61 protein-coding genes (1 of these 61 only partly in view) are annotated in these 57671 nt (G+C 28.4%); 37 read left to right on the top strand and 24 right to left on the bottom strand.

Annotated features, from left to right (window positions below):
- Positions 1-555: 555 nt before the first annotated feature.
- The 5 genes from AC2TEO_RS00570 to AC2TEO_RS00550 are packed head-to-tail and all read right to left on the bottom strand — an operon-like array spanning position 556 to position 5616.
- Positions 556-1509, bottom strand: a complete 954-nt coding sequence (locus AC2TEO_RS00570) for an AAA family ATPase (protein ID WP_442266240.1) — start codon at positions 1507-1509, stop codon at positions 556-558.
- A complete protein-coding gene (locus AC2TEO_RS00565; RefSeq protein ID WP_442266239.1) occupies positions 1509-2888 on the bottom strand; it encodes a peptidylprolyl isomerase in 1380 nt (459 codons plus the stop codon). The genes AC2TEO_RS00570 and AC2TEO_RS00565 overlap by 1 nt, the downstream gene beginning before the upstream one ends.
- Entirely contained in the window at positions 2851-3720 is an 870-nt protein-coding gene (locus AC2TEO_RS00560; RefSeq protein ID WP_442266238.1) for a hypothetical protein, read from the bottom strand. Before AC2TEO_RS00560 ends, AC2TEO_RS00565 begins: the two co-directional genes overlap by 38 nt.
- Positions 3721-3729: 9 nt before the next feature.
- Positions 3730-5328 carry a peptidylprolyl isomerase gene (locus AC2TEO_RS00555; RefSeq protein WP_442266237.1) on the bottom strand — a complete coding sequence of 533 codons (1599 nt, stop codon included), beginning with the start codon at positions 5326-5328 and terminating at the stop codon, positions 3730-3732.
- A gap of 6 nt (positions 5329-5334) precedes the next feature.
- Complete coding sequence (locus AC2TEO_RS00550) at positions 5335-5616, bottom strand: DUF493 family protein (protein ID WP_442266236.1); 282 nt, start codon at positions 5614-5616, stop codon at positions 5335-5337.
- A 117-nt stretch (positions 5617-5733) separates the two neighbouring features.
- Between AC2TEO_RS00550 and AC2TEO_RS00545 the strand changes: the two genes are divergently transcribed.
- The 5 genes from AC2TEO_RS00545 (at position 5734) to AC2TEO_RS00525 (ending at position 10433) form a co-directional block, all read left to right on the top strand.
- Complete coding sequence (locus AC2TEO_RS00545; protein ID WP_442266235.1) at positions 5734-6264, top strand: AAA family ATPase; 531 nt, start codon at positions 5734-5736, stop codon at positions 6262-6264.
- Positions 6265-6267: 3 nt separating this feature from the next.
- Positions 6268-8151 carry a RecQ family ATP-dependent DNA helicase gene (locus AC2TEO_RS00540; RefSeq protein ID WP_442266234.1) on the top strand — a complete coding sequence of 628 codons (1884 nt, stop codon included), beginning with the start codon at positions 6268-6270 and terminating at the stop codon, positions 8149-8151.
- Positions 8152-9096 carry a methionyl-tRNA formyltransferase gene (fmt, locus tag AC2TEO_RS00535; RefSeq protein WP_442266233.1) on the top strand — a complete coding sequence of 315 codons (945 nt, stop codon included), beginning with the start codon at positions 8152-8154 and terminating at the stop codon, positions 9094-9096.
- Positions 9097-9281: 185 nt separating this feature from the next.
- On the top strand, positions 9282-9554 hold the full coding sequence (locus tag AC2TEO_RS00530; RefSeq protein WP_095071568.1) for an HU family DNA-binding protein: 273 nt from the start codon (positions 9282-9284) through the stop codon (positions 9552-9554).
- 111 nt (positions 9555-9665) lie between these two features.
- Positions 9666-10433 (top strand): pentapeptide repeat-containing protein, encoded by a 768-nt coding sequence (locus AC2TEO_RS00525; protein ID WP_442266232.1) that lies wholly within the window; start codon positions 9666-9668, stop codon positions 10431-10433.
- A 33-nt stretch (positions 10434-10466) separates the two neighbouring features.
- Here AC2TEO_RS00525 and AC2TEO_RS00520 read toward each other — a convergent pair whose 3' ends face one another.
- Complete coding sequence (locus AC2TEO_RS00520) at positions 10467-11633, bottom strand: THUMP domain-containing class I SAM-dependent RNA methyltransferase (RefSeq protein WP_442266231.1); 1167 nt, start codon at positions 11631-11633, stop codon at positions 10467-10469.
- Positions 11634-11739: 106 nt separating this feature from the next.
- Between AC2TEO_RS00520 and AC2TEO_RS00515 the strand changes: the two genes are divergently transcribed.
- The 13 genes from AC2TEO_RS00515 to AC2TEO_RS00455 all read left to right on the top strand — a co-directional run bounded on the left by AC2TEO_RS00515 (position 11740) and on the right by AC2TEO_RS00455 (position 22355).
- Positions 11740-12465: an SAM-dependent methyltransferase gene (locus AC2TEO_RS00515; RefSeq protein ID WP_442266230.1), complete on the top strand. Its 726-nt coding sequence runs from the start codon at positions 11740-11742 to the stop codon at positions 12463-12465.
- Entirely contained in the window at positions 12462-13151 is a 690-nt protein-coding gene (locus AC2TEO_RS00510; protein ID WP_442266229.1) for a ZIP family metal transporter, read from the top strand. Before AC2TEO_RS00515 ends, AC2TEO_RS00510 begins: the two co-directional genes overlap by 4 nt.
- A 36-nt stretch (positions 13152-13187) precedes the next feature.
- Positions 13188-13346 (top strand): hypothetical protein, encoded by a 159-nt coding sequence (locus tag AC2TEO_RS00505; RefSeq protein WP_442266228.1) that lies wholly within the window; start codon positions 13188-13190, stop codon positions 13344-13346.
- 111 nt (positions 13347-13457) lie between these two features.
- The gene (locus tag AC2TEO_RS00500) at positions 13458-14585 is read left to right on the top strand and encodes a trypsin-like serine peptidase (protein ID WP_442266227.1); all 1128 of its coding nucleotides are present in this window, start codon (positions 13458-13460) and stop codon (positions 14583-14585) included.
- Complete coding sequence (locus tag AC2TEO_RS00495) at positions 14582-15166, top strand: hypothetical protein (protein WP_442266226.1); 585 nt, start codon at positions 14582-14584, stop codon at positions 15164-15166. Before AC2TEO_RS00500 ends, AC2TEO_RS00495 begins: the two co-directional genes overlap by 4 nt.
- The gene (locus AC2TEO_RS00490) at positions 15167-17035 is read left to right on the top strand and encodes a sensor histidine kinase (protein WP_442266225.1); all 1869 of its coding nucleotides are present in this window, start codon (positions 15167-15169) and stop codon (positions 17033-17035) included. It begins immediately after the preceding gene.
- A 68-nt stretch (positions 17036-17103) separates the two neighbouring features.
- Positions 17104-17745, top strand: coding sequence for a response regulator (locus AC2TEO_RS00485; RefSeq protein ID WP_442266224.1), 642 nt, complete (start codon positions 17104-17106; stop codon positions 17743-17745).
- A 297-nt stretch (positions 17746-18042) separates the two neighbouring features.
- Entirely contained in the window at positions 18043-19647 is a 1605-nt protein-coding gene (locus AC2TEO_RS00480) for a sensor histidine kinase (RefSeq protein ID WP_442266223.1), read from the top strand.
- Complete coding sequence (locus tag AC2TEO_RS00475; RefSeq protein WP_442266222.1) at positions 19640-20380, top strand: LytR/AlgR family response regulator transcription factor; 741 nt, start codon at positions 19640-19642, stop codon at positions 20378-20380. The genes AC2TEO_RS00480 and AC2TEO_RS00475 overlap by 8 nt, the downstream gene beginning before the upstream one ends.
- A gap of 121 nt (positions 20381-20501) precedes the next feature.
- On the top strand, positions 20502-21302 hold the full coding sequence (locus AC2TEO_RS00470) for a hypothetical protein (protein ID WP_442266221.1): 801 nt from the start codon (positions 20502-20504) through the stop codon (positions 21300-21302).
- Positions 21303-21468: 166 nt separating this feature from the next.
- Positions 21469-21696 carry a hypothetical protein gene (locus AC2TEO_RS00465; RefSeq protein WP_442266220.1) on the top strand — a complete coding sequence of 76 codons (228 nt, stop codon included), beginning with the start codon at positions 21469-21471 and terminating at the stop codon, positions 21694-21696.
- Between the two features lie 16 nt (positions 21697-21712).
- Complete coding sequence (locus AC2TEO_RS00460) at positions 21713-21910, top strand: hypothetical protein (protein ID WP_442266219.1); 198 nt, start codon at positions 21713-21715, stop codon at positions 21908-21910.
- A 229-nt stretch (positions 21911-22139) separates the two neighbouring features.
- On the top strand, positions 22140-22355 hold the full coding sequence (locus AC2TEO_RS00455; RefSeq protein WP_442266218.1) for a hypothetical protein: 216 nt from the start codon (positions 22140-22142) through the stop codon (positions 22353-22355).
- 41 nt (positions 22356-22396) lie between these two features.
- On the opposite strand, the gene AC2TEO_RS00450 is transcribed toward AC2TEO_RS00455, so the two are convergent.
- Positions 22397-22762, bottom strand: a complete 366-nt coding sequence (locus AC2TEO_RS00450; RefSeq protein WP_442266217.1) for a cupin domain-containing protein — start codon at positions 22760-22762, stop codon at positions 22397-22399.
- Positions 22763-22934: 172 nt separating this feature from the next.
- Here AC2TEO_RS00450 and yidC point away from each other — a divergent pair, with 172 nt between their 5' ends.
- Positions 22935-24812: a membrane protein insertase YidC gene (gene yidC, locus AC2TEO_RS00445; RefSeq protein WP_442266216.1), complete on the top strand. Its 1878-nt coding sequence runs from the start codon at positions 22935-22937 to the stop codon at positions 24810-24812.
- Between the two features lie 71 nt (positions 24813-24883).
- On the opposite strand, the gene trhO is transcribed toward yidC, so the two are convergent.
- Positions 24884-25924: an oxygen-dependent tRNA uridine(34) hydroxylase TrhO gene (gene trhO, locus AC2TEO_RS00440; RefSeq protein ID WP_442266215.1), complete on the bottom strand. Its 1041-nt coding sequence runs from the start codon at positions 25922-25924 to the stop codon at positions 24884-24886.
- 195 nt (positions 25925-26119) lie between these two features.
- On the opposite strand from trhO, the gene AC2TEO_RS00435 reads away from it, so the two are divergent.
- Both AC2TEO_RS00435 and AC2TEO_RS00430 read left to right on the top strand, forming a co-directional pair.
- On the top strand, positions 26120-27127 hold the full coding sequence (locus tag AC2TEO_RS00435) for an aspartate-semialdehyde dehydrogenase (RefSeq protein WP_442266214.1): 1008 nt from the start codon (positions 26120-26122) through the stop codon (positions 27125-27127).
- A 65-nt stretch (positions 27128-27192) separates the two neighbouring features.
- Positions 27193-27852 carry an HD domain-containing protein gene (locus AC2TEO_RS00430; RefSeq protein ID WP_442266213.1) on the top strand — a complete coding sequence of 220 codons (660 nt, stop codon included), beginning with the start codon at positions 27193-27195 and terminating at the stop codon, positions 27850-27852.
- Between the two features lie 72 nt (positions 27853-27924).
- Here the strand turns inward: AC2TEO_RS00430 and rpmA are convergent, their stop codons facing one another.
- Positions 27925-28185 carry a 50S ribosomal protein L27 gene (gene rpmA, locus AC2TEO_RS00425; protein WP_095071530.1) on the bottom strand — a complete coding sequence of 87 codons (261 nt, stop codon included), beginning with the start codon at positions 28183-28185 and terminating at the stop codon, positions 27925-27927.
- A 22-nt stretch (positions 28186-28207) separates the two neighbouring features.
- The gene (gene rplU, locus AC2TEO_RS00420) at positions 28208-28687 is read right to left on the bottom strand and encodes a 50S ribosomal protein L21 (RefSeq protein WP_442266212.1); all 480 of its coding nucleotides are present in this window, start codon (positions 28685-28687) and stop codon (positions 28208-28210) included.
- 234 nt (positions 28688-28921) lie between these two features.
- Here rplU and AC2TEO_RS00415 point away from each other — a divergent pair, with 234 nt between their 5' ends.
- Positions 28922-30235: a M16 family metallopeptidase gene (locus tag AC2TEO_RS00415; protein WP_442266211.1), complete on the top strand. Its 1314-nt coding sequence runs from the start codon at positions 28922-28924 to the stop codon at positions 30233-30235.
- Positions 30236-30266: 31 nt separating this feature from the next.
- Positions 30267-32315 carry a M16 family metallopeptidase gene (locus tag AC2TEO_RS00410; RefSeq protein WP_442266210.1) on the top strand — a complete coding sequence of 683 codons (2049 nt, stop codon included), beginning with the start codon at positions 30267-30269 and terminating at the stop codon, positions 32313-32315.
- 36 nt (positions 32316-32351) lie between these two features.
- Here the strand turns inward: AC2TEO_RS00410 and AC2TEO_RS00405 are convergent, their stop codons facing one another.
- Positions 32352-33227 carry a DMT family transporter gene (locus tag AC2TEO_RS00405; protein ID WP_442266209.1) on the bottom strand — a complete coding sequence of 292 codons (876 nt, stop codon included), beginning with the start codon at positions 33225-33227 and terminating at the stop codon, positions 32352-32354.
- Between the two features lie 91 nt (positions 33228-33318).
- Here AC2TEO_RS00405 and AC2TEO_RS00400 point away from each other — a divergent pair, with 91 nt between their 5' ends.
- Complete coding sequence (locus tag AC2TEO_RS00400) at positions 33319-33780, top strand: cation transporter (RefSeq protein ID WP_442266208.1); 462 nt, start codon at positions 33319-33321, stop codon at positions 33778-33780.
- Positions 33781-33924: 144 nt separating this feature from the next.
- Complete coding sequence (locus AC2TEO_RS00395; protein ID WP_442266207.1) at positions 33925-36363, top strand: TonB-dependent receptor; 2439 nt, start codon at positions 33925-33927, stop codon at positions 36361-36363.
- A 168-nt stretch (positions 36364-36531) separates the two neighbouring features.
- Here the strand turns inward: AC2TEO_RS00395 and AC2TEO_RS00390 are convergent, their stop codons facing one another.
- Complete coding sequence (locus tag AC2TEO_RS00390) at positions 36532-36705, bottom strand: hypothetical protein (protein ID WP_173862350.1); 174 nt, start codon at positions 36703-36705, stop codon at positions 36532-36534.
- 151 nt (positions 36706-36856) lie between these two features.
- Here AC2TEO_RS00390 and fumC point away from each other — a divergent pair, with 151 nt between their 5' ends.
- Together fumC and AC2TEO_RS00380 are read left to right on the top strand one after the other, a co-directional pair.
- On the top strand, positions 36857-38254 hold the full coding sequence (gene fumC / locus AC2TEO_RS00385) for a class II fumarate hydratase (RefSeq protein ID WP_442266206.1): 1398 nt from the start codon (positions 36857-36859) through the stop codon (positions 38252-38254).
- Between the two features lie 180 nt (positions 38255-38434).
- Positions 38435-39451, top strand: coding sequence for a proline and serine-rich protein 1 family protein (locus AC2TEO_RS00380; RefSeq protein ID WP_442266205.1), 1017 nt, complete (start codon positions 38435-38437; stop codon positions 39449-39451).
- 54 nt (positions 39452-39505) lie between these two features.
- On the opposite strand, the gene AC2TEO_RS00375 is transcribed toward AC2TEO_RS00380, so the two are convergent.
- Entirely contained in the window at positions 39506-40177 is a 672-nt protein-coding gene (locus tag AC2TEO_RS00375; RefSeq protein WP_442266204.1) for a hypothetical protein, read from the bottom strand.
- A gap of 177 nt (positions 40178-40354) precedes the next feature.
- On the opposite strand from AC2TEO_RS00375, the gene AC2TEO_RS00370 reads away from it, so the two are divergent.
- Genes AC2TEO_RS00370 through AC2TEO_RS00355 form a run of 4 tightly spaced genes read left to right on the top strand, consistent with a single transcriptional unit; the run spans position 40355 to position 46130 of the window.
- Positions 40355-43540, top strand: coding sequence for a LodA/GoxA family CTQ-dependent oxidase (locus tag AC2TEO_RS00370; protein WP_442266203.1), 3186 nt, complete (start codon positions 40355-40357; stop codon positions 43538-43540).
- A 12-nt stretch (positions 43541-43552) separates the two neighbouring features.
- The gene (locus AC2TEO_RS00365; protein ID WP_442266202.1) at positions 43553-44692 is read left to right on the top strand and encodes a tryptophan 7-halogenase; all 1140 of its coding nucleotides are present in this window, start codon (positions 43553-43555) and stop codon (positions 44690-44692) included.
- A 45-nt stretch (positions 44693-44737) separates the two neighbouring features.
- Complete coding sequence (locus tag AC2TEO_RS00360; RefSeq protein WP_442266201.1) at positions 44738-45211, top strand: nucleoside deaminase; 474 nt, start codon at positions 44738-44740, stop codon at positions 45209-45211.
- A gap of 49 nt (positions 45212-45260) precedes the next feature.
- A complete protein-coding gene (locus tag AC2TEO_RS00355; RefSeq protein WP_442266200.1) occupies positions 45261-46130 on the top strand; it encodes an aldose 1-epimerase family protein in 870 nt (289 codons plus the stop codon).
- Between the two features lie 41 nt (positions 46131-46171).
- On the opposite strand, the gene AC2TEO_RS00350 is transcribed toward AC2TEO_RS00355, so the two are convergent.
- The 3 genes from AC2TEO_RS00350 to AC2TEO_RS00340 all read right to left on the bottom strand — a co-directional run bounded on the left by AC2TEO_RS00350 (position 46172) and on the right by AC2TEO_RS00340 (position 47722).
- Complete coding sequence (locus tag AC2TEO_RS00350) at positions 46172-46678, bottom strand: hypothetical protein (RefSeq protein WP_442266199.1); 507 nt, start codon at positions 46676-46678, stop codon at positions 46172-46174.
- Between the two features lie 11 nt (positions 46679-46689).
- Positions 46690-47199, bottom strand: coding sequence for a DinB family protein (locus AC2TEO_RS00345; protein ID WP_442266198.1), 510 nt, complete (start codon positions 47197-47199; stop codon positions 46690-46692).
- A 94-nt stretch (positions 47200-47293) separates the two neighbouring features.
- Positions 47294-47722 carry a DUF3995 domain-containing protein gene (locus tag AC2TEO_RS00340; protein WP_442266197.1) on the bottom strand — a complete coding sequence of 143 codons (429 nt, stop codon included), beginning with the start codon at positions 47720-47722 and terminating at the stop codon, positions 47294-47296.
- 53 nt (positions 47723-47775) lie between these two features.
- Here AC2TEO_RS00340 and hutI point away from each other — a divergent pair, with 53 nt between their 5' ends.
- The 3 genes from hutI to AC2TEO_RS00325 are packed head-to-tail and all read left to right on the top strand — an operon-like array spanning position 47776 to position 51195.
- Positions 47776-49011, top strand: a complete 1236-nt coding sequence (gene hutI / locus AC2TEO_RS00335; protein ID WP_442266196.1) for an imidazolonepropionase — start codon at positions 47776-47778, stop codon at positions 49009-49011.
- 1 nt (position 49012) lies between these two features.
- Positions 49013-50020 (top strand): formimidoylglutamase, encoded by a 1008-nt coding sequence (locus tag AC2TEO_RS00330; protein ID WP_442266195.1) that lies wholly within the window; start codon positions 49013-49015, stop codon positions 50018-50020.
- Positions 50017-51195 carry an MFS transporter gene (locus tag AC2TEO_RS00325; RefSeq protein WP_442266194.1) on the top strand — a complete coding sequence of 393 codons (1179 nt, stop codon included), beginning with the start codon at positions 50017-50019 and terminating at the stop codon, positions 51193-51195. Before AC2TEO_RS00330 ends, AC2TEO_RS00325 begins: the two co-directional genes overlap by 4 nt.
- Before the next feature lie 6 nt (positions 51196-51201).
- On the opposite strand, the gene AC2TEO_RS00320 is transcribed toward AC2TEO_RS00325, so the two are convergent.
- Genes AC2TEO_RS00320 through AC2TEO_RS00285 form a run of 8 tightly spaced genes read right to left on the bottom strand, consistent with a single transcriptional unit; the run spans position 51202 to position 55406 of the window.
- Positions 51202-51957, bottom strand: a complete 756-nt coding sequence (locus tag AC2TEO_RS00320) for a LytR/AlgR family response regulator transcription factor (protein ID WP_299620370.1) — start codon at positions 51955-51957, stop codon at positions 51202-51204.
- A gap of 14 nt (positions 51958-51971) precedes the next feature.
- Positions 51972-52328 (bottom strand): 2TM domain-containing protein, encoded by a 357-nt coding sequence (locus AC2TEO_RS00315; protein WP_442266193.1) that lies wholly within the window; start codon positions 52326-52328, stop codon positions 51972-51974.
- Positions 52329-52348: 20 nt separating this feature from the next.
- On the bottom strand, positions 52349-52693 hold the full coding sequence (locus AC2TEO_RS00310; protein WP_442266192.1) for a 2TM domain-containing protein: 345 nt from the start codon (positions 52691-52693) through the stop codon (positions 52349-52351).
- 4 nt (positions 52694-52697) lie between these two features.
- Positions 52698-53045 carry a 2TM domain-containing protein gene (locus AC2TEO_RS00305; RefSeq protein WP_442266191.1) on the bottom strand — a complete coding sequence of 116 codons (348 nt, stop codon included), beginning with the start codon at positions 53043-53045 and terminating at the stop codon, positions 52698-52700.
- Positions 53045-53326, bottom strand: coding sequence for a 2TM domain-containing protein (locus AC2TEO_RS00300; RefSeq protein ID WP_442266190.1), 282 nt, complete (start codon positions 53324-53326; stop codon positions 53045-53047). Before AC2TEO_RS00300 ends, AC2TEO_RS00305 begins: the two co-directional genes overlap by 1 nt.
- Positions 53316-53615 carry a 2TM domain-containing protein gene (locus AC2TEO_RS00295; RefSeq protein ID WP_442266189.1) on the bottom strand — a complete coding sequence of 100 codons (300 nt, stop codon included), beginning with the start codon at positions 53613-53615 and terminating at the stop codon, positions 53316-53318. The genes AC2TEO_RS00300 and AC2TEO_RS00295 overlap by 11 nt, the downstream gene beginning before the upstream one ends.
- 5 nt (positions 53616-53620) lie before the next feature.
- Entirely contained in the window at positions 53621-54973 is a 1353-nt protein-coding gene (locus tag AC2TEO_RS00290; protein ID WP_442266188.1) for a 2TM domain-containing protein, read from the bottom strand.
- A 16-nt stretch (positions 54974-54989) separates the two neighbouring features.
- On the bottom strand, positions 54990-55406 hold the full coding sequence (locus AC2TEO_RS00285) for a DUF2141 domain-containing protein (protein WP_442266187.1): 417 nt from the start codon (positions 55404-55406) through the stop codon (positions 54990-54992).
- A gap of 452 nt (positions 55407-55858) precedes the next feature.
- Between AC2TEO_RS00285 and AC2TEO_RS00280 the strand changes: the two genes are divergently transcribed.
- The 3 genes in view from AC2TEO_RS00280 to argC are tightly spaced (each overlapping or abutting the next) and all read left to right on the top strand, a layout consistent with a single transcriptional unit that may run on beyond the window.
- A complete protein-coding gene (locus AC2TEO_RS00280; RefSeq protein WP_442266186.1) occupies positions 55859-56476 on the top strand; it encodes a GNAT family N-acetyltransferase in 618 nt (205 codons plus the stop codon).
- Positions 56473-57660: an argininosuccinate synthase gene (gene argG, locus AC2TEO_RS00275; RefSeq protein WP_442266185.1), complete on the top strand. Its 1188-nt coding sequence runs from the start codon at positions 56473-56475 to the stop codon at positions 57658-57660. Before AC2TEO_RS00280 ends, argG begins: the two co-directional genes overlap by 4 nt.
- Positions 57653-57671: the beginning of an N-acetyl-gamma-glutamyl-phosphate reductase gene (gene argC / locus AC2TEO_RS00270; RefSeq protein WP_442266184.1), read on the top strand. The gene runs 959 nt beyond the window's last position; the window shows 19 of its 978 coding nt (coding positions 1-19); its start codon is at positions 57653-57655; the stop codon falls past the right edge of the window. The genes argG and argC overlap by 8 nt, the downstream gene beginning before the upstream one ends.

Raw genomic sequence — 57671 nt, 5'->3', positions numbered from 1 at the left:
CATTTCACTTTGCTTTATCTTAAATCTATTGATTATCGTTACAACAAATACTTCAATCACCTATCAAAGTAATGTATCAATAATTGGTTAGGATAAATTCAATTTTTAAGAACTCATTTTAGAGTTTTTAAAGATTAATTTTACTTCCAGTGTATTATCTAAATGGTTCCATAATCATTTTAGAATAAGCATCTGTAACTAAAGATAAGCACATCAATTTTATCGATTTCCTACTAGATAAGTAACATCTTCAAAGCTGTTTAAATCATTCGAAGATTAACTGTTCAATGAGATTCCTATGCTTTCTATATCAATGATACGAGTTAGTAGTAAAATGATTACTTGATCGTGGAATTCTCTTCTCACTCTGCTAAATAAACTACTAGAAATTTCAAACTTAAACTATAGTCCTTCTGAGTATACTTTACATAACTCTTGTTCATTACACTTAAAATTTAGTGTAACGATATTTCAGGACGAGACATTAATTTAAAACAAAAAAACTCAGATGAAATCATCCAAGTTTTTTTGTTTGTTTAAGTAATTTATTTATTATCAAAATAAAGAAGTGATAACCTCATCAATTGTTATCCCTTCAGCTTCAGCCTTATAATTCTTAACCACTCTGTGAGATAAAATTGGAACTGCAACCTTTTGAACATCTTCAATATCTGGAGAATACTTACCATTTACAGCAGCATTAGCTTTAGCTGCTAAAATTAAGTTTTGCGAAGCTCGAGGTCCTGCTCCCCAATCGATATATTTTTTAACAAATTCTGTAGCTTTATCAGATTTTGGTCTAGTTTTTCCAACCAAACTAACTGCATATTCTACTACATTGTCTGCTACAGGTATTTTACGAATTAGTTTTTGTATTTCTACAATCTCTTGGGCATTAAATAAAGCATTAACTTTTTGCTCTTTGGTAGTTGTTGTGTTTTTAACAACTTCCACTTCTTCATCAAACGATGGATAATCTAAGTTTATAGAAAACATAAAACGATCTAATTGAGCTTCTGGTAATGGATAGGTTCCTTCTTGCTCAATAGGATTCTGTGTAGCTAATACAAAAAAAGGCAAATCTAATTTATAATGATGTCCTGCAATTGTAACAGAGCGCTCCTGCATCGCTTCTAACAAAGCTGCTTGAGTTTTTGGAGGTGTTCTATTAATCTCATCTGCAAGAATAATATTAGAAAAAATAGGACCTTTTATAAACTTAAATTTTCTAGACTCATCTAAAATCTCACTACCTAAAATATCGGAAGGCATTAAATCAGGTGTAAACTGTATTCTATTAAAATTTAAACCTAATGCATCTGATATTGTATTAACTAATAAAGTTTTTGCTAAACCCGGTACACCTATTAAAAGTGAATGACCTCCACAAAAAATAGATAATAAAGAAAAATTAACCGCCTCTTTTTGACCAATAATTACTTTACCTATTTCCTGCTGTAACTGTTGATATTTAGTTACTAAATTATTAACTGCCGTAACGTCTGACATTATTGATTTTCTTTTTTCCAGTTAGATTTAAAAGTACATTTCTTGTAATCACTTCCTATCTTAACATAAGTTTCTAATATTTTGTCTTTTGACCATTTAGCAATTGTTTCTTCTTTTTTCTTTACTAGAGCTAGTTTCTGAACTTTTACATAATCATTAACTAAATCTGCTTTATGAGTATTCGTTCTATTTCTCATGTAAAGCAATTTATACATCTTCTCTCCTGCTCTAGTTTCATCGTAGAAAACTTCTGAAAACTCTCCTTTTTTTAATTCGTTAATTCTTCCATACAAAGCTGGATCCATTCTAGTTAAATCAAAAGTAGATTCTCCTGTATATGGATTTAAAATTAGTCCTCCACTATTTTTTGTTTCATCATCTTGTGAATGATCATTTACAGCTTTATCAAAAGTTAACTCACCAGCAATAATATCTTTTCTAATTTGCTCTAATTTCTCTTTAGCGTCATTAAGTTTACTCTCTTCAATTTCAGGTTTCATAACAATATGAGAAACTTCTCTACCGTTACCTTTAATTTTATGTAATAAAATGATATGATAACCAAAAATTGTTTTAAAAGGTTCAGATATTTGTCCTTCATCTAAAGAAAAAGCAACTTCTTTAAACTCTTTTATGAACTGTGTATCTTTAGTAATAGTTCCCAAATTACCTCCATTTCTAGCTACAGAAGGATCATTTGAATTTACGATTGCTTTTAACCTGAAACTCGCATCATTCTCTTCTACATCTTTCTTAATCTCGTTAAGTTTCGCTATAATCCTTTCATTTTCCTCTTTAGTTGGTTCAGCTTTTAAAACAATTTGTGCTAACTCAACTTCTGCTGGAAATTCAGGTAATTCATTTTTCTCTTTTAAGCCATTAAAATATAAACGAACTTCTTCTGGAGTTAAATCTACATCACCCGTAATTTTTTGTTGTTCCTTTTCTATTAAGATTTCTTCTTTTTGAACACGTTCTAGTTCTTTAATTAAATCTTCTTTATCATTAAATCCATAAACTTCAATAGCCTTCTTTTCTCCGCCATGCTGTCTTATGAAGAAATCAATAGTTCTCTTTACTCTATCATCAATTTCAGCTTTTGATGCAGTAACACTATCTACAACAGCATGATGTGCAAGTAATTTACGATCCATCAATTGCTCTAACATTTGACAATCGGTAATTTTTATTTTCCCTTCACTTTGCGTTTCAATTTCTTTTTTAAATTTTTCAATATCAGAATCTAAAACAACATTTTTACCAACAACAACAGCTACACCATCAATCTTATTTTTTTGAGCTCCAACAAAAACTGGTGCCAATCCTAAGATAATTAAAATACTAATACTCTTTAAATTCATTGTTTTTAATTGCATCATTAATCAACGTTTTTTCTATCTCTCTTACTAATTCTATCTTACGTTTATGTAAAATAAGTTGTTTTATATTATTTCTAATGTAGCTTAAAGGAGCTATTTCATTTCTCTTTAACACATTATTCACAGCGACCAAATATACTCCTAAACTATCTTCTTTCTGAATGAATTTGGATTTTTTTAACAGTTTTTCTTTTGATTCATATCTAAATGGTGGAATTTTTAACAAAACATCATCATAGCTTACCCAAGATGAATCTCTCAACATATAATCTTTAAAATTTATTGTCAGATTTTCTAAGTCCTCTAAATCTTCTATAGTAGTAGATTGAAACTTTTTTACAGCTTCTTGTTTATCTAAAAAATCTTTACCAAAATAAATATATTTAAGTTGTAATAATTCTTCGTTTAACCTAAAATTATCTTTATTATTTGTATAATATTTTTGTATAGATTCTTCTGAAATTAAAGTATCTAATTGCTGATTAATTAAAGATTCTTTATATCCATTAATGTACAAGCTTTCTTTATAATTTTTAACCAGCTCGTTTATTTGTTTATTATTTACGTCCGAAATATTCTCTTCTGCCTTTTTTAATAATAATTGTTGTTTAGCCCAAGTGTTAATGTAACTTTTAATTAATACTAAACTATCATTTTTAGAAGTTCCTTTTGGCACAACATTAACTACATCTGAAAGATATAGATTCACCTCTCCAACAGACGCAACTATAGGTTCATTTATAGCACCTGTATCTTTGGTAGATATAAAGTCTTTAATTTTATCGCATGAAAGAAGCGTTAAAAAACAAAATGTAAAAATGATTTTTCTCACTAACTTATATTATTGCTTGTAGGCTTTTTTTACTCGTTTTAAAACTCTTTTATTAATTTTTACTTTATTGGATGCTTTTAAATTATTAATCCAAATATCCTCTAAATGATTTTGATAATCACTTATTACTTCTCCTTTAACCTTCTCTATATCTTCACTTTTATAATTTGCTTTATTTTCATTAAAAAAAGTTAATAAACCTTTATCTTCCTTTTGAGATTTATTCCAAACTTTTAATTGCATTAAATCAAACAATAACAAACCATCTTTGTATTCTTGAAGCGTGTTTTTATATTCAGGAAATATATTTTCTAAATTATTCTTATAATAATTTAAAATTTCTCTATCTTTAAATTTAGACCATAAATTGTCTACAGAAAGATATTTCTTATTTTTTGCAAAATCTAAAAAATCATTTAATTTGATTTTTTTATTTTGAATAGTATATACAACTGAAATAGAATCTTCTTTTGTTAATTTTTCTTCTTTTATTAATTTCTCTATTAACAAACTTTTTTCAGATGGTTTATAATCTTTATTTAACTTTTTAATTAAACGTTGAGTTGATAAATTACCTCTGTTACTTGTTCTTATTTTTCGTTTTAAATCCTCTTCAATTTCTTCAAAAGACTGAACAGGATATTTTTTAAGCAACTTTACAATATGCCATCCAAAACGGGTTTGAAAAGGTTTACTTATTTCATTCTCCTTATTTAATTCCATTACGGCATTTTCAAAAGGTAAAACCATTCTACCAGAACCAAATCTTGGTAACTTGCCTCCATAGTTTGCAGAACCTTTATCTTCAGAATACTTCTTCGCTAAATTTTCAAAATTAGCTCCTTCTAGTATTTGCTGATAAATAGAATCAACTTTAGCTTTTCCTTTAGCTTCTATATCACGTATTAAAATATGTGCCGCTTCAACCTCTCCTCTTGATTTTCTTTTATCAGTAACTTTTAAAATATGGTATCCAAATCTTGTCCCAAAAGGTTTAGAAATTTCACCTACTTTTGTTTTATAGGCTGCATCTTCAAACTGATATACCATTCTAAAAGCAGAAAAATAACCTAAATCTCCTCCATTAATTTTTGCTGATGGATCACTAGAAACTTCTTTTGCTACTTTTTCAAAAGCTTCTCCATTTACAATCCTTTTTCTAATTTCTTCTAGTTTTTTCTTTAAAGAAATAGAATCTTTTTTACTACTTTTTTTAGGGTAAGCTAATAATATATGGCTAACTCTTACTTCTTCAATAGTTCTTTCATAAGCTTCTTTTACCATTTTTTTCTTGAATTCATCATCATGAAGATAAGGCGTCATTAATTGATTTTTATATGAATTCAATTCATTTTTATAAGTCTTAGAAGTATCTAATTTTAACTTATAAGCATCAATTAATTTCAGCTTATAGTTAATAAAAAGATCTAAATTCTTATCTACATCTTTTTCTTCTTCTTTTATTTGATCTAAATTCTTCTCATAAACTCTTTTAAACTCAGAAACATAGACTGGTTTATCATTTATAGTTAAAAGAACTTCATCTTTTTGTGCAAAAAGAAAACAAGAAATAAAAAGTGAAATTATAGTAATAAGAGTCGTTTTCATAAGGTTTTATAATGATATAATGCCTTCTATTTTTTCGGCTTGTTGATAATAAGAGATTACTTCATCTGCGTTAGAAACGTTCAAGTGAATAGATACACTCGTATACTTTCCAGATCTAGATTTCCTAGTATTAATTACAGCGCCCCCTTTGTTAAAAATATCTTGAACTTGTTCCACCTTATCATCTTCACTAGGAACTATAAATTTATATAAATATTTAGTAGGAAATTTAGTCGTTTCGTTTAATTTTTCTTTCAAATTTGCATAAAATGCTTCTCTATCAGACATAGTTTAATTACATAAATTAATTTAAGCTTGTGTTCAAGCTACACCTTCATTATAAAAATTGAACACAAAATTACACTATTTATTATATTTAACTTACGAATCTAGTATTTTTGCGTCATGCAACAAAAAATTGTTTTTATTGGCGGACCAGGCACAGGAAAATCTTCAGTTTTAAGATACTTAAAAAGAAGAGGTTACAAATGTATGCCTGAAGTTTCTAGAGAAGTAACTAGAGAAGCACAAGAACAAGGTATCGATCAACTTTTTCTTACAGATCCTCTTTTATTTAGTTATAAATTACTTGAAGGTAGAGAAAAACAATACATAAATGCAGATAAATCTAGCAAAGAAATTGTTTTTTTTGATAGAGGAATTCCTAGTGTTCATGCTTATTTACAATATTTTAATACTGAAGTACCCGAAGTTTTTTTAGAAAAAAGCAAAAAATACAGATACACCAAAATATTTCAATTCTTACCTTGGAAAGATATTTACAAATCTGACAATGAACGTTACGAGACTTTTGAACAAGCTGAAAAAATTAGTAAGTTTTTAAATAAAGCGTATTCGGATTTAGGTTATGAAATTATTAATGTTCCTTTTGATAGTGTTAGAAACAGATGCTTCTTTATCTTGAATAATATTTAAATCGTGAATAGCCCAGTAGATATATTAAAAAGATATTGGGGTTTTGATACATTTAGAACACAACAATTAGAAATAATTGAATCTGTTTTAAATGATAAAGATACAATAGCTTTACTTCCAACTGGTGGAGGAAAATCAATATGTTATCAAATTCCTGCGCTTATAAAAGAAGGAATTTGTGTTGTAGTTTCTCCTCTTATTGCGTTAATTAACGATCAAATTAATAGTTTAGATGCAAAAGGGATTAAAGCTTTTCATATTCCTGCTGGAAGTTCTCAAGATGAAGTCGTTCGTATTTTTGATAATCTTAAATTTGGAAATTATAAATTTTTATACTTATCTCCAGAACGAATTCAATCTAAATTCATTCAAGAAAAAATAAAACAATTACCAATTTCTTTTTTCGCTATTGATGAAGCTCACTGTATTTCTGAATGGGGACATGATTTTAGACCATCGTACGCAGAATTATCTATTTTAAAAGAACTAAAAAACGATACGCCGATTATAGCTTTAACTGCTACAGCTACCAAAAAAGTTTTAGTAGATATAGATAGTACGTTACAGTTAAAAGAACCTATTCTTTTTAAAAAGTCATTTTATAAACCAAACTTAAGCTATCGTATTTTAAAGAGTGAAGATAAATTATACAGACTCAAAGAAATATTTACCAAAATAAAATCTCCTGCAATAGTTTATGTGAGTTCTAGAAAAAAAACTGTAGAAATTTCAAACTTTTTAAATGCAAATGGTTTTAAATCTGCTTCATATCATGCTGGTTTATCAGCTATAGAAAAAGAAGTAGCTTATAAAGGTTGGATGACTAACAGAACTCCTATTATGGTAGCCACAAATGCCTTTGGTATGGGAATAGATCGTCCGGATGTTAAAGTTGTTATACATTATAATATTCCTAGTTCTATAGAAAACTATGTACAAGAAGCCGGTAGAGCTGGAAGGAATAGTGACAATTCGTATGCTATAACATTAACGAATGAAAGTGATATAAAACTTACTTTAAATCTTTTTGAAAGTTCTCAACCTACTCTAAAAGAAATAAAATTTACTCACGCTAAATTATATCAGTACTATCAAATCGCAAAAGGAGAATTGGTAGAAACAGGCTTCGATTTTAATATTTTAGAATTCTGTAATGTATATAACTTACCTACCAGAAAAGTATTTAACATCCTTCAAATATTGAATAACTTTGGGATTATTGAGTTAAATCATTTTAGTCAGAAGAAATCTACATTACAATTTTTAATTCATCATAATCAATTAAATTCTTATAAGTCTGCTAATGGTAAGAAAATTAAGTTTATTGATACACTTTTACGAATGTATGGTGGATTATTTGAACAAGAAGTACAAATAAATGAATTCACTATTGGAAAACTTGTAGGAATTACTTCTACGAGAGTTATTGATATTCTCAATGAATTACATATAGATCAAATTATTAATTATAAAAAATCTTCAAAAAACAGTACTTTATATTTTTTACATCCAAGAGAAGATGATTTAACAATAAATAGGTCATCCAAGAAAATTACCCAGCTATTAAGTTATAAGCATGAAAAAATTAAAAACCTAATTCAATTTATTGAAAATGATACTGTTTGTAGAAGTGTTCAACTCCTCTCCTATTTTGGAGAAGAAAATCCTAAAGTATGTAACACATGCGATGTTTGTTTAAGAAAAGAAAAAATTATTGATGTCTCATCTCAAATATTAAATCTTATTAAAGAACGAACAGAAATATCTTCAAGAGAAATCTGTCAAATATTAAATTATAAAGAAAGAGACATTTTAATACATTTGCGAAAATTACTTGCGGAAGAAAAAATTAAAGTAACAAATTATAACACGTATTTACTTGTATAAATGAAAGATTTAAGAATTGTTTTTATGGGAACTCCAGATTTTGCAGTTACCATTTTAAAAAAACTTGTAGAGCAAAACTACACTATTATTGGAGTAATTACAGCTCCTGATAAACCTGCTGGTAGAGGAAGAAAACTTAACGAGTCTGCAGTAAAAAAATATGCAGTTTCTCAAAACCTTAAAGTTTTACAACCAAAAAACTTAAAAGCTGATTCATTTGTTCAAGAATTAAGTGATTTAAATGCCGATTTACAAATTGTAGTCGCGTTTAGAATGTTACCCACTGTGGTTTGGAAAATGCCAAAATATGGTACATTTAATTTACATGCATCTTTACTACCTGAATACAGAGGTGCAGCTCCAATTAATTGGGCTATAATAAATGGTGAAACCAAAACAGGTGTGACTACTTTCTTTATTGATGATAAAATTGATACAGGAGAAATTATTTTACAAAAAGAAATTGATATTACTCCCAATGAAATCGTTGGTGAACTACATGACAAATTAATGTATTTAGGCGCCGATTTAGTTGTAGAAACTGTCGACTTAATTGCTTCGGAAAATGTAACAACAACAAAACAGCCTGAACTAGAAGAAAAAGCTGCACCTAAATTATTTCCTCACAATTGTAAAATAGATTGGTCTAAATCTTTAAACGAAATCTATAATCATATTCGTGGATTAAATCCATACCCTGCAGCTTGGACTACAATAATAAATGGTGAAGATGAGATTTCCGCAAAAATTTATGGAGTTTCAAAGCAAAAAGAGAATCATAATATTGAAATAGGCACAATATTAACAACCAAGAAAGAAATAAAAGTAGCGGTTAAAGATGGCTTCTTAATTATTAATGAAATAAAAATTTCTGGTAAGAAAAAACTAGATGCTGCTAGTTTATTAAATGGATTTACATTTATTGATAAAGCTAAGGCGCTGTAACCCTTTATTCATAAGGGATACAGCGTATTTTAACTTTTTTTCCTTATGGTTATTAACAAATCAAGGGTTTTTATTAACAAAATCTTGGTTTTTTAGAGCTGTAACTTGCACAATACCCCATTAAATCTATATTTGTTAAGCGTTAAAGCAAAAAATTTATTAATTAATTTTAAAATCTACAAATTATGAACAAGTCTGAGTTAATCGACGCAATGGCTGCTGATGCAGGAATTTCTAAAGCTGCTGCTAAAGCTGCATTAGATTCTTTAACTAACAATGTAACTAGCGCTTTAAAGAAAGGTGATAAAGTAGCTTTAGTTGGTTGGGGAACTTGGTCAGTTTCTCAAAGAGCTGCAAGAAGCGGAAGAAACCCTCAAACTGGAAAAGAAATTCAAATCGCTGCTAAGAATGTTGTAAAATTTAAAGCAGGTGCTGGTTTAAGTGATTCTGTAAACTAATAATCAAGCACTAAACAAGTATACAGGCGTCCAATTTTATATTGGACGTTTTTTTTGTAACATATTAAAAGAGTTATTGTCTTTAGAATAAATAAGTAAACTATTTAAATCATGAGAACAATTACAACATTACTACTACTTTTTACAAGTTCTTTATTAATCGCACAAAAAACTGTAAATGCAACAGAAATTTTAAAGACTATAGAAAAAGAAGAAAATATAACTATTTCTAACGCTACCATAGTAGGGGTTTTAGATTTAACCTATATGAATAAAGCTTTACCAAATCTACCCAAAAGAAAGAGATGGTGGAATAATGGTGGTTCAAATACTATTGAAAAACAAATTGTAAGTAAAATTTCATTTATTAATTGTGTTTTTGAGGATGATGTTTTGGCATACATACCTCATGAAGATAGCGGATATACGTTTGTTGCTAATTTTGAAGATGATGTAACATTTAGAAATTGTACCTTCGAAGGAAAATCGATGTTCAAATACTCTGACTTCGAATACAATACAGATTTCAGTGGCTCTAAATTTTTAGAAGATACTACTTTCAAATATGCCTCTTTTGATAAAGATATTAGCTTTAAAAACACAAACTTTGATGAACCAGCTACTTTTAAATATGCAAAATTTAGAAAATTTGTAAGTTTTGCTAATTCAATTTTTCAAGAAACAACAACATTTAAGTATACAGAATTTAACGGAGGGGTTTCTTTTAATAATGTAAAATTCGAAGAAGATTTAAATATCAAGTACATGGAAGTATCTGGAGAGTTTGATATAAAAAATATGATTGTGAATTACGATATTGATTCTAAATACACTAAAATAAATGGCAGAAGTTTTAACAGCTATTTATTCAAGAAATAAATAAGTAAACCATTTTACCTAAAACAAAGAAGTTTAGCTCTCGCTAAACTTCTTTGTTTTTTTACTTCCTTCATAAAGCTCATACTTTACAAATCGACAATCTAAATCACCGTTTTTAATAGGTAATCTTTTAGATGTTCTTAACCCTACAAACTTTAAAGCATTAAAATCAGAAGTAATTAACCAAGCAGTAGAATTAGGATATCCATGTTTTAAAGTATCACCAATGCTTCTGTAAAATTCTTCAATATTAATATTTAAACGCTCACCATAAGGTGGATTAAACAATATTGTAGTTTTACCAAATACTTCTTTTTTAGAATTAAAGAAGTTCACATGATGAACTCCCACAAACTCTTCTAAATTAGCATTAATTATATTTTGCTTTGCTTTCTTTACAGCAGAAGGAGCTTTATCAAACCCCATAATTTTAAAATGTGCATTACGAATTTTCTTCAATAAAGAATCTTGAATTATAAAGTATAAATCCTCATCGTAATCCTTCCAATTTTCAAAAGCAAAATGTTTTCTATTGATATTTGCAGGAATATTATTTGCAATCATGGCTGCTTCTATCAATAAAGTTCCAGAACCACACATCGGATCTATAAAGTTTTCTTCTCCTTTATATCCAGAAAGCAAAATTAATCCAGCTGCTAAAACCTCATTAATTGGCGCTATATTAGTTGCACTTCTGTATCCTCTTTTATGTAACGATTCACCTGAACTATCTAAAGAAATTGTTAACCATTCTTTATGAATATGAATATGAATCTTTACATCTGGGTATTTTAAATCTACATTCGGTCTTTTTTGATACTTATGCATAAAATAATCTGCAATAGCATCTTTAGATTTTAATGATATATAATGAGAATTAGATGTAAAATTTCTAGAATAAACAACAGCATCTATAGCAAAAGTACCATCTACATCTAGTAAACGTTCCCATTTAACACGTTGAATTGCTTCATATAAATCTTCTTCATCAAAAACTTTACTACGTTTAATAGGTTTTAAAATTCTAATTGCTGTTCTTAATGCAATATTTGCTTTATATAAAAAACCTTTATCTCCTCTAAAATGTACACTTCTAATTGCTTCTTTTACCTCTCTAGCACCTAGTTTTCTTAGCTCATCGGCCAAAACACCTTCTAGCCCAGAAATGGTTGTCGCAACCATTTTAAAATCTTTATCCATCTACGCTGTCTTAGATTGCAAAAATACATTTTAATTATTGTGTTTTTAGATAATAATTCAGGAAAGAAAAATGTAAGTTTTCATTACTTTTGCGTCCATATTATTTATGAAGACAAAAGATTGGTTCAGTTCATGGTTTGACACACCATATTATCATACATTATACAAGCACAGAAATGATGAAGATGCGCAAGTATTTATGAAAAATATTACAGCGCATTTACAGTTACCTGCTTCTGCTCATATAGCAGACTTACCTTGTGGAAAAGGAAGGCACTCAATTTTTTTAAATTCTTTAGGATATAAAGTAACCGGAGGTGATTTAAGTAAAAACAGCATTGATTACGCAAAAAAATTTGAAAATGACACTTTAAGCTTTGAAGTTTGGGATATGCGTAAAATGCTTGAAAATAAATACGATGCTATTTTTAATCTATTTACAAGTTTTGGTTATTTTGATGATGATAAAGAAGATCTTCAGGTTTTAAAAGCAATGAAATCTGGATTAAAAAAAGATGGAGTTTTAGTTTTGGACTTTTTAAATGTTATTAGAACAGAACAATTACTTGTAAAACAAGAAATAAAAACTATTGACAATATCGAATTTCATATAAAACGTGAAATTAAAGACGGATTTATCTTTAAGCATATTAATTTTAAAGCTGATAGCAAAAAACATTCATATACAGAAAAAGTTAAATTCTTAAGTTTTGATAAAATGAAAAGGTACTTTGATACTGTGGGATTAGAAATTATTGATACTTTTGGCGATTACAATTTAAACCCTTTTGAGGAACAAAATTCTAATCGATTAATTTTAGTAGCTAAATGAGTTATTTACTCTTAATTGGAGCTGTTTTATTTGGAGGTATATTTGTACTTTATAAAAAACCTAACAAACTATACACTAGATTATTACTAGCTTTCAGTGGTTCATATTTATTATCTGTAACCATTTTACATTTACTTCCTGAGGTATACACGAATACTCAAGACGAGCACCGATTACACACTTTCGGTATTTTAATTTTAATAGGAATCCTAATCCAGTCTATTTTAGAATCTTTCTCTAAAGGAGCAGAACATGGACATGTGCATTTACACTCTAACTCTAACACTTTTCCATGGTTACTTTTTATCAGTTTATCATTACATGCTTTTTCAGAAGGCTTACCTATTCATAATTCAAATGATAATTTACTATGGGCTATAGTTGTTCATAAAATACCTATTGCCATAATTTTAACTACTTTCTTTTTACATTCTAAGTTTTCAAAATTAAAAACTTTCTTCTTCCTTTTCTTATTTAGCCTCATGAGTCCTATTGGTTATTATTTAGGAGAAACCATAAACTGGATACAACATTATCATCAAGAAATTACCTCGTTAATTATAGGTGTATTTTTACATATTTCTACAATTATTTTATTTGAAAGCTCTGAAAATCACAAATTCAATCTTCAAAAATTCACAGCTATTTTATTAGGTATTATACTGACTATTTTTACTTTACACTAGTTTTTTTTAATATTTTAGTTGGATAAAAATTAAAATATGAAAAAAACACTACTCCTAACTCTATTTTTATTTGCATTAGTTTTTACTAGTTATATTGATATTTCAGATGAGAATATAGAAGTGAACAATCTCAATCTCCCCTTTGATCCAATGGTTCCTGAATCTAAAGATGGAAGTATAAATATTGACCACTAAACGTAATTTTACTTAAAAATAAGTAAAAAAATATACCTATTTATAGGTATATAATAGGTATTTAAAAGAAACTAATTTTGAAAAATCAACGAATCAAACAATGAAGTTAGAATGTCTAGTTCTATTATTAAATTAACATATTTAACATTTGTATTATTTTATTTTCATACTTTTTCTCAAGAAAAATATACAATAAAAGATCTTCAGAAAAATTTTTCTTATGAAGAATTAAAGAAGATTTTATACCATCGAAAAGATTCTATAATACCATTAAATGATTCTTTAAAATCTTTAATCATAAAAGATAAATACTCTGAAATTGCTAATTTAATATCATTTGACAAAATTAAACAAGCTATATCTATTTACGATTACGATAATAGATTAGACATAGAAGATGTTATTTACTCTAAGGTAAAACAAAATGCGCAAGGTGTTGGAATTTTAGTAAACTATGAAGATTTTAATGATAATTATGAAGGCTTCTTAAAATTTAAAAAAGAAAATGATTCTTTATTAAAAACTGCTCCGTTTATATTTAAAATGAATAAAAAATATATTTTAAATACTAAAACATTACAGAGGAGATATTATAATCTTTGTAATTCTATTAGATTTATAAAACAACCTTCTCTTACAAACTCCTGTACTTCTTTTGCTATTTCTGATAAATATATTTTAACAGCGGCTCATTGTGTTAAAGATAAAAACCTGAGTAAAATGCGAATAGCTTTTAACTACATTAAAACAGGAGATAACTACGGAAAGACTATTAATAAAAATGATATTTATCGTATAAAATTAATTCATATAGGAAAACTAGGAGAAGATTATGCTGTTTTAAAAATTAAAGGTCTTTGGAAAAAGTTACCGCAAAAACGTCATTTAAAATTCAATCTTGAATATGATTATAACACAGATGAAAACCTATATTTACTTGGACATCCATTAGGATTACCTATGAAATTTAGTGATGATGCTAAACTAAAAAATAAAATTGGAAATTATTTCATTGCCAAAATTGATGCTCACAGTGGAAATTCTGGATCACCAGTTTTTAATCAAAAAAATGAAGTTATAGGCATATTATCTGGAGGAAGCTCTGTAATTTTTAGAATAAGCGAAAGAAGAAATTGTAAAACATGGGGAATATGTAATTATAGTTTATGTGAAGGCGAAAAAATTTTTAAAATAGGACGATTAAGGGAATTATTAACTAAATTAAACATAAAACAATGAGAAATCTTTATAAACATTTATTAAAAATCTTTTTCTACTCAACAACTATTATTATATTAATGAACTGCTCATGTTTAAAATGTGAAAATACAGAAGGCAGAATGGATAAAGATGGTTCAAATGATTTTAGCTTAAAGTTTAATACAAATAAGAAAGATCAATATCAAATGATTCATGTTGATTTAACACATGACTTTGTCTTATTAGCTAAACCAGATTCAAATATTAATGATAAATCTAAAATTAGATTATTAGCTCGTTTAGCAGAAATTAAAAATTGCGAAAAATATTCTTTAGTTAGCGCAGAATATTTAAGAGCCTGTCCAAATGAAGATCAAGTAATTACACATCACATAAAATTTAGATTAAAAGAAATAAAGAAAGGTAAAGATAAAAGAGTAACCGAACTACCTATTAAAAAAGTTTTTGATTTTAAGAAAAATGAAAATTTAGACATACATATTTTCTATAACAACGAAGCAGATTCAATAAAAACAGGAATGCCAGATAAAAATTGCAAAATTTATAAACCAGTAATTGATGAGAGAATATGTAAATCTGTAATGATAACAAATAATTAATTGAAAAAAATCATATTCATAATACTCATCAAAAGTTGCTTTGTTTACACTCAAAGTTTTAATAAACTTTTAGATAAACTAAACAATAATGATATTGTTTTTATAAAAGATAGTTCATCACACTTCTCCGATGAACTATCTTCTATTGAGTTTAATTATATCGATTTTCAGAAGAAACTTAAATCTAAAGGAAAAATAGATACCTTATTCTTAAAAAAAACTAATAATAAAGAAGGAGAATTAGTACTAAAAAATATAATTTTAGGTGATTTTTATTTAAATTCAATAATATCTCAAGACAGTCTTTCTTTTGATAAGTATAATTTAGCTTTAAATAAAGCAATTACTCTTAATAATTCAGTACTAATTTCTGAAAGTGTAAAAAAAATATTATTTCAACTTTTTAAAAATAGAAAAAACTTAAATCTGCTTCCTAAATATTTAAAGATCTACAGAAAAAACTTATTAAATGTAAATGATAGTGCTACCTATAATTATTTTAAAATTATACATGAATTTAATAAAGATAGCATACAAAAAAGTTTAACTAATTTTAAAATAAATATAAAAACAGCTTTAAAAACTAAAAACAAAATTTTAATCTGTAAGTATTATCAATTTATTGGAATATTATATTTCAGATTATTAAATAAAAAAAAGGAGTTAGAAAATTATCAAACAGCTTTAAAATATATTGAAAATGAAAATTCATATATCTTCAACATTGAAAAATTTGGTTTATACGTTAATATAGCTTCTTCTTTATATGATCAAAAAAAGATTAAACAGGCTTTAATATTTTATGATAAAGCAAGTAAAATTAAAATTCCTTCTTACAGGTTAATTGAAAAAGTCAAATTCAATGATCTGCTGGCTAAAAATTACTTTAAAATTAAAGATTATAAAAGTGCCTTTACCTATTTAAAAAAAGCAAACTCTCACAAAGAAAAACTAAATGAATATAAAAAAGACATTGATTTAAATGATATTGACGTCAAATACAAAACTTTAGAAAAAGAAAAAGAGTTAATTAAGGCCAAACAAAAAAGTCTAATCAGTGAACAAAAGAGAAAAGAAACTTTGGGTTTATTTTACGGGTCATTAATCTTTCTTTTGTTAGGCGGAATTATAGCATATTTAAACCTAAAAAACTCTAGAAAAAAACGCTTATTGGCAGAACAACAAAAAGAATTAGAAAAACAGAAAAACCTCACACTACTTAAAGAACAAGAAATTAACACCATCAATGCAATGGTTACTGGACAAGAAAAAGAACGCGTTCGTATAGCTGAAGATTTACACGACAATATTGGTAGTGTTCTGGCTACTTTAAAACTTCATTTTGAAAACTTAAAACTAAATAGAGAAAAAAAACATTTCAATCAAGATGAATTGTATGAAAAAACTGAAAAATTAATTGATGAAACTTATCTAAAAGTCAGAAGTATAGCTCATGCTAAAAATGCAGGCGTAATTGCTAATCAAGGTTTATTAGTAGCTATAAAAATTATGGCTGAAAAAATTTCTGCTGCAAATCAATTAAAAATTGAAATTATAGATTTTGGCTTAGAGCAACGATTAAATACAAATACAGAACTTACTTTATTTAGAATTATACAAGAACTTACAACAAACATTATTAAACATGCAGAGGCTAGTGAAGCAACCATAAATATTTCTCAGTTTAATGATGCTTTAAATATCATAATTGAAGATAATGGAAAAGGATTTGATCCTAAAAAAATTAAAGCTAAAACAGGAATGGGATTACATTCTATTCAAAAAAGAATAGAACATTTAGAAGGAACTTTTCAAATAGATTCTTCTTCAAAAAGCGGTACTTCAATTATAATGAATATCCCTGTTTAAATACCTAGCAGTAAGTAATTCAATACTATTACGGTTTATTATATTTGAGTAAAACAAATCTGAAAAACATGACAACAATCGTTATTGCAGAAGATCATCAAATGTTGATTGATGGAGTGAAGTCTTTTTTTGAATATGATGAAGAAGTCAAAATAATTGGCAGTGTAAACAATGGTGAAGAACTTATTAGACTTGTAGAATTAAAACAACCGAAGTTAGTTATTACTGATATTAGAATGCCTAAAATGGATGGTATTGCTGCTACAAAAATTATAAAATCTAGATTTAAACATATTAAAGTTTTGGCTTTAACTATGTTTGATCAACCTGATGCTATAAAACAAATGTTAGATGCCGGTGCTTCAGGATATTTATTAAAAAACTCTGGAATAAAAATGTTATCAAAAGCTATTAAAGTTATAGCTGAAGGCAATACTTTTTTTGATCCTAACGTAGCTTTTAATTTTATGAATGATTACATCGATAAAAATGTAACTATTGGTAAATCAGATAAAATTGTTTTATCTAATAGAGAAAAAGAAATTTTACAACATATTGCTAATGGTAAAACATCTAAGCAAATTGCTGAAGATCTTTTTATCGCTAAAACAACTGTTGATACACACAGAAAAAACATGATTCGAAAATTAAATTTAAATAGCGGAAATGAATTGGTAAAGTATGCTATCGATAAGAAATATCAATTTTAACTACTCTTCTACTTCTAACTTTTTTAAATTTTTTTTACGCTTAAATTTCATAACTTAGTCTGATCAATCAAGTATCTTACTATGTTAAAACGTCTGTGTTTTTTTTTAACACTAACATTTTTTGTTTATGCCTGTACTCCTAAAAAAAATAAATCAGAAGTACTAAACGAAATTAAACATCTTCATAAAAAGGCTTTTAAAAACAGAGATTCTACTTTAATAAAGTTAAATAAAGTTAGCAGTTTAATTAAGCTTTATCCCTTTATTAGTGATTCTGTTCAAGCTAAGAATAATTACATGCTGGCTAATTATTATCGATTCAAAAAATCTCATGACTCCGCTGCCATATATTTTCACAAAGCCAAAGATTTTGTAAAAGATAGTATTAAAAACAGACTTGAATTAAAATATTTTTTTAATTGTTGGAAGTTTCATAATGAACAAGGAAACTATGGAGATTGTTTTACTGTAATAAATGATTATAAAAAATTAGTACGAAATGAAGATTCATATTACCAGTACATGCTTGAAAACACTTACAAAAGTAATGGTAATATTAAACAAGCTCTAAAACATAATAAACTTCAAATAAAGGCAAAATTACAAGAAGAAAATAACAGAAATGATATTAGCGAAGATTTTATCATTCAAGCTCAATATGAGTTCAAATTAAACAATAAAAATAGAGCTTTTTTTTTACTAGATAGTATTTCTAAACTTGAAAACAAACTGAATACGAACACTAAACATAATTTATTTAGAGAACTTGGTATTCATAAATTTTACGAGAAAGATTACGCTAATTCAGTAAAATATTATTTAAAAGCTTTGTATTTTTTATCAAAAAGCACAAATAATATAAATTCAAAAAATGAAATTGCAGGATTACATAAAAATATTTCAGAAAGTTATATTCATTTAAAAAAACTTCAAAAGGCTAAAAAACATCTAGATTCGGCTAAAAACTTAATAGATAACAACATAAAATCTACAACTATTCGTAGCATTTTACAAACACAACTTCACCTTTCATTTTTAACAGATAAAAATATCGATCAAGTAAACATAAACTTAGATAGCTTATACAGCTATCAAAAAAATAAGTATAATAAAAAAATTGAAAATGAACTTATTGAACTAAAAAAAGCGTCTGAAAGAGAAAAGAAAATTATTGCAGAAAAAAAAGAACTAGAAATAAAAAATTTAAAAAGATTATATGGTTTAATGGTACTTGTGGTAATTTTTATTACTTCTGGATATTTATTTTACAAGCAACGTAAATACAAATTTGAAAAGCAAAATTTACAAATGCAACAACGCCTATTGAGATTACAAATGAATCCACATTTTACATTCAATACATTATACGCTATTCAAAACAAAATAGAAGAAACGCCTAAATTAGCAACCAAATATCTTTTAAAATTTTCTCGTTTACTAAGATTAATTCTTGAAAATTCAACACAAAACTATATTCAGTTAAATGAAGAAATAGAAGCTTTACAAAAATTTATAGAATTACAACAATTGCGTTTTCCTGAAACCTTTAATTTTCAACTTAATTTAATAAATTTAGAACAAGATGATTTAATCTTCATTCCACCAATGTTAATTCAACCTTTTATTGAAAACAGTATAGATCATGGTTTATCAGATATAAATTATCTGGGAAGAGTTACATTACATTTAGCTCGTAAAAATGAAACTTTGTTATGTACAATTGAAGATAACGGAAATGGATTATCTGACTATAAAAAAAACTCAAAAATATCTTCAACAAAACTTATAGATAGTTATTTAAAGAAGGTTATAAAAAAAGGAGTTACAATCAAAAATAAATCAAAAGAATCAGGTGTTCTAGTAACATTTGAAATACCATACAAACTCTCAGATAATGATTAAAGCAATAATAATTGATGATGAAGAACATGTAAGAGTCGATATTAACAAAAAGATACAACAAAACTTCTATAATAAAATTAACGTTACAGGCGAAGCATCTAATGTTGATGATGCAGTTTTAATTATAGAAAAAGAAAAACCAGATTTACTATTTCTTGATGTTAATTTAGGACAACAAACTGCTTTTAATATTTTAAATCAATTAGCCTACAAAGATTTTGAAATCATTTTTATTACGGGTTATGATAAACATGCCATTAAAGCTATAAAAGTTGGAGCCTTAGATTATATATTAAAACCTATAGATGATGAAGAATTTGTAAAAGCAGTAGAACGAGCAATACTACAAAACACCAGAACAAATGAATTAGAGAAATCTATTGAAGTTACTAATGATTTTTTTAATGAAATTAGCACAAATAAACGTATAGTTTTAAAAACTGCCGATACAGTATTTGCCATTCATGAAGATGATATATTATATTGTAAATCTGATGGTAATTACACTACTTTTTACACAGCAATTACAGATAAAATTGTAATTACAAAATCTGCTAAAAAAGTAGAAGAATTGTTATCTGAACAAAAATTTATTCGTTGCCATCAATCTTATTTGGTAAATAAAAAACATGTAATTAAATATAATAAAAAAGGGTTTTTAGTACTTAAAAACGAAATAAAAATCCCAGTTTCATCCAGAAGAAAAGATTATACACTTGACAAAATATTTTAATCACATTTGAAAAACACAACAACAAATTTGAAAATTATAAATACCTATTTAAAATTGATATTTTAATCAAAATCTGTAATTCGTAATTTGTCAGATCATTCAAATATAAAAATCTAGTAAAATGAAAATAACAAAATTACTTTTTGTTTGTATTATATTTATTACTATCGCTTGTAATAATGACGCTAATGATTTAGAAATTTTCACTAATGAACAACAAAAATATGAATTACACGGAAAACTTATTAATTCTTTTCAAATAGATACTATAAGTATTTTTCAAAAGAAACTACAATGGATTTCTTACATAAGTGCACAAGTTATAATGAAAGAATCTTCGAACAGGATAGAATTATTTAATCACTTACAAGGACGAGAAACAATTACTTTAAATGAATTAATTGGAGAAGATTCTAATTTAAATTTTAAAACTGAATTCTTAAATATTCTTAGAGAACATATCGACTTATCTCCTCCCGATAGAGACCCAATACACGGAACACAATCACCTCCAAAACCATTAATCACTTGTGAAGATGACTTAGGAGATTGCTTGTTTCCTGGAACTGTAAACCTAACAGAAATTGCTGTACAATTCTTTTTACAATCTGTTTTAGAACAAAACTGTATAGAATTATATTTTCCTGAAGGATTATCTCCTTTAATAAATATTAATTTACCTTATTCAATTACATCTACAGCACATCCATTAAATCATAATAGTTTTAATTTTGGATATCATCATTCATCAACAGTTTCTAGTCGAAGCGATGATAATGGTGTAACAGAAACTTATATGATAAATACTAGTTATTTAGATATACTAAATGATAATGTCATAGTAGCAAGGCCCTATATAAATGAAACAAACTGTATTTATCCAGAATATTTACTAATTAATTTTCATATATTTTTACAATAGTAAATAACCTACAAAGTATAAATTTATTAAAAAGAGAACTCGAAAATTGAATTCTCTTTTTTAATAAGAACGTTTTTGAAAAAAAATAATACACTTTTGAATTTCATATTGCTTGTTGAACTTATTAATTGAATTTTTACTTCATAATAATTAAAAATCAACACTTATGAGAAAAACAATTTTAAATCTAGGGAAAACGTTGAACAAAAAACAGCAAAAAGAAATAACAGGTGGGATTATTTCAGCAATTCTTCCAAATGGTTGCGGAAATAGTACATGTGGTACTGGTTGTCCTTCTAACCAAGAATGTGTGCAAATTTTCTGTGGACCTAATGGACCATTTGATCATGTTTCTTCTGAGTTTCAATGTATAGATATAATTAACCACAAGTAAACAAAAAACAATCTTTATGAAAAATTCAATATTAAATTTAGGTAAAGCATTAAATAGAAAAGAACAACAACAAATTAGTGGGGGTTTTGGAAGAGGAACTTGTCCTCAATATTCTGCTCAACAATGTACATCTTGTGGTGGTTTTTCTCTTTCTAATGGATGTTGCTTAGGAACAGCAGAAACACATTGCTGTTTAACTGGCACTTGTGAATAAAAAAACTTAATGAAAAGAAAATTTTATTTGAAGATATACTCCTCTAATATGGAGTATATCTTTTTTTTATAAAAAGGATAAATATTTAAATAAATATTAACTAATTGATTATTAATAATTGAATTTAAAAGTTTAGCTTTAAAATATTCTTATCGCGAAGAAATAGACATGAAACTGTGAATGTCTTTAAAATAATCACAGAATATTAATTTTCTAAAAAGTCTTAAATATGAAAAAAGTATTCGAAATCGGGAAAAAACTAAGTAAACAAAAACAATTAGAAATTTTAGGTGGATTTGATCCTGTACCTATTGCTTCTACTTGTGATTATCATTCTCTTAGAGCTTGTCAAAATTCTTGTACAAATCCATTTACAGAATGTGGTCCTTGTTTAGACAACAATCCTACACCAGGAACATATGAATGTAGATTTGTAGGTTTTTAAAATCAAAATAACAAACGGTGAGCTTTTTCACCGTTTAATTTTTAATCTTCTCTATTAACTAAATCAATAGAAAATGCAGGTAAACAAACAGCTAAATATTCACATTCTTCTTTAAAAGGATTTGAATACTGTACTCTAACGTTTTTTTCTATTTTGATAGATTGTCCTGCTTCTAATATTATAGTTTCTCCATCAATAATAAATTGTTTCTTTCCTTTAATTATATAAGTAAATTCATCAAATTCTGGAGTTTGAAAAGGTTCAGCCCATCCTGCAGGAGCAATCATATGTGCAATACTTACTTTCGAGTTTCCATCGGTAGCATTACCAAAATGTTCTTCAATTAATTTTCCATCTGTTGTTGGAACTACAAAAGGAGATTTTTGAATTGTATACTTTTTTGCCATTTCAATAATTTAGTTTTAACAAATTTAAAAAACGGAACATAGTTTGCGCTATATATATGACATAAATTAATTATAACTAAACAACTGAAATAAGATGTAGTTTTGCTACATTTGTCGCGTTTTATTACTCAGTTTTTTGAGTAAATGACAAGTTGACATTTAACGTATATCGATGGAAGAAAAAAAATTTGATTTCAACTCATTCATAGGAATGTTATTATTAGGTGGAATTTTATTATGGTATTTAAATTCTAATAAGCCTGAAGTTGATGCTGAAAAACTAAACACTACAACAACAGAACAAGTTACTACAAATACTGTTTTAGACACAACAAAGACTAAAAACATTGTAGTAAATGATTCTTTACAACAAATTGCTTTTAAAAATCAATTAGGAGCATTCGCTCATAGTGCCATTAATGGAAAAGATGGTGAAACAGTAATTGAAAATGAATTAGTTCAATTAACTATAAATAATAAAGGAGGACAAATTACTAAGGCTTTAATTAAGAATTATAAGACTTACGATTCTTTACCTCTACATATTATTAATAATAAAAATGCAAATTTTAATATCAATTTTGGTACAACAGATAATCGTACTTTAAACACTCAAGATTTATTATTTGCTCCAGAAAAAACGAAAAATGGAGAAAACACTGTGCTTTCTATGAAACTTAAAGTTTCTGAAGGTCAGTATTTAGAATATCGTTACGAAATTAAACCAAACGACTACAGAATTGGTTTTGCTGTTCGTTCACAAGGTTTAAGTAACGTAATTAATAGTTCTCAGAATATTAACTTAGATTGGAAATTAAAATCTTTGCGTAAGGAAAAAAGTATGCGTACAGAAAATATGTATACATACTATTACTTTAAAGAAGATAGTGACGTAGATTATTTACAAATGAAAGATGATGAAGTTGTAAATAATGTAGAATGGGTTGCCTATAAACAACATTTCTTCTCTACTGCTTTATTAACAGACACTCCTTTTAATGATGCTAAATTAAAATCTGTTGACTATTTAGGTGAAGATCAAGATAGTATTTACACTAAAACATTTAGCTTAAACACACCTTTAGCTTTAAAAAATGGTGAATTAAATTATAATATGGAATGGTATTACGGACCAACAGATTATAATTTATTAAGCACATATAAGGGAACAGATTTAAATGAAATTTCAGATTTAGGTTGGGGAATTTTTGGATTCTTAAACAGAACTATTTTCTATCCTGTATTCAATGTATTAAAAGGATTCTTAGGAAACTATGGGCTTATCATTATTTTAATGACTATCGTTGTTAGAATTATCTTATCACCTGTATTATATAAATCGTATTTATCTAGTGCTAAAATGAAAGTGATTCGTCCAGAAATGGAAGAAATCAATAAAAAGTATCCTGGTACAGAAAACGCAATGAAACGTCAGCAAGAAATTATGGCTGTACAACGTAAAGCCGGGGTAAGTATGATGTCTGGTTGTATTCCTGCATTGTTACAAATGCCAGTATTTTTTGCTTTATTTAAGTTTTTCCCTACTAATATAGATTTCCGTCAGAAAGCTTTCTTATGGGCTAAAGATTTGTCTTCATATGACATTATAGCTAAACTTCCTTTCAAGATTCCTTTTTATGGAGATCATATTAGTTTATTTCCAATTTTAGCTTCTGTTGCAATTTTCTTTTACATGAAAATGAACCAAAGTCAACAATCTGCAATGCAAGCTCCACCACAAGAAGGAATGCCAGATATGAGTAAAATGATGAAATATATGATCTACTTCTCTCCTATTATGATGTTATTTTTCTTTAACAATTATGCTAGTGGATTAAGTTTATATTATTTCGTTTCAAACTTATTAACTATTGCAATAATGTTTGTTATTAAAAATTATGTAATCGACGAAAAAAAGATTCATGCTCAAATAGAAGAAAACAAAAAGAAACCTGTTAAAAAGAGTAAATTTAGAGAGCGTTTAGATACTGCAATGAAACAAGCTCAAGAACAACAAGAAGCACAACGCAGAGCTCAAAAGAAAAAATAATACAGTTAGTTTATTTATATAGAAAAAGCCACATCAATGATGTGGCTTTTTTATAGAATAAATAGTTTATATTAACTATTACTTTTTTGAAATTTAAGTTTTTCAGATCTTCCCTTTTTGAATATTTTATTACTTGCATGTTTCCCTTTACGCAAAGCTTTTTGCTCTTCAAATGGTAAATGAATAATTTCTTGACATTCTGGAGAACAGGTATTTTCCATTTTCTCAGCACATTCATCACATTGAATAAATAATAAATGACAACCTTCATTAGCACAATTTGTATGTGCATCACAAGCTTTACCACACTGATGACAATTAGAAATTACATCATCCGATATACGTTCTGCCCTTCTATGATCAAAAACAAAATTCTTTCCTAAAAACATATTCTCTAAACCTTTTGCTTTTACTTGTCTTGTATATTCAATAATTCCTCCTTCTAACTGGAAAACATTTTTAAATCCTTTGTGTTTGTAATATGCAGAAGCTTTTTCACAACGAATTCCACCTGTACAATACATTAAAAGATTCTTATCTTCTTTATGCTCTTTTAAATCCTCCTCAATAATATCTAAAGAATCTCTAAATGTATCTACATCTGGCGTAACAGCACCTTTAAAATGACCTATTTCACTTTCATAATGATTACGCATATCTACGCAAACAGTATTTGGATCTTCTAACATTTTATTAAACTCTTCAGCAGATAAATGCACTCCTTTATTAGTTACATCAAACGTATCATCATTTAAACCATCTGCTACAATCTTCTTTCTAACTTTTACTTTAAGTTTTAAGAAAGATTTATTGTCTTGCTCAACAGCAACATTTAATCTAATATCCTTTAAAAAAGAAATACTATCTAATTGCTCTTTTAATGCTAGAAAATTCTCAGCTGGTACAGAAATTTGAGCATTAATTCCTTCATATGAAACATAGGTTCTACCTAGAACATCTAAAGCATTCCATTCTATAAATAATTTATCTCTAAAAATCTGTGGGTTTTCTATCTTGAAATACTGATAGAAAGAAATAGTAAGACGGTCTTTGCCCGCTTCGTCAATTAATTTAGCGCGTTCTTCTGCGCTTAACTTGTTGTACAGTTGCATGCTATACCTTTTTAAGTTAAACAATATTTTAAGCTGCAAATGTACAGAATTTTAGTTTTTATTTCCAATAGATCATTTTGTTTAAAATTAAACAAAATGTAAATATTTTACACTTTTAATATTGTATTTAAAGAAAAAAATACTGAAATTTGTAGTAATAAATTTAAAATCAAAGTATAAAAAATATATTTCATCATGAGAGTAGCTGTAGTTGGTGCAACAGGAATGGTAGGTAATGTAATGTTACAAATTTTAAAAGAAAGAAACTTTAATATTAGCGAGTTATATTTAGTTGCTTCAGAACGTTCTGTAGGTAAGGAAATGACCTTCAAAGGAAATACATATAATGTAATCGGGTTACAAGATGCAGTGAACTTAAAACCAGATATCGCTTTATTTTCTGCTGGTGGAAGTACTTCTTTAGAATGGGCTCCTAAATTTGCTGAAGTAGGTACAACAGTAATTGATAATTCTTCTGCTTGGAGAATGGATCCTACTAAAAAGTTAGTAGTACCAGAAATTAACGCAAGCGAACTAACTGAAAGTGATAAAATTATTGCTAACCCAAACTGTTCTACTATTCAAATGGTAATGGCTTTAGCTCCTTTACATGCAGAATATAATATAAAAAGATTGGTAATTTCTACATATCAATCTATTACAGGAACTGGTGTAAAAGCTGTGCAACAATTAGAAAACGAAGTTAATGGTGTTGAAGGAGAAAATGCCTACCCACACCCTATCCATAAAAATGCATTACCACATTGTGATGTTTTTGAAGAAGCTGGTTATACTAAAGAAGAATTGAAGTTAACTAGAGAAACACATAAAATATTAAACGATGCTAGTATAGGAATTACAGCTACAGCTGTAAGAATTCCTGTAGTTGGGGGACATTCAGAGTCTGTGAATATTGAGTTTGAAAATGATTTTGAATTAAATGAAGTTAGACAAATTTTATCAGAAACTCCAGGAGTAATTGTTCAAGATGATATTGAAAATAATGATTATCCTATGCCATTAAACGCTCATGGTAAAGATGAAGTATTTGTTGGTAGAATTCGTAGAGATTTATCACAAGCAAATACATTAAACTTATGGATAGTTTCAGATAATCTAAGAAAAGGTGCAGCAACAAATGCTGTTCAAATTGCTGAGTATTTGGTAGAAAAAAATTTAATTAAAAGTGCTTTAACAGTATAACTTTTATTAGTTATAAATTTTATTAAAATCCTACTATCACTAGTAGGATTTTTTATTTTTGAACTATGAACAGAACTACAGAAGTTATTAATAACACCATAAATCATGTTAAATCAGTATTACAAGATGCTGAAGGCGGACATGATTTTTTTCATATTGAACGTGTTTATAAAAATGCTATGAAAATAGCTAAACAAGAACAACAAGGAGATATTTTAATTATAGCGTTAGGTGCTTTATTACATGATATAGCAGATAGTAAGTTTCATAATGGAGATGAAACAATCGGACCTAAAAAAGCTAGAACATTTTTAGAAACACAAGAAGTTGAAGAAAATACCATAATACACGTCATAAAAATTATTGAAAATATCTCTTTTAAAGGTGGGAACTTTACACAAGAGTTTAAGTCAATAGAATTAGATATTGTACAAGATGCCGACCGTTTAGATGCAATTGGAGCTATAGGAATTGCAAGATGTTTTAATTATGGTGGATTTAAAAATAGAGTCTTATATGATCCTAAAATTAAACCTAACTTAAATATGTCTAAAGAAGAATATAAGAAGTCTACTGCCCCAACAATTAATCATTTCTATGAAAAACTGTTATTATTAAAAGATAAAATGAATACATCGGCTGGTAAAAAGATGGCAGAGCAAAGACATTCTTATATGGAAAACTTCTTACAACAATTTTATAATGAATGGAATGCTGAAATTTAAATGCAAGTATTATAAAAATAAAAAACGCTCAATCAATGATTGAGCGTTTTTTATATCGAAAATCTAAGTTTCTTAAGCTTCAAATGGAAGTATAGAAACATAAGATCTGTTATCTCTCTTCTTTTGGAATTGTACAACCCCATCAACTTTAGCATGTAAAGTATGATCTTTCCCCATGTAAACATTCTCACCTGGGTAATGTTGAGTTCCTCTTTGACGAACAATAATGTTACCTGCAATAGCAGCTTGTCCTCCAAAAATCTTTACTCCTAAACGTTTCGATTCCGATTCACGACCGTTCTTCGAACTACCGACACCTTTCTTATGAGCCATCTTTCTAAGTTTTTAAAATTAATTACTTACTTAAAGCTTCAATTAATTCAGCTTTCTTTAAAGAAGTATAACCAGTGATACCTCTTTCTTTAGCAAGAGCTTTTAACTCTGCAACAGTCATAGAACCAAGTTCTTTAGTTTCTGTATTTGCTTCTTTAGCTTCCTCTTTTTTAGGAGCAGCTTTTACGCCTGAAGCAGCAATACTTTCGATTTGGATTTCACTTAAGTATTGACGGTGACCATTTTTCTTTTTGTAACCTTTTCTTCTTTTCTTCTTGAAAACGATTACTTTGTCTCCTTTTAAGTGTCCTAAAATCTTTGCAGTTACACCTGCACCTTCTATAGCTGGGGCGCCAATAGTTACACTACCATTGTCATCAATTAACATTACCTTATCAAAAGTTACTTTAGATCCTTCTGCTTCTGGTAAACGGTGAACGTAAACTTTTTGGTCTTTTGCTACTTTAAACTGCTGCCCTGCTATCTCTACGATTGCGTACATACTAATTTGTTTTGCGTTTATTTTTAATTACTTAACACATTTCTTTATGAAATGCGGCTGCAAATATACATTTTTTATTCTGTATAACAAGATCTTAAACCAATAAAATTAATAAGTCATTAATAGTACTTATCTTTACAAAACTAAAATAAATTTAAAATTACAAAAATGGTGTAACAATTTGATTCAAATCGCGTCAAACTCCCAAATCACTGAAAAAACAAATTTTAACTAATGAAAAAAACAATATTAACTCTAGCTACTGTGGCTGCCTTTTTCACTGCTAAAGCACAAAAAGTAGAATTTGAAGAGTACAATTTAGATAATGGTATGCATGTAATTTTGCATCAAGATAAATCTGCTCCAGTTGTTGTAACTTCGGTTATGTATCATGTTGGTGCTAAAGATGAACAAGCAGATAGAACCGGAATGGCTCACTTTTTTGAACATCTTTTATTTGAAGGAACAAAAAATATAAAAAAAGGAGATTGGTCTAAAATTGTTTCTTCTAATGGCGGGCGTAATAATGCTAATACAACGGATGATAGAACTTATTACTATGAAGTATTCCCTTCAAACAATTTGGAATTAGGTCTTTGGATGGAATCTGAACGCTTACTACATCCAATTATTAAACAAAATGGTGTAGATACTCAAAATGAAGTTGTTAAAGAAGAGAAAAGATTGCGTGTAGACAATCAACCATATTCTAGAATATTGGAAAATGTAAAAAAACACATGTTTAAAAAGCATCCTTATAAAGGAACCACTATTGGAAAAATGGAACATTTAGACGCTGCTACATTAGATGAGTTTTTAGCATTTAATAAAAAGTTTTACGTTCCAAATAATGCTACTTTAGTAGTTGCTGGTGATATAAATGTAAAAGAAACTAAAAAATTAATTAAAGAGTACTTTGGTAGAATTCCACGAGGTAAAGAAATAACAAAAAACTTTCCTAAAGAAGATCCTATTACTCAACAAATCAGTGCTAAAGCTTATGATCCTAATATCCAAATTCCTGCTGTAATCGCTGCATATAGAACTCCTTCTATGAAAACTAGAGATTCTAGAGTTTTAGATATGATTTCTTCTTATTTAAGTACAGGAAAAAGTTCAGTTTTATATAAAAAATTAGTAGATAGAAAGAAAATGGCATTAGCTGTTCAAGCTGTAAACTTGAGTCAAGAAGATTATGGAACTTACGCCTTATTTGGAATACCATTAGGAAAAAATAAATTAAATGATTTAATAAAAGAAATCGATGAAGAAATTATCAAACTTCAAAACGAATTAATTTCTGAAAAAGATTTCCAAAAATTACAAAATCAATTCGAAAATAGATTTGTAAGTTCAAACTCAAGCGTTGAAGGTATTGCTAGTTCATTAGCCACTTACAACATGTTATATGGAGATACTAATTTAATTAATACTGAAATTGATATTTTCAGATCTATTACCAGAGAAGATATTAGAAATGTAGCTAAAAAGTATTTAAATCCTAATCAAAGATTAGTAATGGAATATTTACCAGAGCAAAAGAAATAATTTCAATATCAAAAAAGAACGAAACAACATCATGAAAACAAAAATATTATCATTCGTAGCTATTATAGCAATGATTTTTGCTACAAATGCTCAAAGAGATTTAAATATACAACCAAAACCAGGACCAGCACCCAAAGTAAAATTAGGTAAACCAGAAAAATTTAAACTTTCTAATGGCTTACAAGTCATAATGGTTGAAAATCATAAATTACCAAGAGTTTCTGCAAGTTTATCTATTGATAATAAACCTTATTTCGAAGGAGATAAAGTTGGGGTATCTAGTCTTTTAGGAGGATTACTTGGAAATGGAACAAAAAATATTTCTAAAGATGATTTTAATGAAAGAGTAGATTATTTAGGAGCTAATGTTGGTTTTTCAAGTAGTGGCGCTTTTGCATCTTCATTAAAGAAATATTTTCCAGAAATTTTAGGATTAATGGCTGATGGAGTAAAAAATCCTATTTTCTCAAAAGATGAATTTGATAAAGAAGTCGAAAGAACTCTTGAGAGCTTAAAAAACAATGAAAAAAACGTTACTGCTATTGCAAGACGCGTTGAAAATTATTTAACTTATGGTAAAAATCATCCTTTTGGTGAATACTCTACTCCTGAATCTATTAAAAACATTAGTTTAGATGATGTTAAAAATAATTATAACACATATTACAGACCTAATAATGCTTATTTAGTTATTGTTGGAGATATTAATCCTAAAGAAACTAAAAAACTAATTAAAAAATTATTTAGTGATTGGAAAAAAGGATCTATTCCTGCTTACACAATTCCAAAAACCACCAACCCTACTACTACAGAAATTAACTTCATTAACATGCCAAATGCAGTTCAATCTGAAATTGCTGTAATAAATAATGTTGATTTAACTTTAGGCGATAAAGATTATTATGCAGGTTTATTAGCTAACAATATTTTAGGAGGTGGTGGTACTGCTCGTTTATTTATGAATTTACGTGAAGACAAAGGATATACTTATGGTTCTTACTCTCGTTTAAGTCAAAGTAGATATGCAGGTACATTTAGAGCTACTGCTAGTGTTCGTAATATGGTAACAGATAGCGCTGTAGTTGAATTGCAAAAAGAAATCAACAAAATTCGTTATCAAAAAGTTTCAGAAGAAGAATTAAAAAACGCAAAAGCTAAATATGTTGGAAGTTTTGTGTTAGATGTTCAAAAACCAAGAACGGTAGCTAATTATGCTTTAAATATTGCACGCTATAATTTACCTGAAGATTTTTATGAAAAATACCTAGAAAACATAAATTCGGTAACTTTAGATGATGTTCAAAATGCTGCTATAAAATACTTCAAAGGAGATAAAGCTAGAATCTTTATTACTGGTAAAGGAATTGATGTTTTGAAAAATCTTGAACAAACTTCTGATTATGCTATAAAATATTTTGACAAAAAAGGTAATCCTACTTCAAAACCAGAAATGAGCTTACCTATACCAGAAGGAATGACTGCTTCTTTAGTAATTAACAATTATTTTAAAGCTGTTGGGGGTAAAGATAAAATAGATAATGTAAAATCTGTTATGACAGTTGCTAATGGAAAAATTCAAGGAATTGACGTTGTATTAACTACAAAAAATGCTGCACCAAATAAAACAGTTACAGTTTTAACTGGAATGGGACAAACTTTTATGAAAAATGTTTTTGACGGTGAAAAAGGGTATGCAGAACAACAAGGTCGTAAATTTGAGTTTAATGATAAACAATTAGAGGAAGCTAAAGCTAACAAAACTCCATTTGAAGATGAAATTTATAAGTCTGGTAAATTAGATCGTATAGAATCTATCGATGGAAATAATGCTTACGTTATTAAATATAATAACACTGAAGTTTTCTACGATATTAAAACTGGTTACAAAGTAAAAACTGTGAAAACTGTAAAAACTCCAAGAGGAGATCAACAAGTTCCAATTACTTATTCAAATTATAAAGAAGTTAACGGAATTAAATTCCCTCATAAAATTATTCAAAAAATGGGGCCAATGGAATTAAATTTCGACGTAAAAGAGATTAAATTAAATGAAGGTGTATCTGATGCAGATTTTAAATAAAATCTAACTTACCAAAAGTTTAAAAGAGCTAGAAAACTAGCTCTTTTTTTTATTTACTAAATACACTCCAAATAAAATGATAACACCAGCTAATAATTGTATAAAACTCAATTTTTCTCCATCTACAATCCCCCATAAAACAGCAACAATAGGAATTAAATATGTTACCGAAGTAGAAAATACCGGCGATGATATATGTATTAATTTATTAAACATTACTTTAGCAATTCCAGTGCCTATTATAGCTAAAATCGATATATAAAATAATCCTTCTCCTACTTCTTCTGTTAATTCTAATGTAGTAAAGAAACCCGTAAAAAATAAAACGATTAAAGCAGGAATAACAATTAAAATAAAGTTCCCTGTAGTTATTGCCAATGGCTCTAATTCTTGTAAGTATTTTTTAATAATATTTACATTACAAGCATATCCAATGGAAGATAAAATAGGTAACAATGCAAACCAATAATTCTGATTTGGATTTAAGTCAGCACCTTTCAAAATAAGTATACAAGTTCCGATTAAACCAATTAAAATTCCAATTAGTTGGTTAGATTTAAAAGTTATTCCAAAAAATAAAGAACCAATTAATAAAGTATTAAATGGTGTTAATGAATTTAAAATTGAAGCAATTGAACTATCTATTCCAGAAATTGCATAGGCATACATAAATGATGGAAAAAAAGTTGCTAATAATGCACTTAAGAAAACATATTTCCATTGCTCTTTTTTAATTTTTCTTAAACTCTTATAACCTATTAAAAGTAAAAAAATAGTAGCTATAATTATTCTTAAAGCCCCAACTTGAATTGGTGTTAATCCTATCAAAGCTTTTTTCATTAGGATAAAAGAACTTCCCCACACTAAAGCTAGAAAAATCAGATAAAACCATTTTTGTTGAAATTTACTCATTTGTCTAATTTGAAATTACAAAAATCGCTTATTTTAAACATTTAAGAATCTTTTTTAATAAATTTGTATTATAATTAAATAGATGTTTAATATGAAATTTTTAAAAACAATATTCTCTTTATTTCTTATAGTTACTGTTGCTATTAGTTGTAAATCAGAACCAAAAAAAGAAGTAAAAAAAGAAGAAGTTAATTCAGCAACTTTAGCAAAAGCAGAAACATTATCTTTAAATATTTCTGGTATGACATGTGAAATGGGGTGTGCAAAAACCATTGAATCTAAATTAGTAAAAAAAGAAGGAGTTTATGAGGCAAAAGTAGTTTTTAATGATAGTATTGCAACAATAAAGTATAATGGAGATAAGTTAAACAAAACTGATTTAATGGCATTTATTGAATCTGTTGGAGATGGAGAATCATATAAAGTTTCAGAAACTTCAAAAATGAACTGTGAAAAAGATTGCAAAAATGAGTGTTGTAAAACTAATAAAACACAAAAAAAGACTTGTGAAGAAAATTGCAAAAAAGAATGTTGTAAAACCGAAAAAGCTTAATTACACATAAATTTAAAAACACAAAAAAACTCCTGAAAGTTAAATAACTTTAGGAGTTTTTTCTTTAACAGAGTTTTAACAAAGAGTATTTAAACCATTATAGAACTTCGTTGTCTAAATAGAATTATCTATTAACCGATATAAATGAAAAAAATCACACTACTTTTTTTACTGATAGGAATATCAGTTTTTGCTCAAAAACCACAAAAAATTAATATTAGTGGTAAAATTATTGAAGCAAGCTCTAAGCAACCCCTAGAATACGCAACATTAATATTAACTAGTTTAAAAACAAAAAGAGTTACTGGTGGAGTAACAGATATTAATGGTAAATTCTCAATAGATGTTCCTAAAGGAGCTTACAGTATGAAAGTTGAATTTATTGGATTCAAAACTAAACAGCTTTCTCAAAAAACACTTACTGAAAACACAAATTTAGGTACTATAACTCTAAAAGAAGATGCTGAAACTTTAGATGAAGTAGAGATCATTGCCGAAAAATCTACAGTTGAAATTCGTTTAGATAAAAAAATCTATAATGTAGGTAAAGACATGACCATTAAAGGTGGAAATGCTTCTGATGTGTTAGATAATGTTCCGTCAGTAAATGTTGATGCTGAAGGTGCTGTAAGCTTACGAGGAAATGAAAACGTTAGAATTTTAATTGATGGTAAACCTTCTGCCCTAGTTGGATTGAATGGAACAGATGCTTTAAGAAATTTACCTGCAGATGCCATAGAAAAAGTAGAAGTAATAACATCGCCTTCTGCTCGTTACGATGCTGAAGGTACAGCTGGAATTTTAAATATCATTCTTAGAAAAGGAAAAGTAACTGGATTCAATGGATCTTTAAATTTATCTGCTGGTAATCCTGATTTATTTCAACTATCAGGAAATTTAAACTACAGAACTAAAAAGTTTAACATTTTTACAAACTTAGGATATTCTTTCAGAAATGGTCCTGGAAATTCTTTTAGTGATTTTACCAATCTTGAAAATGGAGTTATTACAGATTTTAGAACTGAAGACAGAACATTCCAAAGGAAAAATAATAATTACAACGGATCTATTGGTTTGGAATATTATTTAAATAAAAATAGTTCTATAACAGGTACATTCTTCTACAGAAAAAATAACGGAGATGATATAGCAACCAATATAACTAACTTTTTAGATGTAAATAGAGTTAGTACTGATGAAATTACTAGAATTGAAAATGAAAAAGAAGATGGAATTAATAAACAGTTTTCTTTAAATTACTCAAACAATCTTGATGATAAAGGTCAAAAGTTAACTATTGATTTTCAACACAGTGACAACAATGAAGATGAATTTTCTAGTATAACAGACAATAATACTTTGTCGGAATTAAATAGTCAATTCACTAATTCTACTAACACTTTATTTCAAGCAGATTATGTATTACCTATTGGAGAAAAACATCAGTTAGAATTAGGTCATAAATCAGAATTTCAAAACTTAAACTCAGACTTTAGAGTTAGAGATGCTAATGGTCTTCCTTTAGATCCTGATCCTTCTAATAACATTAATTTCAAGCAAAATATTTATGCGCATTATGCGCAATTTGGAAGTAAATTCGACAAATTCTCTTATTTATTAGGTTTAAGAGTTGAAACAACTGAAATCGATTTATTTTTAATTAATACTAGTGAAAAATCTGAAAAAAACTTTACACAAATATTCCCTACTGTTAATTTAGGATATGAATTAAATGAAACAGATAATCTTACTTTAGGATATAGTCGACGTTTGCGTAGACCTCGTTTTTGGTTTTTAAATCCGTTTGAAACTAGAAGCTCTGCTACAGCTGTATTTAAAGGAAATCCGGATTTAACTCCAACATTTACGAATTCTTATGATTTAGGATATACAACTCGTTTAGGAAAGCTAACTTTAAATTCTTCTGTTTACTATCAACGTTCAACAGATTTAATTCAGCGAGTTTCTATTATTGAAGAAAGAGAAATTAATGGGCAACCAACAAATGTTTTTGTTCGTCAGCCATTTAACTTAAATAATGAAGATCGATATGGATTTGAATTAACAACTAATTACAATCCTTTTAAATGGATGCGTTTATCTAGTACATTCAATTATTTTAAATTCAAAACAAATGAATTCTCTTTTACATCTACAGCAACAGATGGAACAGAAGTAACAACACTTTTACCTGAAGTTAATAATAATAGTTGGTTTGTACGTTTTAACTCTAGAATTACATTGCCTGCAAAAATTCAATGGCAAACTAGAGTTCGTTATCGTGGACCACAAGCCAATGCTCAAGGAAACCGTGATGGTGTATTTGTAGCCAATTTAGCTTTCAGTAAAGATTTATTTAAAGAAAAAGCTACTTTAGTTTTAAATGTTAACGACTTACTTAACGACCGTGTTCGTAGAAGTCAAACCTTTAATCCAAACCAAGAAAATCCTTCTACAATAGCAGATCAAGAATTTCAATGGAGAGAACGTCAAATTACATTAAGTTTTACATACAGATTTAATCAAAAGAAAAAAAGAGAACGACCACAGAGAGAATATGAAGGTGGTGGCGAAGCATTTTAAATTAACATAATATAGATTTAAAAATAGCATGCTTAAAATTTAAATATGCTATTTTTAAATCAACTCATAAAATATTTTAAAAAAGTTAAATTTATCTTTTCGAAAAATATTAAATAATAAAAAAGGTCTACATAATTGTAGACCTTTTTAAATTTTATTTTTTATAGCTTACTTTCCTTCAGCAGCCTTTTTAGCTTCTCTTTTTAACTTTAAATTTTCCCAAATAGTTCCACCAATCCAGTAAGGAACTACAAACGTTAGTAAGAAAATTAACAACCAAAAACCAGTTGTAAAAATAAACATGAATAATACTAATCCTGAAAATTGTGAAAAATCTAACATCTGTTCTTATTGTAAATTATCTAAATGCAAAAATAACACTTATTTTTATTATTCAAATATGATTTTTAAAAATATTTCATTATAGTTTTTAATCTTAATTTTCTTATAGTTTTATTAACTTTGAAATCTCTTAAATACTAAATAAATAACAATGGAATATAGAATTGAAAAGGACACCATGGGTGAGGTTAAAGTACCTGCAAATAAATATTGGGGAGCTCAAACTGAACGTTCTAGAAACAATTTTAAAATTGGTCCTGCTGCAACTATGCCTTTAGAAGTAGTTTATGGATTTGCTTACTTAAAAAAAGCTGCTGCTTATACAAACTGTGAATTAGGTGTTTTAGCTGAAGAAAAGCGAGATTTAATTGCACAAGTTTGTGATGAGATTTTAGCTGGTAAGCATGATGATCAATTTCCATTGGTAATTTGGCAAACAGGTTCTGGTACACAAAGTAACATGAATGTAAATGAAGTAGTTGCAAATAGAGCTCATGAAATAGCTGGTAAAAAAATTGGTGAAGGGGAAAAAACTATTCAACCTAACGATGATGTAAATAAATCTCAATCTTCAAACGATACATTTCCTACAGGAATGCATATTGCAGCTTATAAAAAGATTGTAGAAGTTACTATTCCTGGAGTTGAGCAATTACGTGATACATTACAAGCGAAATCTGAAGCTTTTGCTAATGTTGTAAAAATTGGACGTACACATTTAATGGATGCTACTCCCCTAACTTTAGGTCAGGAATTTTCTGGATATGTAGCCCAATTAAACTTTGGTTTAAAAGCTTTAAAAAACTCATTAACTCATTTAAGCCAATTAGCTTTAGGAGGAACAGCTGTTGGTACAGGTTTAAATACTCCTGCTGGTTATGATATTTTAGTTGCAAAGTATATTGCAGATTTTACAGGTTTGCCTTTTGTTACTGCTGAAAATAAATTTGAAGCTTTAGCTGCTCATGATGCTTTAGTTGAAACTCATGGAGCGTTAAAGCAATTAGCGGTTTCATTAAATAAAATTGCAAATGATATTCGTTTAATGGCTTCTGGTCCTCGTTCAGGTATTGGAGAATTAATTATTCCTGCAAATGAGCCAGGTTCTTCTATTATGCCTGGAAAAGTAAATCCTACTCAAGCAGAAGCAATCACCATGGTTTGTGCACAAGTAATGGGGAACGATGTTGCTGTTACAGTTGGTGGAACACAAGGACATTACGAATTAAACGTGTTTAAGCCAATGATGGCGGCTAACGTATTACAATCTGCTCAATTAATCGGAGATGCTTGTGTCTCTTTTGATGTAAATTGTGCTGCTGGAATTGAACCTAACCATGGAAGAATTACTGAATTAGTAAACAACTCTTTAATGTTAGTTACAGCTTTGAATACTAAAATTGGATATTATAAAGCTGCTGAAATAGCAAATACTGCTCACGCTAACGGAACTACTTTAAAAGAAGAGGCAATTAACTTAGGTTATGTTACTGCAGAAGAATACGACGAATGGGTAAAACCAGAAGATATGACTGGAAGTTTAAAATAAATAAAACTTCAAATTTTATAAATAATTAAGAACCACAACAAAATGTTGTGGTTTTTATTTTACCTTTTTTAATTACTGATTGCAAGACATTTAAAAACAAAATGTGTTTTCATTTTACAAATTTTAAAATAGTTGGCACGTTGTTTGAAAAAAGCTTAGTAATTACTTAAAACAGAACTTATGAAATTAAGAACACTACTATTTTTAGCACTGAGCATTTCTTTTTCTTCATTTGCACAAAAGAAAACGGAATATGCTACTTTCAAAAAAGAATTAAAACAACAGAAATATACACCAGAAGTAATTTTAGATAAAGCGTTAAATTATTCTTCTAGTCATGATATTTATGTTTCAGAACTTGTTGATGCTTGTCGTTTTTTCTCTAGTGATAGAAAAAAGTACAGAATCTGTGTTAATGCATATCCAAGAATAATTGACAAAAGAAACTTCTTTCAAGTTTATGATCTTTTCAGAAATTTTTCTTTAGCAATGCAGTTGTATCATAACACACAAGCAAATCAAAATGAAATTTCTCAGATAGATTACCCGAATGCTGAGTATTACAGAGGTCCAACAACTAATAACTGTAATCAACCAATGCCTGAATATCAATTTAGAAACATTTACAGTCAAATTGGAAATAGAAGAAATAATGGAAATCGTTATTTAAAAGATATTATTTCTAACAATTGTTTAAGTACAAGACAAATCATGAAGCTAACTGAAAAGTTACAAAGCAATAGAAATCGTTATGATTTATTAAAATTCGCTTTTCAATTTTCTTACGATCTTGAAAACTTTTATTACACAGAGCAGTTAATTAGTGATAATTATTTAAAGCAACAGCTAAATAGATTTATAGATAGAGAAATAAGTCAATTAAATAATCATGTTGGATTTGATGATTGCAGACCTTTATCTCAAAGTGAATACGATTACGTTTTAAAATCAATCAAAGATGAAAGATTTACAAAAGAGCGTTTGAAACTAGCAAAGAAACACATAGAGCGCAATTGTTTTTCTATTGACAGAATTAGACTTATTGTAAAAGAATTTAATTTCGATCAAGATAAATTAGCCCTTTTAAAACTTAGTTATCAATATTGCTCAAACAAAGAGCAATTCTTTAAATTAAAAGAAACTTTAAGTTTCTCTAGATATAAAAGAGAATTCGATCAGTTTTTACTAGATCATTAGTATATAAAAGATAAAGCCACAATAAAAATGTTGTGGCTTTATCTTTTATAATTATCATTTTACTTCTGATAATAAATAGTACTTCATTTTTTGGACTTCTTCATAAACATGCTCAGACAAAGTTCTGCAATTATTTATTAAATATGAGTTATATAAATAAATTTCATTTCCTACTATAATTTTTTTAAAGGATGTGTGATTATCATATGCAATAACACCTTTATCAATACCATTAATTATATATAAAGATCTACCCCCACAACATTCATTGAATGGAATATAATAGATTAACAGATCTTCTTCCTCTTTAAATTCATCATATATTTCTTTAATCAAAACAGAACTAAAAAAATGATCTTCTAATTCATAATAAGAATCTTCTATTAACGTCTTATCAATACTTAAATCAATTAAAATCTTTACAAATTTTTCTGAATAAAAAGCTTCTACTCTATAATTGGAGTCATTTAAATTAAAAATATCTGAAAAATAAAACCCTTTATAACCTACAATAGTTAATACTTCTTTTAATTCTTCAGAAAAATATATATTGAATTTATCTTCTATTCTACCTAATTCTAATAAAACTGAATAAGGATAATAACCACTCTCAGACAAAATATACTGTAAAAATTCATTCGATTCAATCAGTTTTTTTCTTTTTTCTTTTTTAATTCCTGAAGCTATTATTTTAATATCACTTATTATTTTTAGTATTTTTTCCATTCAATTTTTAAGCAAAAGTAACAATTAAACAGTTAATTTTTGTTTTACTTTCAACATCATAAGAAGATCATTTATAACTAAAAAGAACACGTTAAAGGATTATTCCTGAGTTAGTTCGTCTTTTAAATTTTACTTTTAGAACTAACTAATCTCGTAATAAATTAAAACCAACGAATAATGGAAAAACCTCAAAACGAAAAATCATCGTCATGTTGGAACTGTGACGGAGACATCGAAATTGTGACAAAACGTCTTGAAGAGATGTTTGTAGAAATGGGACAAAAAACAAGAATTGAAAGAGGACAAAAACCTGCTGAAAGAGCTGTATTCAGAAAACAACACGGAATAGCTTACGGTAACTTTGTTATTAATAAAGATATTGAAGATCGTTTTAAATTAGGTTTATTTGCTGGAGATTCTTATGAATGTGCTGTTCGTTTTTCTAGTGATACAGAACCAACTTCTCCTGATTTACATTCTACTCTTGGAATTGGACTTAAACTTTTTGGTGTAAATGGAGAAAATATTTTAGATAGTGGTACAAATGCCGATTTCATCATGCAAAATATCGATCGTTTTTTTGCTCGAGATGCGCAACAGATGTGTAGTTTCACCACTGCTGGTGTTATCGACAGAGATTACGATTCTTACATAGCGAAACATCCTGAATTAGCAGCTATCTTAAAAGCTATGACTAAAGAAGAAGCTAGTGTTTTAAGTGCTAGTTATTGGGCTATTTTACCTTTCAAATTAGGAGAAAATCAAATTGTAAAATACCGTTTAGTTCCAGAAAATACTTACAAAGGAACTCCTTTTAATGAAAATGACTATTTAAAGATTAATCTTGAAAAACGTTTATTACAAGGTGATGCTACTTTCAGATTTGAAATCCAATTACGAACAAATCCTGAAACCATGCCTATTGACGATGCTCAAGTTGTATGGAGTACAGAAGAGAGCCCGTATATCTGTATCGCAAAATTACATTTACCTCAACAAAACGTAGCTGCAATCGGTCAAGCTGAATTTGGAAGTAACTTAGCTTTTAATATTTGGAGAACACTACCAGAACACGAACCATTAGGTTCAATTGCTCAAGTTAGAAAAGTTGTGTACGCTGCCAGTGCTGAGACCAGACACCAAGCTAACGGAGAATTATTAGAAGAACCTAAAAAGAGAAATCCGCATTTCGAAGGAAACATCGATGAAAATGATGATTGTATTGTTACTGCAGGAATTTTTCCTCCAATAGGAATTATGCGTGTTGGTAACAGTCAGAATGAATATTTTTTAGGTCCATTAACTGACGAACCAATTGCCCAAGAAGATCCGTATGCTTATAGAGACGAAATCGGAGCTTTAAAAAGACAAGCTGCACAGTTTAGAATATATGGATTTAATGCAGCAGGAAAAGCTGTAAAAGAATTAACTGCTGAAAATGCAAACATCACTTGGCATTGTCACTTAGCAAATCAAAAAGCTTCTTGGTATCAATTTCAATTAGCTCTAGATATTCCTGAAGCTGCAGACGCTCCACCTTCATTTTTAAGAAATATTAATGTTTCGAATCGCGAATCATTATTAATCGATGGTAGTGCTCAATCTATTTCTGGTGTAGGCATTGAAGACGGACCAACTTTTGAAGGTAAATTTTTAGATAAAAAAGTGTATTTGGGCGAAATGCGTACTGATGAAAAAGGAAGACTAATTATGTTAGGCGGACATGGAAAATCAGAAAATATAGATGGTGATATTGCCATTACTTTCGCCAATAATGAGGGTTGGTATGATGATACTTCAGACGGACCAGTAACTGCTGAAGTTGAATACAACGGAACAAAATTAAAAGTAGATCCAGCTTGGGTTGTATGTGCTCCACCAGATTATGCACCAATGCAAAAATCTGTAAGAACAATGTGGGATTTAATGCGAAGTGTTGCTGTAAAATCTGGAATGTTAACTAGGCCTCAACGCCCGTCATTCACAAAAGATATTTTACCAATTTTTCAACGTATGACAGATTTACAATGGGTAAATGCTGGATTCGCTGGAGCTTTTGGTTGGGGAGGTCAGTTCAATTATACTTCAAAAGAATGGATAAAAAAATTAGGAAATCCTTCTCCTGCCTTTCTTGAAATGAGAAGAACAATCTCTAATAATTTCAGAAGAATTGATGTAAAAGGTGCTGAAGCTCCACAATTATGGCCTTGGTTATATGGAGATGCTATTAGTATTCCTTCCACAGGATCAGTTCGTCAACACGCAACTTTATCAGAATTACAATTAGAATTTTTAGATCAATGGGTTACTGGAGATTTTGATGCTGATTATATGGATACAGAAGGTTGTCCATTTCATGCTGAACCTAAGAAAATTGATGATTTACCAGTAGACGAACAACCAGATATGCTAACAAAAGCTGCAATGGATTTCTGTTTAGCTGATGCTTTCCATCCAGGTTGTGAAATGACATGGCCAATGCGTTCTTCTGGAATGTATATGAGCGCTTTTAGAGTTAAGCATGCAAAAGCAACTCCTCCTGTGAATAATATTTACTACGGACCAACAATGAATAGCGATACATTAACTTTAGCTAAAGGACCTATTTTAGGTGGGCAAGTAGCTGGTGGAATTACACGTTGGATGGCTATTCCTTGGCAAACAGATACGGCAAGTTGTAGAGATGGTTATACAACTACATACGATCCTTATTTACCTACTTTTTGGCCAGCGAGAGTTCCTAATAATATTTTGAATGAAAAACGTTATGATCAAACTTTAGATTCGAATTTAGCAGAAGAAACAAGAATGGAAGCTTTTGCTGATAGAGCAGATTGGTTGAGTGATCTTCCTTTAGATGGTGCTTCACCAAACTACACGAACCAAATTAACAGTATGGTAAAGTATTTTGATAAATTAGCTGTGGTTCAAAAACGACCTGGAGTATTAAACGATCCTAATTTCCCTAAAGAAATGCAAGTTGGTATCACTCCTACTCCAGCGCAAGAAGCAGATTTATTAAAAGCAACATTAGAAGATTTAGCTGGAATTTTAGATGTAGGAACTTTAAATGATGAGACTAAAGAAATTTTAACTACTGCAGTAGATAAATTATCAGATAAGAATTTATTAAACGAAGAATTATTATTAGAAAGTGCTCAAAATGAATTATTAACTTTAGTTGAAGATGAAATCACAAAAGATTTTGCACCAACAGCAAATGTTATTAATACAGTGAGTTTAATAGCTTCCAAACTGCACAATATCAGTAAAACAAAATCTCATCAATCGGCACCAGAGAAAAAGATTGAAGTTGGTATTCCAGAGAAAATGACACGATTCTCAAGGTTTATTCCGAAGTAAAGAGAAAGGTACATGATACCAAATCATAATACAGAAATATTAATTTTAGGTGGCGGCATTGCTGGGTGTATTGCCGCCATTTCTCTAGCAGATACTTACAAAGTAACTCTAGTAGATAAATTAATTCAGCCTACAGAAAAAGCTGGTGAATCTTTAGCACCAGCTACGCATCGAATTTTAAATGCACTCGGACTTTCACTTAGCGATAGTGAGTATAAAAATATTTTTATCAATAATTTCGGAATGCAATCGTACTGGGGAAGTGATCGAGTACAAATAATAGATCATTTAAGAAATCCTGATGGAACATCAAAAAGTGTCGATCGTAAAAAGTTGGCTTTTTATTTAAGAGAAAAAGCTATTGAAAAAGGCGTAGATTGTTTCTGGGGATTACGCTTTTTTAATAGTTCTTATCAAGATAACACATGGAATATAACTTGTAAGTCTGATGATATAAAAAATCGTACTACGAAAGTCTTCTCTACAAAGTTTGTTATTGATGCTACAGGAAGAGGAGCACATTTTGCAAAAACTCAAAATATCAAAAGAACAAAATACGATTCGTTAATTTCTTGTTGGCTAACAGTGCCTAACACCACACAAAATACGATGAGTACTATTTTACCAGATGAGTTTGGTTGGTGGTACAGTGCGGTAATTCCTAATAATAAAAGAATTTTATCATATCAAACTGACGCAGATATTATAGATAAAAGTGTTTTTAAAAGTTTCAATTCGTTTTCAAAACTTATTCATCAAAATAAAATTATAAATCAATTTATCGAAGATCAAACTGATACTATTGAATTTCATGGTGTTGTAAGTGCTAATTCTACTAAATTAAATCAAGTTGTTGGTCAACAATGGTTAGCTTTAGGAGATGCTGCAATTAGTTTTGATCCTTTATCTTCTCAAGGAATGTTTAATGCTATGGCAACTGCTATGCAAGTTAGTGATTTACTTAAAAAAGTAAATATTTCATCAAACCTAAATGAAGAAAAAACAGCTTATTTATCAAATAATTACACCTCACAAATAGATTCAATCTGGAATCAATATCTGAAGCATAAAGACTTATTTTACAGTGCAGAAACTCGTTGGAAAACAGCAACTTTTTGGAAAAGAAGACAAGAAACTGTATTCGTATCATAAAATCTACTATTTTTGCTGCCCTTTTTTTATCTTTAAATAAAAATTATGAATACACACGAAACTTATATGAGTGAAGCTGTAAAAGCTGCTTTAAGAGGAATGCAAAACAATGAAGGAGGTCCGTTTGGATGTATTATTGTAAAAGATGGTGAAATTGTTGGACGCGGTAATAATAAAGTTACATCAACAAATGATCCAACAGCACATGCTGAAGTTACAGCAATTAGAGATGCATGTAAAAACTTAGGAACTTTTCAATTAGATGGCTGTATTGTTTACACTTCTTGCGAGCCTTGTCCGATGTGTTTAGGAGCAATTTATTGGGCGCGTCCGGATAAAGTATTTTATGGTAGTAATCAAGTTGATGCTGCCAATATAGGTTTTGATGATGAGTTCATTTATAAAGAAATTCCGTTACCCTACGAGAAAAGAAGTATTCCTTTTGAACAAGTAGGTAGAGATATTGCCTTAGAACCTTTTCAAAAGTGGACAGAAAAAGACGATAAAATTGAATATTAATTTTGAAAATCCTTATCTTGTAGATAAGGATTTTTTTATCTCAAAAAAGATGATTACACTAGAAAACGACCAACTACAAATACAAATAAAAACTGCTGGTGCAGAGCTTACTAAAATCTATTCAAAACAAACTCAATTAGATTATTTATGGAATGGTGATGAGAAATTTTGGAAACGCCACGCTCCTATTTTATTTCCTATTGTTGGTAAACTAAAAGAACATACATATTTCGTAGATCATCAGAAATATCATTTACCTCAACATGGTTTTGCTAGAGATAATGAATTTAGTGTGATGTCTAACAATGGTAATAAAATCACATTTGAACTAAATTATTCTGACAAAACATTAGAAATTTACCCTTATAAATTTAAGCTACACGTTTCTTACACTCTAATAGAAAACTCGATCAAAACTGAGTATCACGTAAAAAATGAGGACGATAAAGCAATTTATTTCTCAATTGGTGCACATCCAGCTTTTTCTTGTCCAATTACTTCTGAAACATATTTTTCTGATTATTACATTGAATTTGAAACTAATGAAACTCCTCTACAATATTCTTTAAATAAAACTAACGGATTGCGTACTATAAATCCGACTGAACAATCGATTGATAAGATCTTTAAATTAAATTATGAATTATTTAAAGATGATGCTCTAATTTATAAAAACATTTCCTCTAAAAAGATTGCTCTAAAATCTAACAAACATGAACACGGACTTAATTTTTTAAGTTCAGACTGGGAATATTTTGCTTTTTGGACCAAAAAAGATGCTCCTTTCATTTGTTTTGAACCATGGATGGGAGCTGCTGATCTTGAAACTACCAACCAAGATTTCACTCAAAAAGATAGTATTATCAAATTAGACGTAGATAAGGAGTTTGAAAAAGAATATACCATTGAAATTTACTAAAACACTCTTTTTTAAAGGAATTAAACTCACCATGAACTCTATTATACTTTTTTTCGGAAAGTTATTTTTTTAAACCACTCAGATATATTATCCGTATAGTGTCTGTATTTTATTTCTATATTGAATTCTTTAAAAATATTTTTTAATTCTTTTATTTGATTTTTGTCAAGTTCAATTACTAACTCAGATTCCTGGATTTTCAAATAAAAAAATTTCCTATATTCCTTACCAAATATTACTTGATTAATTGAATTTAATTCTATTACTTTTTTTGAATCTTTAAATTCAAGTATTAATTCCTTATTTGTAGTAGACACTTCTCCTATTCTTAAAAACAACCAACTATTCATAAACCACAAAATCATTCCTGAAAACACAAAGAACTTTGAAAATGAACTTATGTAGAAATCATATTTCCCAATAGTATTTGCTGCTTCAAACATTGTTAATACTATCAATAAAATGCCATAAAGCAGCAAACATTCTTTCCAAATTCTAAAAAACCTATGATTATAAACATAGTTTGTATCAATTAAATCTGCTTTCATAAATCCTTAAATTACAACAAATAACGTTCTTTAATCACTTGCAAATGATGTTTCTGGTGACCAGCCATAACCATTCCTAAAGCACGAACAGATATTTTATTTCCTGAACCTGAACCTATTTTCAGTAAATCTTCTTGTCTAAAGCTTTTAAATAACTGAATCGTTCCTTTTCTAAGTAAATTCATTTCATCTAGTAAATCTTTATAATCTCTATCCTGAGCTATAGAATTAATAACGAACAAATCTTGATCGAAACCAGGTAAATCGGTTTTGTCATTTCTTGCAAAACATAAAGCTCGATAACAAAAAATACGTTCTGTATCTATTAAATGCTGAATTAATTCCTTAATTGTCCATTTACCATCAGCATAAGCATAATTCTCTTTATTTGATGGTATAGTTCTTAAAGTAGTTTCAAAATCTTCTTGAACTGTCTTTAAATTTTCGATTATAGATTTTTCAGTTTCTAAGTTTGTAATAAACGAAGTATAATACGGGTTGTATTCTGTAGTTGGTATCATAAAATTTTTAATCTATGTCTATTAAACCAAAGATTAATTTATAAGCCTTTATAGTTTAATATCTTATAAAATTTAATGCTAAAAATACCATTTCCTAATTTAAAAATAAAAGAATATACCCTGACAAAGCCAAAAATAAACACAATGGCGAAAAGTATTTAGTATCGTTTACAGCAAATTTGGTTTGTTTAATTTTCTTAAAAAAACCTACATATTTAAAATCTCCTACAGCTCTCAATAAAAAAATAGAAGAAAATATTAGTAAACCATTCATCTTAATCCACTGAGGTAGAAAGTAAAAATCATAAATTTTAGCTACTTGTATATAACTACTAAAAATTAGTAATACAAAAAACGCAACTAATAACGTTAAAATTGGCGGAGCTTTTAAAACTTTTGCTTCTTTTGCATTTGTTGGAATAACACGATCGAGACCGAAAGTGCCTCCAAAAGCCCAATAGAAATGAAATAAAGAAATAATAAGTAATATAATACTACATATAATTGCAAGAAAAAATGTCATATTGATTCGTCTTTTTATGTATGTTTGTTATTACCCAAAGTTAAAGATCCCTTATGACAACCTTATTGATAAATATCAAGGAATTAATACAAGTTAGAGAAAAAAGCGTTAAAAAGGTTTCAGGAAATGAAATGAAAGAACTACCAACCTTAAAAAATGCTTTTTTAGCTATTGAAAATGAGAAAATAATAGATTTTGGTTTAATGAAGGATATACCTTCTTATTCTGCTGCTATTTTAATAGACTGCAAAGGAAAAATGGTATTTCCCACGTGGTGTGATAGTCATACACATATCGTTTACGCTGGAACAAGAGAACAAGAGTTTGTTGACCGAATTAACGGTTTAACCTATGAAGAAATCGCTAAAAAAGGTGGTGGTATATTAAATTCTGCTAAAAGATTACGTGAAAGTTCTGAAGAAGAGTTATATGAATTAACTAAAGTTAGACTCGATGAAGTTATGCGTTTAGGTACTGGAGCCATAGAAATAAAATCTGGTTATGGCTTAACAACAGATGCTGAACTTAAAATGCTTAGAGTGATCAAACGACTTAGAGATGAATTCGATTTACCAATTAAAGCTACATTTTTAGGCGCGCATGCTTTTCCTCAAGAATTTAAAGAAAACCAAGAAGCTTATATCGATGTAATCATTAATGAAATGCTACCTAAAGTTGCATCTGAAAATTTAGCAGAATTTGTAGATGTTTTTTGCGAAACAGGTTATTTTACTGTAAAACAAACTGAAAGAATTATTCAAGCAGCTAAAAAAGTAGGATTACAACCTAAAGTTCATGTAAATCAATTTACAACTATAGGTGGTGTAGAAAAATGTGTTACTAACAATGCACTTTCTGTAGATCATTTAGAAGTTTTAAACGATGACGATATAAAAGCTTTACAAGGATCTGAGACAATGCCTGTAGCGCTTCCTTCGTGTTCTTATTTCTTAAGTATTCCTTACACACCTGCTCGACAAATTATTGATAATAATTTACCTTTAGCATTAGCTTCTGATTATAATCCGGGTTCTACTCCTTCTGGAAACATGAATTTTGTTGTAGCCACTGCTTGTATAAAAATGAAAATGACTCCAGAAGAAGCTATTAATGCTGCAACAATAAATGGTGCATATGCAATGAACTTATCTGATGAAGTTGGATCGATTACTAAAGGTAAAAAGGCTAACTTTTTTATAACTAAAGAAATCTCATCATATAATTTCTTACCTTATAATTTCGGATCTAGCGTAATTGAGTCTGTATATATAAACGGAAAACTTGTATAGCATGTTGCAAACATTTTCTAGCAATACCATTTTAGAATTTGTATCACTTAGAGATGGAGAATCTAAACTTGGTGAACATATTCAAACGATACATAACAATAAAAATGTAGTAGAAGAATTAAAAGCATCTTCTGCTACATTTATTATTTTAGGTGTTCCTGAAGATATTGGTGTACAAATGAATTATGGAAATGCTGGGGCTCACACAGCTTTCATTCCTGCACTTCAGGCATTATTAAACACACAACAAAATCAGTTTATTAATGGTAATGATATATTGATTCTTGGTTATTTAGATTTTTTAGATGAAGTAATTGATTTTAATCCCGAAGATCGTAATAAAGGAAATGAACTATTAAAAAAGTTAGACACTGAATTATCTAAATGGATTTCTATTATTGTTCAAGCTAACAAAATTCCAATTGTAATTGGTGGAGGACACAATAATTCTTACGGAAACATTAAAGGTTTTTCAGAAGCTTTAAATCAATCCGTAAATGTTATTAATCTTGATGCTCATACCGATCTTAGAAAACTGGAAGAACGTCATAGTGGAAATGGTTTTTCTTACGCTTTACAACATGGGTTTTTAGATAAATATTTCATGTTTGGTTTGCATGGAAATTATACACCTCAATACATATTCGATCTTATTCACAACAACATCAATCTTGAATATAATATGTTTGAAGAAATCGCTGTTTACAAAAGCACAACGTTTGAAAGCGAATTACAGCGAGCTATAAATTTTATTGCTGAGAAACCTTTCGGAATTGAAATTGATCTCGATTGTATTCAATCTTTTCCTAGTAGTGCGATGACTCCAAGTGGATTTACTCCTGAAGAAGCAAGACGTGTTGTTTATTTCTTTGGTAAGCATAAATCAGCAAACTATTTACATATTTGTGAAGGTGCTCCTTCATTATCCAATGAAAAATTAGCTACAAAACAAGTAGGAAAATATATCAGTTATTTAATTACTGATTTTATTAAGTCGAAAACCAATTGAAAAAAACTTCAGCTATATTATTAATAATTGTTTTAGCTCAGTTTTTCTGTACTTCTTTGTGGTTTGCTGGTAATGGAGTTTTAAATGATTTAATCACTGTTTTTAATTTAGAAAATGGATCATTAGCTAGTCTTACATCATCAGTACAATTCGGGTTCATTATTGGAACTTTATCCTTTGCATTATTAAATATTGCTGATCGATTTTCTCCTTCAAAAGTATTTTTCGTTAGTGGATTATTAGGAGCTGTTTTTAACTTAGGAATAATTTATCCTGATAATAACATAAATAGCTTAATAATCTTTCGTTTCTTAACCGGATTTTTCTTAGCTGGTATTTATCCTGTTGGAATGAAAATTGCCGCAGATCATTTTGATAAAAACTTAGGGAAATCTTTAGGTTATTTAGTTGGCGCACTTGTTTTAGGTACAGCTTTTCCTCACTTTTTGTCCTTTTTTACAACAGCATTACCTTGGAAAGTTGTTATTTGTAGTACTTCAGGTTTAGCTTTATTAGGGAGTTTGCTAATTTTAATATGCATTCCTGATGGTCCTTTCAGAAAAAAAAGCAGTTCTTTAAAACTGAATGCTATTTTTCAAGTTTTTAAAAAGAAAAAATTTCGATCTGCTGCATTAGGATATTTCGGTCATATGTGGGAGTTGTATACTTTTTGGGCTTTTGTTCCTATTATTCTAGGTATTTATTTAGATAGAAATCCAACCGTAAAATTTAATATTTCTCTACTATCTTTTAGTATTATAGCAATTGGTAGTTTAGGGTGTATTTTAGGTGGCTATTTATCATTAAAATGGGAAACTAAGAAGATTGCCATGATCGCATTAGCAATATCTGGATTATGTTGTCTTACTTCTTCTCTATTCTTTTCTTCTCCGTTATTTATATTTATTCTTTTTGTTTTACTCTGGGGTTTTACAGTGATTATGGATTCTCCTCTTTTTTCAACTTTAGTAGCTAAAAATGCTCCTATAGAAATTAAGGGAACTGCCCTTACTATTGTAAACTGTTTAGGATATAGTTTAACAATTATAAGTATTCAAACAATAAACTATTTACGAGAGTTTATTCCTAAAGAATATTTATTTGTTGTGTTAGCTATAGGTCCAATATTAGGTCTTTTGGCATTAAAACAGAACAGTAAAACTATAACTCATTAGTTTTTTTTAATCAATCCAATTTTTAAAGTCTTTCACACGCTCTCTACTCACAATAATTTCTTGATCAGTAAAAGAATGTAAAACTAACTTTAATCGTGAATTTGTATACGATATGATGTCTTTTATGGCGTTAATATGAACTATAAACGTTCTATTTACTCTAAAGAATTGTTCTGGATCTAAATGATCGTACCAATGCTCTAAAGAATGATCTATCAAGTAATTTCTATTCTCGTTCGTATGTATATAAGTAGCTTTATTTTCTGAATACAAACACTCGATATTGTCTGTATGTATAATCTTTATATGCTGACCAATTTTTATCGTAAAACGCTTCTTATATTTTCTATCTATCGGATTAATTAACAACTTTCTAATTTCGTTAATATCAACCTGAATGTTATTGCTTTTTGGTTGTTGTTCTTTGTATTTATCTACAGCAACTTTCAATTCATCATCATCTATTGGTTTTAATAGATAATCAATAGAATTTAATTTAAAGGCTTTAAGCGCATATTCATCATAAGCTGTAGTAAAAATGATTGCAGATTTTACTGGTATTTCTTCAAAAATTTCAAAAGACAAACCATCTGAAAGTTGAATATCCAAGAAAATTAAATCAGGATGTTCATTCGTTTGAAACCAATTTAACGCTTCTTCCACAGAATGCAACATTGTATTTACTTCTATATTCAATTCAGCTAACATTCTATTTAAACGTCTTGCTGCTGGTTTTTCATCTTCAATTATTAAAACATTCATATTGTTAATACCAATTAGTCTATATATTTATTTGCTTGTTTTTTATCTTTTTCTATTAACTCTTTAATTTTTTGTTTTTCCCAATTCTTTCCTAAAAGTATTGATATCGCGTAAATATCTATGGCTTGAAAAATTATAATAATTCCCCAAACAGCCCATAAAGGATACACTTTATAGTTTTCAAAATTATACCAAAGGTTACTAATTTTAAAGCCACCGAATATATGAAAGTTTATTTCTGATATCTTAGATGATAAGGCAAAAATTATATTAATGACCAAATAAACTGTTAAGTGATCGTAAAACGATTTTATTTTCGCTGCTTCTTTCTTAGCTTGTAAATATTTATTCTTCTTTACATCTAACACCATAACCTTTTCTGATTTTTTAATTAATTTCTTAACATTTTTCTTTTTTTATCTTCTTCTTCGCGCATTAACTCTTCAATTTTTCTTTTCTCCCAATCTTTTCCGAAGAAATAATCTGTTCCAAATAGTCGAATAGCTTGAAACACGATAGCAATTCCCCAGAAAATCCAAACAGCAAAAGTTCCAAAGTCGAAAAAAGCTTCTTCAAAAGATTCTCCATTTAATAGATTTCTTCTGATTTTCATAGTTGATATAACTATATTTATAATTATATAAACTGCTAGTTGCTTGTAAAAATTTTTGATTTCATCTACTCGCTTTTTAGCCCTTATATATTCATTTTCTTGATTGTAATCTGTTATAAACATCTTTTTATTTATTTAACATTTTTTGACTTCTATTTTTATCTTTCTCCATAAACTCTTTTATCTTTCGATCTTCCCAATCTTTAGATAACAAGTTACCAAACCCAAAAACTCCTAACCAATGAAAGAAAACACCAATTCCCCAAAACAACCAGGTAGAGTATACTCCGAAATTACTAATTGCATCTTCAAAAGAATCTCCATCATCATTCATTAAACCTACTATTATAATAGAACTTAAAAATAAATTAACAACTATATAGACTGTAAAATGAGAATAAAATCCTTTTATGTCTTTTACTTTCTTTTTAGCTTTTAAATAGCGCTGTTCTTCTAAAAAATCTTGCTTCATCATTAATACTTTTTATTCATAATCTCTTTAATTTTACGCTCTTCCCATTCTTTACTGAAAAGATTATCACTAAAAGCTAAAAAGGCGTGAATTCCTATAGCAACTCCCCAACCTAACACAGAAAACCAAAACCAATGAAACTGAGGAGAAAAAGTTAAATTAGTGTATACAATAATTGGTGTGTTTAATAGATACAATGCTAAATGCACATAAAAACCTTTAATTTCTTTTACTTTTTTCTTTGCTTTTAAATAGCGTTGTTCTTCTATGTAATTATTTTCCATTTCTGTTGTATTCTTTTATGTATTCGTTAATCTTACGTTCTTCCCAATCTTTTCCCTTTATAAATTTAAAGCCATCAAATACTTGAAATCCATGAGAAAATAATCCTATTCCCCAACCAAATACTGAAAACCAAAACCAGTGAAATTGTGGCGAAAATTTTAAGTTGATGAAAATTAGGATCGGAATAACAATTATGTAAATTACTAGATGACTATAAAACTCTTTAATCTCTTTTACTTTTTTAAGAGCTCTCATGTATCTGATTTCTTCTTCTTTAGGAAACTCCATAAAAATTAAAATTTATCTTTATCCATTAATTCTCTAATCTTACGTTCTTCCCAATCTTTACCTAAAAAAACATTATAGTTATACACTTCTAAACCATGGAATAATACTCCTATACCCCAACCAATAATTGGAAAGTAAAACCAATGGAATTGTGGAGAAAATCGTAGATTAATGAAAATGAAAAACGGAATAAAAATTAAGTACGACGCTAAATTTCTATAAAACTCTTTTATTTTTTCTACACGTTCAACCGCTTTTATATAACTACTATTTTCGAAATTATCTGATATTTTCATAATGTTTTTTGTTTTAGATAACAGTGGCAAACTCACTGTAAATGTTTTGTTGTTATTCTCAATATGAACTCTTTCATTAGAAATAAGTCCGTATCGATCAGCTATATTTTGAAGCCCCACTTTTGTACTCTTCTTTCCTATGGCTTCTTTAGGATTCACATTATTCTCTATTTTTAAATATCCATTCTCTTCATAAATTGAAATTCGTAACGGTTTAGAACTAGAAACCACATTGTGTTTTACAGCGTTTTCTAGTAATAATTGTAATGATAATGGCACTATTTTTAAATCACTATTTGTTACTGAAGTTGGAACATCAAATTCTAAAGCATCTTCAAAACGCATTTGTAATAATTCCATATAGGTTTTTGCGAATTTTAATTCTTCTGTTAATGGAATTAACTCTTTATTTCTTTGTTCTAAAACATATCGATATACTTTAGATAATTTTGTAGTAAATTTTTCAGCTTGATTTGGATTTTCACCAATTAAAGAAGTCAATACATTTAAACTATTGAATAAAAAATGAGGATCTATTTGGCTTTTTAATGTTTCAAACTTCGCTGATTCAGTTTTTGCTACAATTTGTTGATGAGTAGTTTCTTTATTCATGGTTTTCTTCCATTCTATCATAAATCCTTTTGCATGTAAAAATGCAGCCACACCTAATGATAAAACAATAGCGAATAGATGGATAAAGAACAACCTTTCAGAAAACAAAACTTTAAAATCATTATTAAATACAAGAACATATTGTATATAATGAATTATAAAAACGCCTACAGATGTATATAATATGGTTCCTATAATTCCTGCCCAAACTCTCTGGTTCGTTTCTTTAACCCAATCCCATTTAGTATTTAAAAACTCATTAATAAAACCATTACCTAACCCGAGAATAAAAGAATATAATGCAGAAAACAAAAAAGTAACACTTGCTCCTTTTAAGGTAAATTGTCTGTTTATTAACGTGAATAAAACACCAAATAAAACAGTCATTTTTACGCAAACAATAATATCTTTTTTAAATTCAGATTTTAAGTAACTTAATATACTACTCATTTTAAAACTTTATTTGTTATAATCTAATATCTAAAGATACATCTTTGTTAGTAATAGTAAACTTTGCATCATCATATCTTGGAGGCCCAAAATTCATTACATTATTAGAAGCACCATAATCTTCCATCGGCATACCACTTGGTTGAAAGTCCATTTTTCCATTATTGTTCTTATCGTGAAAACAAGTAACTGCATATTCTCCTGCTGGAACATTTTCAAAAATAACAACTGATTTACCATTTTCTATTTTTGCTTCTTTAGCTTGAATTGGTTTTCCTATTAAAAAGTTTTCTTTATCAGAAAGAGCAAACTTCATTGTTCCTTCATTTGATGTAACATTAACTACTGTAACTGTAATTTTCTGATTTCCTTCTTGAGCAAATAAATTATTAAAAGTTAATAGTGCTAATAAAATAATACTTAAAGATTTCATTTTTTTTTTAGTTTTAAAGATTAATTACACTTCAAAAATGCAATGACATTGTTTATTTTAAAACTTATTATTACCGAACTGTAAATTTTACATGATGAATTGTAAATTTTTAAAAAATAAGTTTGGAGTATTGATTTTTTTTATACATTAGCGGCATGCATACAAGCAATAAGACAAATCAAATTTCATTACGCCGACGACGCCCCATGCGACGTAGCTAGTTCATTCTTGCCTAAGAATCAATAGAAATTTGAATTCATCTTATTAACATCATCATGCAATTTTACATTATTTTTTTATCGTTACCATTCATAATTATCACAACTGATAATAGGATTTCTGTACGACGATTTTTCCCTCGCCCGTAAGGGCTTATATGACTAATAGAACTTAGGTGAGTCCGGTTCTTCTTCAGAAAAAAAGAGACAACAAACAATTTTAAATTTAAGGTAATGGAAATCATTATTGCCGATATATCACATAAAATTTACGCAGAAGAAATTTGTACTACCATAGAAAATGCAGCTAAAATTAGAGGTACAGGTATTGCAAAGAGAAAACCAGAATATATTATTTCTAAAATGGAAAAAGGTAACGCAGTTATCGCTCTAGATGGAAATACATTTGCCGGTTTTTGCTATATAGAATCTTGGGGACATGGAAAATTCGTTGCCAATTCTGGATTAATCGTTCATCCTAACTTTAGAGGTTTAGGCTTATCAAAAAAAATCAAACAAAAGATTTTTGATCATTCAAGAACTAAGTTTCCCAATGCTAAAATATTCAGTATTACTACTGGATTAGCCGTTATGAAACTTAATAGCAACTTAGGTTATAAACCCGTTACATTTTCTGAATTAACAACAGATCAAACGTTTTGGGATGGATGTAAAACCTGTGTCAATTATGATGTTTTAACGAGAACAGAACAAAAAATGTGTTTATGTACGGGAATGTTATATGATCCAGCTACCGAAAACAACAATCAACCTAAGAAATTTAAAGAAAAAACATTCACTAGGTTGAAAAGTATCAAACAACATTTATTCTTAAAAAAAGAGAAAAAATGAAAAAATTAGTTTTAGCATATAGCGGAGGTTTAGACACTTCTTATTGTGCAGTACACTTAACAAAGGATGAAAATTTTGAAGTTCATGCTGTTAGTGTAAATACAGGTGGATTTACCAATGAAGAAATACATGATATTGAAAGTAAAGCACATCAATTAGGTGTAAAAACGTATAAAAATATAAATGCAGTTCATAATTACTACGAGAAAGTAATTAAATACTTAATTTACGGAAATGTATTAAAAAACAATACCTATCCATTATCAGTAAGTGCAGAAAGAATTGTACAAGCCATCGAGATTATTAATTATGCAAAATCCATTGGAGCAGAATATATTGCACACGGTAGTACAGGAGCTGGAAATGATCAAGTTCGTTTCGATTTAATCTTTAACACATTAGCTCCTAATATTAAAATTATTACTCCGATTAGGGATCAAAAGTTAAGTAGACAAGAAGAAATTGCTTATTTACAAAGTCACGGTGTAGATTTATCTTGGAGTAAAGCTAAATATTCTGTGAACAAAGGTTTATGGGGAACTAGTATTGGTGGTGATGAAACATTAACCTCTCACCTAGCCTTACCTGAAGAAGCATATCCTTCTCAGCTACAAGAAACAAAAGCTACTGATATTAAAATTTCCTTTGTAAAAGGAGAACCTGTAGCAATTAACGACAAAAAAGATACTTCTGGAGTTATCATTGAAAAACTAAACAATATCGCTTCTAAATATGCTATTGGTAGAGATATTCATGTTGGTGACACTATTCTTGGTATTAAAGGAAGAGTTGGTTTTGAAGCTGCTGCTGCTATATTAATTATTAAAGCACATCACTTATTAGAAAAACATACACTAACCAAATGGCAATTACAACATAAAGATTATGTAGCTAATTGGTATGGAAATCACTTACATGAAGGTTTATATCTCGATCCTGTAATGAGAGATTTAGAAGCCATGCTAAGTAGCAGTCAACAACAAGTAACTGGCGATGTGTATATAACTTTAAAGCCTTATCATTTTACTTTAAACGGAATTTCTTCGGATAACGATTTGTTACAATCGAAATTTGGTAGCTATGGTGAAATGAATAACGCTTGGACTGCAGAAGATGCTAAAGGCTTTATTAATATCTACGGAAATCAAACTAAAATTTATCAAAATACCAACAGTCATGATTAAAGCTGGAATTA

This window comes from Tenacibaculum aquaeponti, assembly GCF_057221555.1.
This window is presented reverse-complemented; position numbering and strand designations above follow the sequence as displayed.

Bases quoted from the DNA above. Each gene is read 5' to 3' on its own strand.
- AC2TEO_RS00570 (WP_442266240.1), bottom strand. From the start codon at position 1,509: ATGTCAGACGTTACGGCAGTTAATAATTTAGTAACTAAATATCAACAG.
- AC2TEO_RS00565 (WP_442266239.1), bottom strand. From the start codon at position 2,888: ATGATGCAATTAAAAACAATGAATTTAAAGAGTATTAGTATTTTAATT.
- AC2TEO_RS00555 (WP_442266237.1), bottom strand. From the start codon at position 5,328: ATGAAAACGACTCTTATTACTATAATTTCACTTTTTATTTCTTGTTTT.
- AC2TEO_RS00550 (WP_442266236.1), bottom strand. From the start codon at position 5,616: ATGTCTGATAGAGAAGCATTTTATGCAAATTTGAAAGAAAAATTAAAC.
- AC2TEO_RS00545 (WP_442266235.1), top strand. From the start codon at position 5,734: ATGCAACAAAAAATTGTTTTTATTGGCGGACCAGGCACAGGAAAATCT.
- fmt (WP_442266233.1), top strand. From the start codon at position 8,152: ATGAAAGATTTAAGAATTGTTTTTATGGGAACTCCAGATTTTGCAGTT.
- AC2TEO_RS00530 (WP_095071568.1), top strand. From the start codon at position 9,282: ATGAACAAGTCTGAGTTAATCGACGCAATGGCTGCTGATGCAGGAATT.
- AC2TEO_RS00525 (WP_442266232.1), top strand. From the start codon at position 9,666: ATGAGAACAATTACAACATTACTACTACTTTTTACAAGTTCTTTATTA.
- AC2TEO_RS00520 (WP_442266231.1), bottom strand. From the start codon at position 11,633: ATGGATAAAGATTTTAAAATGGTTGCGACAACCATTTCTGGGCTAGAA.
- AC2TEO_RS00515 (WP_442266230.1), top strand. From the start codon at position 11,740: ATGAAGACAAAAGATTGGTTCAGTTCATGGTTTGACACACCATATTAT.
- AC2TEO_RS00510 (WP_442266229.1), top strand. From the start codon at position 12,462: ATGAGTTATTTACTCTTAATTGGAGCTGTTTTATTTGGAGGTATATTT.
- AC2TEO_RS00505 (WP_442266228.1), top strand. From the start codon at position 13,188: ATGAAAAAAACACTACTCCTAACTCTATTTTTATTTGCATTAGTTTTT.
- AC2TEO_RS00500 (WP_442266227.1), top strand. From the start codon at position 13,458: ATGTCTAGTTCTATTATTAAATTAACATATTTAACATTTGTATTATTT.
- AC2TEO_RS00495 (WP_442266226.1), top strand. From the start codon at position 14,582: ATGAGAAATCTTTATAAACATTTATTAAAAATCTTTTTCTACTCAACA.
- AC2TEO_RS00485 (WP_442266224.1), top strand. From the start codon at position 17,104: ATGACAACAATCGTTATTGCAGAAGATCATCAAATGTTGATTGATGGA.
- AC2TEO_RS00480 (WP_442266223.1), top strand. From the start codon at position 18,043: ATGCTGGCTAATTATTATCGATTCAAAAAATCTCATGACTCCGCTGCC.
- AC2TEO_RS00475 (WP_442266222.1), top strand. From the start codon at position 19,640: ATGATTAAAGCAATAATAATTGATGATGAAGAACATGTAAGAGTCGAT.
- AC2TEO_RS00470 (WP_442266221.1), top strand. From the start codon at position 20,502: ATGAAAATAACAAAATTACTTTTTGTTTGTATTATATTTATTACTATC.
- AC2TEO_RS00465 (WP_442266220.1), top strand. From the start codon at position 21,469: ATGAGAAAAACAATTTTAAATCTAGGGAAAACGTTGAACAAAAAACAG.
- AC2TEO_RS00460 (WP_442266219.1), top strand. From the start codon at position 21,713: ATGAAAAATTCAATATTAAATTTAGGTAAAGCATTAAATAGAAAAGAA.
- AC2TEO_RS00455 (WP_442266218.1), top strand. From the start codon at position 22,140: ATGAAAAAAGTATTCGAAATCGGGAAAAAACTAAGTAAACAAAAACAA.
- AC2TEO_RS00450 (WP_442266217.1), bottom strand. From the start codon at position 22,762: ATGGCAAAAAAGTATACAATTCAAAAATCTCCTTTTGTAGTTCCAACA.
- yidC (WP_442266216.1), top strand. From the start codon at position 22,935: ATGGAAGAAAAAAAATTTGATTTCAACTCATTCATAGGAATGTTATTA.
- trhO (WP_442266215.1), bottom strand. From the start codon at position 25,924: ATGCAACTGTACAACAAGTTAAGCGCAGAAGAACGCGCTAAATTAATT.
- AC2TEO_RS00435 (WP_442266214.1), top strand. From the start codon at position 26,120: ATGAGAGTAGCTGTAGTTGGTGCAACAGGAATGGTAGGTAATGTAATG.
- AC2TEO_RS00430 (WP_442266213.1), top strand. From the start codon at position 27,193: ATGAACAGAACTACAGAAGTTATTAATAACACCATAAATCATGTTAAA.
- rpmA (WP_095071530.1), bottom strand. From the start codon at position 28,185: ATGGCTCATAAGAAAGGTGTCGGTAGTTCGAAGAACGGTCGTGAATCG.
- rplU (WP_442266212.1), bottom strand. From the start codon at position 28,687: ATGTACGCAATCGTAGAGATAGCAGGGCAGCAGTTTAAAGTAGCAAAA.
- AC2TEO_RS00415 (WP_442266211.1), top strand. From the start codon at position 28,922: ATGAAAAAAACAATATTAACTCTAGCTACTGTGGCTGCCTTTTTCACT.
- AC2TEO_RS00410 (WP_442266210.1), top strand. From the start codon at position 30,267: ATGAAAACAAAAATATTATCATTCGTAGCTATTATAGCAATGATTTTT.
- AC2TEO_RS00405 (WP_442266209.1), bottom strand. From the start codon at position 33,227: ATGAGTAAATTTCAACAAAAATGGTTTTATCTGATTTTTCTAGCTTTA.
- AC2TEO_RS00400 (WP_442266208.1), top strand. From the start codon at position 33,319: ATGAAATTTTTAAAAACAATATTCTCTTTATTTCTTATAGTTACTGTT.
- AC2TEO_RS00395 (WP_442266207.1), top strand. From the start codon at position 33,925: ATGAAAAAAATCACACTACTTTTTTTACTGATAGGAATATCAGTTTTT.
- AC2TEO_RS00390 (WP_173862350.1), bottom strand. From the start codon at position 36,705: ATGTTAGATTTTTCACAATTTTCAGGATTAGTATTATTCATGTTTATT.
- fumC (WP_442266206.1), top strand. From the start codon at position 36,857: ATGGAATATAGAATTGAAAAGGACACCATGGGTGAGGTTAAAGTACCT.
- AC2TEO_RS00380 (WP_442266205.1), top strand. From the start codon at position 38,435: ATGAAATTAAGAACACTACTATTTTTAGCACTGAGCATTTCTTTTTCT.
- AC2TEO_RS00375 (WP_442266204.1), bottom strand. From the start codon at position 40,177: ATGGAAAAAATACTAAAAATAATAAGTGATATTAAAATAATAGCTTCA.
- AC2TEO_RS00370 (WP_442266203.1), top strand. From the start codon at position 40,355: ATGGAAAAACCTCAAAACGAAAAATCATCGTCATGTTGGAACTGTGAC.
- AC2TEO_RS00365 (WP_442266202.1), top strand. From the start codon at position 43,553: ATGATACCAAATCATAATACAGAAATATTAATTTTAGGTGGCGGCATT.
- AC2TEO_RS00360 (WP_442266201.1), top strand. From the start codon at position 44,738: ATGAATACACACGAAACTTATATGAGTGAAGCTGTAAAAGCTGCTTTA.
- AC2TEO_RS00355 (WP_442266200.1), top strand. From the start codon at position 45,261: ATGATTACACTAGAAAACGACCAACTACAAATACAAATAAAAACTGCT.
- AC2TEO_RS00350 (WP_442266199.1), bottom strand. From the start codon at position 46,678: ATGAAAGCAGATTTAATTGATACAAACTATGTTTATAATCATAGGTTT.
- AC2TEO_RS00345 (WP_442266198.1), bottom strand. From the start codon at position 47,199: ATGATACCAACTACAGAATACAACCCGTATTATACTTCGTTTATTACA.
- AC2TEO_RS00340 (WP_442266197.1), bottom strand. From the start codon at position 47,722: ATGACATTTTTTCTTGCAATTATATGTAGTATTATATTACTTATTATT.
- hutI (WP_442266196.1), top strand. From the start codon at position 47,776: ATGACAACCTTATTGATAAATATCAAGGAATTAATACAAGTTAGAGAA.
- AC2TEO_RS00330 (WP_442266195.1), top strand. From the start codon at position 49,013: ATGTTGCAAACATTTTCTAGCAATACCATTTTAGAATTTGTATCACTT.
- AC2TEO_RS00320 (WP_299620370.1), bottom strand. From the start codon at position 51,957: ATGAATGTTTTAATAATTGAAGATGAAAAACCAGCAGCAAGACGTTTA.
- AC2TEO_RS00315 (WP_442266193.1), bottom strand. From the start codon at position 52,328: ATGGTGTTAGATGTAAAGAAGAATAAATATTTACAAGCTAAGAAAGAA.
- AC2TEO_RS00310 (WP_442266192.1), bottom strand. From the start codon at position 52,693: ATGTTTATAACAGATTACAATCAAGAAAATGAATATATAAGGGCTAAA.
- AC2TEO_RS00305 (WP_442266191.1), bottom strand. From the start codon at position 53,045: ATGATGAAGCAAGATTTTTTAGAAGAACAGCGCTATTTAAAAGCTAAA.
- AC2TEO_RS00300 (WP_442266190.1), bottom strand. From the start codon at position 53,326: ATGGAAAATAATTACATAGAAGAACAACGCTATTTAAAAGCAAAGAAA.
- AC2TEO_RS00295 (WP_442266189.1), bottom strand. From the start codon at position 53,615: ATGGAGTTTCCTAAAGAAGAAGAAATCAGATACATGAGAGCTCTTAAA.
- AC2TEO_RS00290 (WP_442266188.1), bottom strand. From the start codon at position 54,973: ATGAGTAGTATATTAAGTTACTTAAAATCTGAATTTAAAAAAGATATT.
- AC2TEO_RS00285 (WP_442266187.1), bottom strand. From the start codon at position 55,406: ATGAAATCTTTAAGTATTATTTTATTAGCACTATTAACTTTTAATAAT.
- AC2TEO_RS00280 (WP_442266186.1), top strand. From the start codon at position 55,859: ATGGAAATCATTATTGCCGATATATCACATAAAATTTACGCAGAAGAA.
- argG (WP_442266185.1), top strand. From the start codon at position 56,473: ATGAAAAAATTAGTTTTAGCATATAGCGGAGGTTTAGACACTTCTTAT.